This is a genomic window from Rhodococcus sp. SGAir0479 (assembly GCF_005484805.1).
Taxonomy (GTDB): Bacteria; Actinomycetota; Actinomycetes; order Mycobacteriales; family Mycobacteriaceae; genus Prescottella.
Genome location: NZ_CP039432.1, coordinates 228,148 through 285,231, shown reverse-complemented (window position 1 = coordinate 285,231; position 57,084 = coordinate 228,148). Strand labels below are relative to the sequence as shown.

At 68.5% G+C, this 57,084-nt stretch carries 54 protein-coding genes and 2 pseudogenes (2 of these 56 cut by a window edge); 18 read left to right on the top strand and 38 right to left on the bottom strand.

All coding sequences use genetic code 11. The annotated features are described in order from the left end of the window. The 4 genes from E7742_RS01350 to E7742_RS01335 all read right to left on the bottom strand — a co-directional run. Positions 1-556, bottom strand: the 5' portion of a protein-coding gene (locus E7742_RS01350; RefSeq protein WP_137797278.1) for a phage tail tube protein. Its footprint begins 107 nt before the window's first position; only the first 556 of its 663 coding nucleotides appear in the window; it begins with the start codon at positions 554-556; the stop codon falls past the left edge of the window. A 100-nt stretch (positions 557-656) separates the two neighbouring features. After that, on the bottom strand, positions 657-1,106 hold the full coding sequence (locus tag E7742_RS01345; RefSeq protein ID WP_137797277.1) for a phage tail termination protein: 450 nt from the start codon (positions 1,104-1,106) through the stop codon (positions 657-659). Beyond that, entirely contained in the window at positions 1,106-1,339 is a 234-nt protein-coding gene (locus tag E7742_RS01340; protein ID WP_137797276.1) for a hypothetical protein, read from the bottom strand. Before E7742_RS01340 ends, E7742_RS01345 begins: the two co-directional genes overlap by 1 nt. Before the next feature lie 239 nt (positions 1,340-1,578). After that, positions 1,579-2,244 (bottom strand): hypothetical protein, encoded by a 666-nt coding sequence (locus E7742_RS01335; protein WP_137797275.1) that lies wholly within the window; start codon positions 2,242-2,244, stop codon positions 1,579-1,581. A 1,115-nt stretch (positions 2,245-3,359) separates the two neighbouring features. On the opposite strand from E7742_RS01335, the pseudogene E7742_RS01330 reads away from it, so the two are divergent. Continuing rightward, positions 3,360-4,593, top strand: a pseudogene (locus tag E7742_RS01330) (transposase). Between the two features lie 250 nt (positions 4,594-4,843). Here the strand turns inward: E7742_RS01330 and E7742_RS01325 are convergent. Both E7742_RS01325 and E7742_RS01320 read right to left on the bottom strand, forming a co-directional pair. Continuing rightward, positions 4,844-5,347, bottom strand: coding sequence for a DUF6301 family protein (locus E7742_RS01325; protein WP_137797274.1), 504 nt, complete (start codon positions 5,345-5,347; stop codon positions 4,844-4,846). Between the two features lie 92 nt (positions 5,348-5,439). Continuing rightward, positions 5,440-7,890, bottom strand: a complete 2,451-nt coding sequence (locus tag E7742_RS01320) for a hypothetical protein (protein WP_137797273.1) — start codon at positions 7,888-7,890, stop codon at positions 5,440-5,442. A gap of 1,037 nt (positions 7,891-8,927) precedes the next feature. On the opposite strand from E7742_RS01320, the gene E7742_RS01315 reads away from it, so the two are divergent. Beyond that, positions 8,928-9,215, top strand: a complete 288-nt coding sequence (locus E7742_RS01315; RefSeq protein ID WP_137797272.1) for an integrase core domain-containing protein — start codon at positions 8,928-8,930, stop codon at positions 9,213-9,215. Positions 9,216-9,273: 58 nt separating this feature from the next. On the opposite strand, the gene E7742_RS01310 is transcribed toward E7742_RS01315, so the two are convergent. Next, entirely contained in the window at positions 9,274-10,053 is a 780-nt protein-coding gene (locus E7742_RS01310; RefSeq protein ID WP_137797271.1) for an N-acetylmuramoyl-L-alanine amidase, read from the bottom strand. Positions 10,054-10,901: 848 nt separating this feature from the next. On the opposite strand from E7742_RS01310, the gene E7742_RS01305 reads away from it, so the two are divergent. Next, positions 10,902-11,462: an ImmA/IrrE family metallo-endopeptidase gene (locus E7742_RS01305; RefSeq protein ID WP_137797270.1), complete on the top strand. Its 561-nt coding sequence runs from the start codon at positions 10,902-10,904 to the stop codon at positions 11,460-11,462. A 35-nt stretch (positions 11,463-11,497) separates the two neighbouring features. On the opposite strand, the gene E7742_RS01300 is transcribed toward E7742_RS01305, so the two are convergent. After that, positions 11,498-12,241, bottom strand: coding sequence for a hypothetical protein (locus E7742_RS01300; protein WP_137797269.1), 744 nt, complete (start codon positions 12,239-12,241; stop codon positions 11,498-11,500). Positions 12,242-12,809: 568 nt separating this feature from the next. Between E7742_RS01300 and E7742_RS23690 the strand changes: the two genes are divergently transcribed. Together E7742_RS23690 and E7742_RS01290 are read left to right on the top strand one after the other, a co-directional pair. Continuing rightward, positions 12,810-13,190, top strand: coding sequence for a helix-turn-helix domain-containing protein (locus E7742_RS23690; RefSeq protein ID WP_137797268.1), 381 nt, complete (start codon positions 12,810-12,812; stop codon positions 13,188-13,190). 64 nt (positions 13,191-13,254) lie between these two features. After that, the gene (locus E7742_RS01290) at positions 13,255-13,680 is read left to right on the top strand and encodes a hypothetical protein (RefSeq protein ID WP_137797267.1); all 426 of its coding nucleotides are present in this window, start codon (positions 13,255-13,257) and stop codon (positions 13,678-13,680) included. A gap of 1,136 nt (positions 13,681-14,816) precedes the next feature. Here the strand turns inward: E7742_RS01290 and E7742_RS01280 are convergent. The 17 genes from E7742_RS01280 to E7742_RS01200 all read right to left on the bottom strand — a co-directional run bounded on the left by E7742_RS01280 (position 14,817) and on the right by E7742_RS01200 (position 33,011). After that, positions 14,817-16,445, bottom strand: a complete 1,629-nt coding sequence (locus E7742_RS01280) for a substrate-binding domain-containing protein (protein WP_137797266.1) — start codon at positions 16,443-16,445, stop codon at positions 14,817-14,819. A 72-nt stretch (positions 16,446-16,517) separates the two neighbouring features. Further along, positions 16,518-16,949: a type II toxin-antitoxin system Rv0910 family toxin gene (locus E7742_RS01275; protein ID WP_137797265.1), complete on the bottom strand. Its 432-nt coding sequence runs from the start codon at positions 16,947-16,949 to the stop codon at positions 16,518-16,520. A 117-nt stretch (positions 16,950-17,066) separates the two neighbouring features. Then, positions 17,067-18,707: a solute symporter family protein gene (locus tag E7742_RS01270; RefSeq protein ID WP_441346872.1), complete on the bottom strand. Its 1,641-nt coding sequence runs from the start codon at positions 18,705-18,707 to the stop codon at positions 17,067-17,069. Next, complete coding sequence (locus tag E7742_RS01265; RefSeq protein ID WP_137797263.1) at positions 18,707-19,069, bottom strand: DUF485 domain-containing protein; 363 nt, start codon at positions 19,067-19,069, stop codon at positions 18,707-18,709. The genes E7742_RS01270 and E7742_RS01265 overlap by 1 nt, the downstream gene beginning before the upstream one ends. A 155-nt stretch (positions 19,070-19,224) precedes the next feature. After that, positions 19,225-19,587: a Rieske 2Fe-2S domain-containing protein gene (locus E7742_RS01260; protein ID WP_137797262.1), complete on the bottom strand. Its 363-nt coding sequence runs from the start codon at positions 19,585-19,587 to the stop codon at positions 19,225-19,227. Positions 19,588-19,697: 110 nt separating this feature from the next. Beyond that, positions 19,698-21,455, bottom strand: coding sequence for a sodium/solute symporter (locus tag E7742_RS01255; RefSeq protein WP_137797261.1), 1,758 nt, complete (start codon positions 21,453-21,455; stop codon positions 19,698-19,700). A 20-nt stretch (positions 21,456-21,475) separates the two neighbouring features. Then, entirely contained in the window at positions 21,476-21,850 is a 375-nt protein-coding gene (locus E7742_RS01250) for a hypothetical protein (protein WP_137797260.1), read from the bottom strand. Beyond that, the gene (locus E7742_RS01245) at positions 21,847-22,641 is read right to left on the bottom strand and encodes a LytR/AlgR family response regulator transcription factor (protein WP_137797259.1); all 795 of its coding nucleotides are present in this window, start codon (positions 22,639-22,641) and stop codon (positions 21,847-21,849) included. Before E7742_RS01245 ends, E7742_RS01250 begins: the two co-directional genes overlap by 4 nt. Before the next feature lie 66 nt (positions 22,642-22,707). Continuing rightward, positions 22,708-23,931, bottom strand: coding sequence for a sensor histidine kinase (locus E7742_RS01240; RefSeq protein WP_137797258.1), 1,224 nt, complete (start codon positions 23,929-23,931; stop codon positions 22,708-22,710). Then, the gene (locus tag E7742_RS01235) at positions 23,928-25,127 is read right to left on the bottom strand and encodes a lipase family protein (protein ID WP_137797257.1); all 1,200 of its coding nucleotides are present in this window, start codon (positions 25,125-25,127) and stop codon (positions 23,928-23,930) included. The genes E7742_RS01240 and E7742_RS01235 overlap by 4 nt, the downstream gene beginning before the upstream one ends. Before the next feature lie 16 nt (positions 25,128-25,143). After that, positions 25,144-26,784 carry a Na+/H+ antiporter gene (locus E7742_RS01230; RefSeq protein ID WP_137797256.1) on the bottom strand — a complete coding sequence of 547 codons (1,641 nt, stop codon included), beginning with the start codon at positions 26,782-26,784 and terminating at the stop codon, positions 25,144-25,146. Between the two features lie 96 nt (positions 26,785-26,880). Further along, the gene (locus E7742_RS01225; protein ID WP_137801002.1) at positions 26,881-27,072 is read right to left on the bottom strand and encodes an antitoxin; all 192 of its coding nucleotides are present in this window, start codon (positions 27,070-27,072) and stop codon (positions 26,881-26,883) included. Positions 27,073-27,122: 50 nt separating this feature from the next. Further along, positions 27,123-27,809 (bottom strand): PaaI family thioesterase, encoded by a 687-nt coding sequence (locus E7742_RS01220; RefSeq protein WP_137797255.1) that lies wholly within the window; start codon positions 27,807-27,809, stop codon positions 27,123-27,125. A 67-nt stretch (positions 27,810-27,876) separates the two neighbouring features. Continuing rightward, the gene (locus E7742_RS01215; protein ID WP_137797254.1) at positions 27,877-28,527 is read right to left on the bottom strand and encodes a ScbR family autoregulator-binding transcription factor; all 651 of its coding nucleotides are present in this window, start codon (positions 28,525-28,527) and stop codon (positions 27,877-27,879) included. Between the two features lie 109 nt (positions 28,528-28,636). Continuing rightward, complete coding sequence (locus tag E7742_RS01210) at positions 28,637-31,102, bottom strand: cation-translocating P-type ATPase (protein ID WP_137797253.1); 2,466 nt, start codon at positions 31,100-31,102, stop codon at positions 28,637-28,639. Positions 31,103-31,169: 67 nt separating this feature from the next. Further along, a complete protein-coding gene (locus E7742_RS01205) occupies positions 31,170-32,267 on the bottom strand; it encodes an MBL fold metallo-hydrolase (RefSeq protein WP_137797252.1) in 1,098 nt (365 codons plus the stop codon). A 12-nt stretch (positions 32,268-32,279) separates the two neighbouring features. Next, the gene (locus tag E7742_RS01200) at positions 32,280-33,011 is read right to left on the bottom strand and encodes an enoyl-CoA hydratase (protein ID WP_137797251.1); all 732 of its coding nucleotides are present in this window, start codon (positions 33,009-33,011) and stop codon (positions 32,280-32,282) included. A gap of 173 nt (positions 33,012-33,184) precedes the next feature. Here E7742_RS01200 and E7742_RS01195 point away from each other — a divergent pair, with 173 nt between their 5' ends. The 3 genes and pseudogenes from E7742_RS01195 (at position 33,185) to E7742_RS01185 (ending at position 36,225) form a co-directional block, all read left to right on the top strand. After that, entirely contained in the window at positions 33,185-34,255 is a 1,071-nt protein-coding gene (locus E7742_RS01195) for an NAD(P)-binding domain-containing protein (RefSeq protein ID WP_137801001.1), read from the top strand. 63 nt (positions 34,256-34,318) lie between these two features. Then, positions 34,319-34,798, top strand: coding sequence for a cupin domain-containing protein (locus E7742_RS01190; RefSeq protein WP_137797250.1), 480 nt, complete (start codon positions 34,319-34,321; stop codon positions 34,796-34,798). 85 nt (positions 34,799-34,883) lie between these two features. Continuing rightward, positions 34,884-36,225: pseudogene (locus E7742_RS01185) on the top strand (DUF222 domain-containing protein). A 138-nt stretch (positions 36,226-36,363) separates the two neighbouring features. Here E7742_RS01185 and E7742_RS01180 read toward each other — a convergent pair. Continuing rightward, entirely contained in the window at positions 36,364-36,834 is a 471-nt protein-coding gene (locus E7742_RS01180; RefSeq protein ID WP_137797249.1) for a MarR family winged helix-turn-helix transcriptional regulator, read from the bottom strand. Between the two features lie 76 nt (positions 36,835-36,910). Between E7742_RS01180 and E7742_RS01175 the strand changes: the two genes are divergently transcribed. Continuing rightward, positions 36,911-37,780 carry an alpha/beta fold hydrolase gene (locus E7742_RS01175; RefSeq protein WP_137797248.1) on the top strand — a complete coding sequence of 290 codons (870 nt, stop codon included), beginning with the start codon at positions 36,911-36,913 and terminating at the stop codon, positions 37,778-37,780. Here the strand turns inward: E7742_RS01175 and E7742_RS01170 are convergent. Next, positions 37,748-38,395, bottom strand: a complete 648-nt coding sequence (locus E7742_RS01170) for a TetR/AcrR family transcriptional regulator (protein ID WP_137797247.1) — start codon at positions 38,393-38,395, stop codon at positions 37,748-37,750. The genes E7742_RS01175 and E7742_RS01170 overlap by 33 nt on opposite strands. A gap of 42 nt (positions 38,396-38,437) precedes the next feature. On the opposite strand from E7742_RS01170, the gene zapE reads away from it, so the two are divergent. Then, complete coding sequence (gene zapE, locus E7742_RS01165) at positions 38,438-39,496, top strand: cell division protein ZapE (RefSeq protein ID WP_254699129.1); 1,059 nt, start codon at positions 38,438-38,440, stop codon at positions 39,494-39,496. Here zapE and E7742_RS01160 read toward each other — a convergent pair. Beyond that, a complete protein-coding gene (locus E7742_RS01160; RefSeq protein WP_137797245.1) occupies positions 39,469-40,071 on the bottom strand; it encodes a M15 family metallopeptidase in 603 nt (200 codons plus the stop codon). The genes zapE and E7742_RS01160 overlap by 28 nt on opposite strands. Positions 40,072-40,244: 173 nt before the next feature. Here E7742_RS01160 and E7742_RS01155 point away from each other — a divergent pair, with 173 nt between their 5' ends. Continuing rightward, a complete protein-coding gene (locus tag E7742_RS01155; RefSeq protein WP_137797244.1) occupies positions 40,245-40,922 on the top strand; it encodes a response regulator transcription factor in 678 nt (225 codons plus the stop codon). After that, complete coding sequence (locus tag E7742_RS01150; RefSeq protein WP_137797243.1) at positions 40,915-42,057, top strand: sensor histidine kinase; 1,143 nt, start codon at positions 40,915-40,917, stop codon at positions 42,055-42,057. Before E7742_RS01155 ends, E7742_RS01150 begins: the two co-directional genes overlap by 8 nt. Before the next feature lie 7 nt (positions 42,058-42,064). On the opposite strand, the gene E7742_RS01145 is transcribed toward E7742_RS01150, so the two are convergent. From E7742_RS01145 to E7742_RS01135, 3 genes are all read right to left on the bottom strand, one after another. Then, a complete protein-coding gene (locus E7742_RS01145; RefSeq protein ID WP_137797242.1) occupies positions 42,065-43,570 on the bottom strand; it encodes a DHA2 family efflux MFS transporter permease subunit in 1,506 nt (501 codons plus the stop codon). Continuing rightward, on the bottom strand, positions 43,567-44,187 hold the full coding sequence (locus E7742_RS01140) for a PadR family transcriptional regulator (RefSeq protein ID WP_254699128.1): 621 nt from the start codon (positions 44,185-44,187) through the stop codon (positions 43,567-43,569). Before E7742_RS01140 ends, E7742_RS01145 begins: the two co-directional genes overlap by 4 nt. A 108-nt stretch (positions 44,188-44,295) precedes the next feature. Continuing rightward, the gene (locus tag E7742_RS01135) at positions 44,296-45,132 is read right to left on the bottom strand and encodes an aldo/keto reductase (protein WP_137797241.1); all 837 of its coding nucleotides are present in this window, start codon (positions 45,130-45,132) and stop codon (positions 44,296-44,298) included. A gap of 134 nt (positions 45,133-45,266) precedes the next feature. On the opposite strand from E7742_RS01135, the gene E7742_RS23400 reads away from it, so the two are divergent. The 3 genes from E7742_RS23400 (at position 45,267) to E7742_RS01125 (ending at position 46,848) form a co-directional block, all read left to right on the top strand. After that, on the top strand, positions 45,267-45,548 hold the full coding sequence (locus tag E7742_RS23400; RefSeq protein ID WP_254699127.1) for a class I SAM-dependent methyltransferase: 282 nt from the start codon (positions 45,267-45,269) through the stop codon (positions 45,546-45,548). Next, a complete protein-coding gene (locus tag E7742_RS23395) occupies positions 45,529-45,867 on the top strand; it encodes a hypothetical protein (protein WP_254699126.1) in 339 nt (112 codons plus the stop codon). Before E7742_RS23400 ends, E7742_RS23395 begins: the two co-directional genes overlap by 20 nt. A gap of 183 nt (positions 45,868-46,050) precedes the next feature. After that, a complete protein-coding gene (locus E7742_RS01125) occupies positions 46,051-46,848 on the top strand; it encodes an SDR family NAD(P)-dependent oxidoreductase (RefSeq protein WP_137797240.1) in 798 nt (265 codons plus the stop codon). A 79-nt stretch (positions 46,849-46,927) separates the two neighbouring features. Here E7742_RS01125 and E7742_RS01120 read toward each other — a convergent pair whose 3' ends face one another. From E7742_RS01120 to E7742_RS01105, 4 genes are read right to left on the bottom strand one after another with little or no spacing between them, the layout of a single operon-like run. After that, the gene (locus tag E7742_RS01120) at positions 46,928-47,857 is read right to left on the bottom strand and encodes an SDR family NAD(P)-dependent oxidoreductase (RefSeq protein WP_254699125.1); all 930 of its coding nucleotides are present in this window, start codon (positions 47,855-47,857) and stop codon (positions 46,928-46,930) included. After that, on the bottom strand, positions 47,848-48,660 hold the full coding sequence (locus E7742_RS01115) for an enoyl-CoA hydratase/isomerase family protein (RefSeq protein ID WP_137797239.1): 813 nt from the start codon (positions 48,658-48,660) through the stop codon (positions 47,848-47,850). The genes E7742_RS01120 and E7742_RS01115 overlap by 10 nt, the downstream gene beginning before the upstream one ends. Further along, on the bottom strand, positions 48,657-49,673 hold the full coding sequence (locus E7742_RS01110) for a TIGR03617 family F420-dependent LLM class oxidoreductase (RefSeq protein ID WP_137797238.1): 1,017 nt from the start codon (positions 49,671-49,673) through the stop codon (positions 48,657-48,659). The genes E7742_RS01115 and E7742_RS01110 overlap by 4 nt, the downstream gene beginning before the upstream one ends. After that, complete coding sequence (locus E7742_RS01105; RefSeq protein WP_137797237.1) at positions 49,670-50,287, bottom strand: TetR/AcrR family transcriptional regulator; 618 nt, start codon at positions 50,285-50,287, stop codon at positions 49,670-49,672. Before E7742_RS01105 ends, E7742_RS01110 begins: the two co-directional genes overlap by 4 nt. 69 nt (positions 50,288-50,356) lie before the next feature. Between E7742_RS01105 and E7742_RS01100 the strand changes: the two genes are divergently transcribed. From E7742_RS01100 to E7742_RS01090, 3 genes are all read left to right on the top strand, one after another. Then, positions 50,357-51,163, top strand: coding sequence for an IclR family transcriptional regulator (locus E7742_RS01100; protein WP_254699124.1), 807 nt, complete (start codon positions 50,357-50,359; stop codon positions 51,161-51,163). A 174-nt stretch (positions 51,164-51,337) separates the two neighbouring features. Beyond that, positions 51,338-53,455, top strand: a complete 2,118-nt coding sequence (locus E7742_RS01095) for an acyl-CoA dehydrogenase (protein ID WP_137800997.1) — start codon at positions 51,338-51,340, stop codon at positions 53,453-53,455. A 42-nt stretch (positions 53,456-53,497) separates the two neighbouring features. Next, positions 53,498-55,132: an ABC-F family ATP-binding cassette domain-containing protein gene (locus tag E7742_RS01090; protein WP_137797236.1), complete on the top strand. Its 1,635-nt coding sequence runs from the start codon at positions 53,498-53,500 to the stop codon at positions 55,130-55,132. A gap of 66 nt (positions 55,133-55,198) precedes the next feature. Here the strand turns inward: E7742_RS01090 and E7742_RS01085 are convergent, their stop codons facing one another. The 3 genes from E7742_RS01085 to E7742_RS01075 form a co-directional block, all read right to left on the bottom strand. Beyond that, positions 55,199-56,389: a Dyp-type peroxidase gene (locus tag E7742_RS01085; protein ID WP_137797235.1), complete on the bottom strand. Its 1,191-nt coding sequence runs from the start codon at positions 56,387-56,389 to the stop codon at positions 55,199-55,201. Further along, positions 56,382-56,906, bottom strand: coding sequence for a copper chaperone PCu(A)C (locus E7742_RS01080; RefSeq protein WP_137797234.1), 525 nt, complete (start codon positions 56,904-56,906; stop codon positions 56,382-56,384). Before E7742_RS01080 ends, E7742_RS01085 begins: the two co-directional genes overlap by 8 nt. Before the next feature lie 121 nt (positions 56,907-57,027). Beyond that, on the bottom strand, positions 57,028-57,084 hold the end of the coding sequence (locus tag E7742_RS01075; RefSeq protein WP_137797233.1) for a hypothetical protein. The gene runs 486 nt beyond the window's last position; the window shows 57 of its 543 coding nt (coding positions 487-543); its start codon lies off the right edge, out of view; it ends in the stop codon at positions 57,028-57,030.

Genomic DNA, 57,084 nt, shown 5'->3' with positions numbered 1-57,084 from the left:
TGGTCAGCTTCTGGGCGAGAACCTCGGTGGGGTTCCACTGCTCGCCGCCGTACTTGCTGACCGCGACCTTCGGCAGCACCTTGTAGACGTAGATCGGGTTGGCGTCGTTGCCGTCCTTGCCGATGATGATCGCCGAGTAGTAGGTGATCTCTTCCGAGGCCGGCTGGGGGAAGAACACTTCACCGGAAGCTGCATTGGCCTTGATCGCCGACAGCGCGGTGCCAGTAGCCAGGTTCAGCGTCAGCGCGGTCGTCTGCTGCGGCTGGAACTCGATGGTGGTGATATCGCTGGTGACGTCGTTGCGCACCGGCTGCAGTTCACCGTAGGACTCGATCGGCGCGGCGGTGATGCCACGAGCGAAGGCGACGCCAGTCTTCTTGTCGATCAGGCCGACGGGCTGGTAGGCCGGCGGCAGCGTCTGCAGGGCGCCGGAGGCGTCGGTCAGCGCGGACGGCGCCGGGGTGTAGTGCGGCGCGATGAAAACGGCCGCGTCGAGCGGCTTGAGCAGCAGGGACCGCTGCGCATTCTTCAGCGCGGTGAGGTTGGTGGCAGGCATGTGTCTCCAATCGAGCGCCCGCGGATGCAGGCATGGTTAACGGAATCGGCACCGAGTGGCGCCGGTGAAAGCCCCGTCGAGGACGGGATTCACCCACCGCCTACTGGCGGCGAGCTTCGATCGAGAACGCGACCTCGACCATCTGGTTGAGCGGGTCGAGGTCCGGCACCTCGGTGAGACCGCGGCCACGACGCAGGATCGGCGGATGGAACTTCGGTTCCTCGGCCGCGATCTCCTCGGTGTAATCGACCAGCACACCGTTGACCCGGTTGGCCGGGGCATCGAGCATCGCTGTTCGGATCCGCACCGAAAGCTGCTGCGCCTGAGCGCGAGTGGTGCCGAAGGCCACCACACTGACTCTCGCCTTGTAGGTGATCGCGTTGATGTCGAGCGTTCCCCCGGTGGTCCGCACCCAGATCAAGGGCAGCGTGGACTGCAGGTCCGCCGAGGTGGCGGGCAAGGTGGTGACGGTGGTCGCGGTCGGGGTGAACAGGTCGACCATGAACTGCTCGAAGTCGGGGAACTCCCCCGGTGCGGGATAGGTCGGCATTACGCTGCTTCCGGTGCCAGGCCGACTATCACCTCGGCGCCGAGAGCGCCCTCAGGCGCACCCTCGGGGGTCTCCGGCGGCGGAATGGCCGCGGCCACTGTCATCGCGACGCCCTGGGCGAGGTCGGACAGCACATTGACATCAGCCTTCAACATCGCGAGTCGCGCGACCACGGCCTGCACTTCGGTCTGGATACGTTCAGCGAGTCCGCTAGGATCATCGGAACTGGGCACGAGATTCTCCAAGTGTTGGGTTCACGGGTAGTCCGTGGAAACGAATGGTTCGGATTCGGTCCGGAGGCATCGACTGCGCTACTGGACCCAGCGGGGTTCCACAAACCCCGTTCTGACACCTCGGGTTACAGACCGATCAGCGGCAGAAGCAGCGGAAGCAAGCTGACAGTGTCGAGGACATCGACGCCGGTACTGAGCATTTCTCATCACCCCCTTTCGCTCTTGCGAGCGGGAGTACTTCAGCGCACGTGGCTCAGATAGGTTGCGATCCGTTCGCGCAACGGGTCGTTGGTGAAAGCCGCGACGTCGGGGGCGGTCTTGATCACGTTGATGGTGGTACTCCGGTCTATCTCCGGGCTAATATGCCCTACGGGCGCACGAAATTGGGGCTGCACCAGCTTCGGGGCGTCCTGGCGGAGGTTCTGTGACGCGGAGGACAGGGTCTGCACCACGGTGCTGACCGTGCTGGTCAACGCGGTGGTCGCGCCCGCGGCGGCGGCTGCGGCCGGGCCTGTGACGGCACCGACCATAGCCGTGATGGCGGCTTCGCCACCTGCGGAGACGATTTCGTCCCGCGTGCCCTTGTAGATGTTGTACCAGTTGTGCCACTGCAGGAACGGAAAGAGCGAGCCGACCGGAGCCGTGGAGAGGAAGCCGCCGGCGTCGGTGGGACCATGCTCGTCCTCCACTTCGCCACCGGAAGCGTAGGCCTTCACGTTGACCATCGCCTTGGTCGGGCCCTTCAGCGGACTGCTGGCGACCGACGCCCACTGCAGGAAGGGAAGCAGGCGTCCCGACCGTGAGACCGACAGTGCACCATCATCATAGCCGGTGCGGCGGCCTTCCCATTCGCCGTCGGCGAAACGCACGAACTGTGCGTCATCTCGTACATCTTCGAAAGACATTGTCGACCATCCATTTGGTTCCAGGCGGTGACCGCGGGTCGGTGCGCATTGAGCAGCGCGGCGAGCCGGTCGCAGTAACCGTCAGTTCGGTATATGAGGCTGCGGGCGAGACGGATACGGTCGGCCGGTGAGCTTTCCACCCGCCCAGGACGGCGAAGCTGAAAGCCGACACGGTGTCGGCAAGCATGCGAAGCGACGAATCGGCAGGGCAGCAGGTGATTCCATCGGAATGGCGGGCTACTTGCATCCGAGGATCTCCGCACGGTTCGGGGGTAGCACGGATCTCCGCGACCAGCGCCCGAACGCCCATCGCGAGCGACTACCCCTCGGAGCAACCGGCAACGAGGTTCTGCGGGTTGGCGGGACCGACACTGGCCGGGACCGATCAGGTACTAGCTGCAGTCGAGCCGGCGCGTGGCGCACGAGAGCATATTCACCGGTGCACCTCGCACGCTCTCCGGTGCCGCGACACGTCAGAACAGTGATCACGTCGTCGACCTTTCTGTATTGCGGAACTCTCTGTGCGGAGATCCATTCGGCAAGTTGGAGAAGTCCCGCCCCCGGAGTCGAGGGGAATGCTCCGGGGGCGGGACTATGACGCCCCTGCGCTGCGACGACGTCTGCGACCGCGGATCACCCGCGGGAGACGGGCGCACAAGGGGCGGGCATGTGGGACGCTCTTAACCCGCTTTTCAACCAGATAGTTGTTCGGGGGCGAACCACATGGGCTGGGAGTGACGGACTATCAGCAATGTCGAGATTGTTGTATTCGAGAGGTGAGAAACGTTGGAAGGAATTCCGATTCGTTCCTGGCCTGTGGCTCAAGCCTACGACGGGGTGTGTGACAACTCACCGAAAAGCGACCAACAGTGCAGGTAAATAGTGGTTTTCAGACATCCTGCCGTTGCCGAGGCTTCATTCCGCGGATTGTCGCCGAGACCCGCCACGAACACGACTCGGATTGGGCGCCGATCGAGTCCGCTGCAGGCAAGCTAGCCTCGCGCTTCACGCTGACTGAGCGGAAGTCCGTGCCACAAACGAAGAATGGTGCCCTGAACACGGATAATTCGACTTGCGACAGTTGAATCAACACCAGTTCGAGGAGCACCATTCAGGTGAGCAAGCCTACCCGCGCCTACCCCCACAGGTCCGCAGACGCCACCGGACCCGGTGTCGTGTCGCACGCCGGCACAGCACAGTCCCTGCCGCTGCGCACCGCCGAGAAAACCTGCTTGACCACCGCTCTGTCGACCAGGTTGGCACCGTGGCGCAAGCCGCTGGCCAGCCACGATCCCGGCAAGATCGTGTTTGACCTCGCGGTGACCCTCGCACTCGGTGTCGACTGCCTCGCCGATATCACCCAACTGCGCAAACCACCCGGAGGTCTTCGGCCGGGTCGCCTCCGACCCGACCGTCTCACGCCTGGTCACCGCACTGGCCGCCGACGCCCCGAAAGCACTCGCAGTGATCAACAACCGCACGCCGCACCGCTCGGGCCCACGCCTGGGCGGCGGACGGCGAACACGCCCCCGACCGCCGCACCGGCTCCAACACCGCCGCCGACCCTCCCCCAAGCACTCCGTGCAGGGCGGTACCCCCATCGCTGTCGTCAAGGACGCGTTGGCGCAGCTGCCGTCCGATCCCGGTTACCGGGTCGGCCGCAAGGTCAAGATCCGCACCCACGTCCTGATCGAGTACCTGACCAAACGCGACCTGGGGTACTCGAACGGGTTCTCACTCACCGACACGATGGCCGCCAAGATCGCGATGATCCCGAAGGAGGTGTGGACCCCGGCCTACGACGCCGACGGGAAGGTCCGCGACGGCGCCTGGGTCGCCGAATTGACCGGCCTACTGGATCTTTCGGGCTGGCCGACCGGGATGTGGGTGATCGTCCGGAAGGAACCACCGCACCCCGGTGCGCAGTTGCGATTCACCGACACCGACGGGCTGAGACTCACCGGGTTCGTCACCAACACCACTCGCGGCCAGCTGCCGGATCTCGAACTACGGCGCCGGAGGCGAGCGCGCTACGAGGACTGCATCCGGACCACGAAAGACACCGGACTGCGGAGCCTTCCGCTGCACGGGTTTGACCAGAATCGGATCTGGCTGGCGGCCGTGCCGTTGGCGTGCGAGCTGACTGCGTGGACGCAGATGCTCGCCTTCAACACTGATCCGGCACGCCGCTGGGAACCCAAACGCCTGCGGTTGCGTCTGCTCTCGATCACCGGCCGTATCGCCCGGCATGCCCGCCGCAGTCACTCGAAACTGTCCGCGCATGCACCGCACGTGGACCTGCTGACCGCCGGACTCGGGCGCCTCGCTGCGCTACCGGTTCCGACCTGACCTGCGTCAACCTGCTCGACCGAGACGAAAGGCAAGCCACATTCGGGGCCGTGGACCCCGACGTCACCCGACCGCGTCGGGTACTCGCTCACGGACGAACACGTTTCCTCGATCTAGACACCCAGTACGAAGCCACTCAGGCCAGCACGCGGGACTCACGAAAGATCGAGGCTGGTGCGAGCTGCGCAAGCTATCGATTTTCAGGAATGACAGCGAGTCGGGCCGGCTGCAGCCTCAACCGACCTCACATCTACTCGTCTTCGGCGCTCTGCTCGATTTCGTCGCGCCATTGCTGGTACGCAGGACTGACCAGATACACCCAGACCGATGAGACGCCGATCTTGGCCCTCACCACCAGGCCCGGAAGGTCCCAGCGCAGGCCGCGGGTCGGTTCGATCCACCAATCCGTGGGCCGCTGCCCGAGCAGTTCGAACATCCGCTGCACGAGTGCATTGAAAACTTCATCCAGCTCCGGCTCCAAGTCGCTCCGACCGAGAACGACATCACTGGCACGGAAGGCGATCTGGTTGATCGCTCGCGACAAGTCGGTTGTCGATATGTCCGCGACGCCCACCATCACATCGGGGCGATTGACTTCGAGATTGGTCACGGCTGCTGGAAACTGCTCATCGAGGCCGCTGACCTGCCAGCCGACCTGACCGCAGAACGGCGGCAGGTCATGGACGGTCCACGTCCAGTCGAACTCAGCGGCCGCGCGCACCGCCTGGGCAGCGCGTTCGATATCTGCTCGCATCTTCTACAGCTCTCTCTCGTAGTCAGAGTTGGTGATTCGGTAGTGGCCGTCACGGCGGTCGTAGCCTCCCACATCACGACGGGGCCAAGTATTCACAGGTAAGTCATGCCGCGGAGTCGTTCGTCATCCGAGACGATCTGTCCGGGCGGCGGCGTGTGCTGCACGACGTTGACTGTCAATGATTCGTTTGCCGGTGTTCGAGGGGGCCGGAACCCGGGTAGCAGGGCAGGCACCGCAGGTACTGGAACAGCGAGTTGCCCGATCGCGGCGACATCGTGCAACCCTGCCTGGATCAGGCCACCGAGCCAGCCACCGGCCTGACCGAGCACACCGACCGGGAAGTTCCCCGCCCCCACGAAGGGGTTAGCCCGCGATAACGGCAGTGCGACCCCGCGCAGTCTAGGGCCAGGTCCATTACCGGTAGTTTGGCCGATAACCGTCTCGGCGGGGATACCTTCCGGTGTCGGGATCTGCTCGGAACCATAAACGATAATGTTCCCTTTGGTGTCGACCTTGATCAGCCGATAACCCACCCTGGAAGGGTCTTCGTTCTCAATGGCTGTCCACACCTCGTGATCGATAAGCCACTGCTTGAACTCGGGATCGTTTTCAGCGTCCTCCTTGAGTTTATGCCAGAGATACGGGTCGGTCATCTGCTGGGCACGGATGTCAGTGTCGATACCGGGTCCGGCGGAGACGGTCGCCTCGCCTGGCCGCGGGGGGCCTGGGTTACCGCCTTTTGCTTCGATCACCATGACTTCACCGTTCTTGACGGCGACGATGTCGTGCGTGCCCGAGCCTCTGGGTCGGGCGTTCACTGTCCACCCGTCGGTTTTGAGCATCGCGATCGCCCCGGCTTCGCCGAGCAGTTCCTTGGCGCCATCAACCACCGCCTTGGAAGCCCACCATTCGTTGATTGCGTTATCCAGCAAGAGCTTCGGAGCGCCGAGATCAGCCAGCCTTTCCAGCTCCTCCTCGCTCGTTTCCAAGCTGGGGCTGGTGAGTTTGGCAATGTCCGCGCCGAACGGGTTCCCGAGCTGCTCGATCACGCCGCGAAATGTCTGCTGGTAGAGCAGTGTGCCTTGGAGGACGGCAAGAGCTGCCATGATCGGTGGCCGGTGCTCTTCATCGACGTCATCAAGACCCGATTCCAAGAGTTTGTATAGAACAGCCTGAAGGTTGAGTTCGGTCTTTGTGGTCGGATTCTTCGCGAAGGTGCCGGGCTTCATACCTGCTGGGTTTCCCTTAGCCCACACCAGTGAATTGCCCCGCCAGTATGTTCCTTCTACCGGAACCCACTTCTGTCCGTCCACCGCGCTAGGGAAAAGGATCTGGGTAGAAACCGTGCCCGGGTCATCAGCCGGGCTCGATCGACTGGGTTCCGTGGGTTGCGTGACCAACGGAGAGCGGGGAGCGGTCGGCGAAATGTCGACAGGTGCCACCACGGTGGGTCGCGGTTCGAGCAAAGGGGGAGGTTGAACGCCCTCGTCGCCGTTGACCCTGGGCGGAATCCACGGCTGCGGCTGTCCAATCTCTGGAAGCGAGTTCGGGTCGACAGGCTTGACGCCATCGTCCTGGGGTTCGCCGTGCGGGCTGCCCGGGAACACCCCGGACTTCCACATGACATAAGTAAGTCCGACCCCGACGAATACACCGATGGCCGCGGTCACCGCCGCGCCAGGCCCCGTGGGGGCTCCCGCCGCAGCACCTGCCGCAGCCCCGGACGCCGCGCTTTCGGCGAGGGCTGCCCCCAGCGTCGTTCCGGTACCGACCGCCCCGCCTATGAGGCCGGCCAGACCCGCGGACGGGTCCACCGTCGACGCCGATCCACCCTCACCAATCGCGTTGCCAGAGCTGTCGATCGTGAACAGGTACTCGCCGGCAGAGTTCAGTAATGCCCATCGTGGGGCGCCGTTGTCATCAGCCAGACGTAGCCGGAGCGCGGGATCACCCTCGCCCTTCGCCAACAGCGGCGTGCCGTTGGAGCCATAGTTGATGTCGACCGACGAACCATCGGCAAGCGGAACCTGTTGAGTCCTGCCCCAATAGGTCGGCTCCTGTCCGGGAACCACCACATTCCAGTCGGTGGTGGGCACGCCATCCGGGCCGATCGTTGTCTCACCCTCGAATTTCGTTCCGGGAGGCGTCATTTCAAGTACCAGTTGACCCAATACGCCCACGCCCGGTGGGGGTGGATTCAGTCCTCCGCTGCCCGGTTTGTCGGCGTTCACGCTTGGAGGGAGCAACAACGACTCAAGGTCTTTGGGCACGGTGGTCTTTGGGAGGTCCTCGACGGAATAGGTCGATCTTCCTAGTACCAACGGTGCTGCTGCCGGATTGCTGGGATAAGTAGTGATGCCCAGTTCTCCGGTCGGGTCGTAAGGATTCACCGCCATTGGAGGCTGAGGCTCGGGAAGCGGCTCCCCGTCGGGCCCTACGCCAATCATGTCGAAGGGACTGACGTTCGTGGACTCGACAGGGCTGGCTGGATTTCCGGGAAAAGTGGTGATGCCCAGTTCCCCGGTCGGGTCGTAAGGATTCACCGCCATTGGAGGCTGAGGCTCGGGAAGCGGCTCCCCGTCGGGCCCTACGCCAATCATGTCGAAGGGACTGACGTTCGTGGACTCGCCGGTCTCGCCGGACTCGTGCGCCTTCGTGCGCTTAGTTGGTGGGGGACCTTTGTGGCCTTCGGTTGCCATGGGTGTACCTCGGTGTTTCGTGAAAGAGGCCGCACCCCAGGGTGGGGAGCGGCCGAAAAGGGGGCGGAAAGGAAAGCGCGGTACCCGATCGAAGGGGTATCTACCGGTGCGGAATCGATGGGACGTCGGTCATATGGGCCACGGTGCACTCAAGGGGTGAAAGGTTGGCAGCCAGGGCCACTTCGCCCAAATTCGCCAGGGTCCGCAACGAAGAGTGGACACGAAGGGGCCAAAGCAGCCTGCGCCGGAAACGCTGCCTGGGTGAGATAATTCATGGCCAGTCTCAGCGTTCTCGAACCTCGATCGGCCACCACGGACCACCTCACACCGAGGGCATCAGCCTATCGGGTGTTTTGCGACAGTCCGACGAATGTCGACCACCAGTGCAGGTAGAGAACGATTTTGGTGAAAGTGCTGCGGCAGGCAGCGTGGCCTGTCTGCGTGCAGCGGGCGCCCCGGGGTTGGTTGACTTCCGACTGGTGAGGATGTGTCGTAGCCCAGAAGGATCGCGAAAGACCCAACGCGGCAGTCGATATCCATGCCACGATCCGGCGTTCGGGTGCCGGTTCGTCGCGGACGAACTGCCCCATCACGACATCGCCGCCGGCGAAAACCGCGTCCATCGGCTGTGCTCCCTGTAGCGGAGTTAGTCCACGTTCGCCAAGAAACCCGGCCGAGACCGCAGGACGGAACCTCCGGTCTACGGCGACCCAATCACCCGCGACTTCGCTACGCCGTATCCGAATATGTTGTGGCTGAATAGCATTCAGCGCGAGTCGCACCGCTGAAGGCAAGCTCTGCCTGTACGCGATCAAGGATTGCTACTCCAGCAAGATCGTCGGCCACTCGGTGGCCGCACGCATGCCCTCTGACCTCGCCCAGTGCACGTCGGTCGCGTTCACCGGGCGGCACGTCGAGGCCGCATCGACACCTCGGTCGGGACCACCGGGCGCAGCTACAACAATGCACTCACGGGGACGATCAACGGCCTCTACAAGACCGAACTGTTCAAAGCCTGGGGCCTGTGGCGGACCGTTGCCCAGGTCGAAATCGCGACCTTCGAATGGGTCGACTGGTTCAACCACCGCAGGCTGTACGAGTACTGCGGCGACCTGCCGCCAGTTGAATTCGAGGCCCTCCACTACCGGTATCACCGAACTCCGAAGTGAGGGCGGTCATGCGGCGGAGCTTCCACTACGATCGAACCGGAGCGGGAGCGCGTAAGGGTTAGAGAGCGGGCGGGATGAAGCGGCTTTCGAACTTGTCCAACCGACCGATGACATCAGCGAGGGCGTCGACCAGGGTGTGGCCGCCGAGCTGCGGCCAGCCGGCGTACTGGCCCAGGTCACGTTGGTCCAGGCCGCACAGCTGTTCGCGGATGTCCTTGACATCGCTGCTGATCGGGCCGCAGAACTTGGTGATGAAGTCCTGGAGCTGGGTGACTTCTGAAGCGCTCATCGGCGCGTCCTTTCTCTCGAGGAAGGCCGCTACGTCGCGGCGGAATTCGTCCATGTCAATGCCGGCGGGGTCGATCTTTCCCTCTCGGCTGTACTCCCGGTGGGCTACGCAGTCATCAGCGGTGCGGCCGATGCGGCCCAGAATGGCGGCGCAGCCTCGTTTGTAAGCGTCGAGCTGCACTGTGGTCCAGTCGGTTCCGTCGCCGCGGGATACGGCTTCGATGCCGATCACGTGGTAGTTGGCGTTGTCGGTGGGCCAGCCAGGCCAGGAGCCGCGACCGGCGTGCCAGCAGACGCCCGCGGCGATGATGCGGAAGGTGCCGTCGCGTTCCAGCACCAGCTGGGCGAGCGGGCCGTCCAGGTCGGGGCGGCCGTACTGGACGATGCGCCAGTCCTGGGTGCCGCCGCCGGCGGTGTGGTGGCACAGCACGCCGCGCAGGTCGCGGAAGTCGCCGTGGCCCCGGTCGCGCCAACCTTCGTGCTCGATCACCCGCAGGCCGGCCGCGCGCAGCGCGTCGGCCAGCCAGATCGGGTCTCCGGTCCAAGACATCGGGTATTTCCTTCGCTGTATGCATTCGTTGGTTGGGACATTCGGTGCTCCGCAAGCACTGAAGGTGCGGAAGAGGGCGTGACTCGGCGGGCCAGCGAGGAAAGTGGCACCGACCCGGTGGAGGGGCCAAGGAAGCGAATGATGTTGGCAGAGAGGGCCCAAACATCCGATGACTGCAATGACATCGAAATACGTCGCTATGCAGCAGATCTGCATCTACACCATCCGACGACCCGAGCCTATCAGCGGGTCCGTGACGGATCCGGGGAAACTGTCCAACACCCCAGGTAAATAGCCATCACCGGCTCCAGTCATGGGTGTGTTTTTCCTTCAGTGAGGGTGGGCCATCACGCAGTGGTCAACGAGTTACCTACCAAAGTGACTCATTTCGAGGATCTACGCTCTCCCGAGATGAAATCCGCACTCACCGGGGCCATTCATTTTCAGAGTGCGGGAACCGCCGTCACACCCGTCCCGATCGCAGGGGCGGCCGTACCCGTCAAAATCTGCGGCCCGACTGCTGGGCAACTCAGCCCGTGCTCGCGCCGCAGGAATGAGCGGTAAACTCGCAACAATGACATACGAGTTGGACCCGCAGACACCCGACGAGTTCGATGGTGACATCACCTCGACCTCGGATTCGGGCCCGTCAGACACAGCCGACTACCACGGGCGATCAAACGGAACACTCCCAAGGGTCGGCGATTTGTCCGATTTGGACGAGGAGGACAAGCGCCTGTACGACGAGTTTCTGGCCGCTCTGAGGTAACTGCGACAACGTACGCACGAAACCAGCAACCCATGAGGTCTTCTCCGTAGTTCCAGTTTCGAACGAGGTGTCAGCAACAATGGCCAGGCGCAGCGGCAACAAACGGTACGACGCGCGGGTCCAGGCGGCGACACTTGGCGTCACAATCGGCCATGTCGGCTTCGCAGCACCGATTGTCATTTGGCAACCGAAATTCAGGGCGATACTAGTCACCGCGGACCTGACCACAGTGGATCGTCGAGAAGCACTCGCCCACGCGCTCGCGCACGCGCAACTGGAGCACTCGGAGACAGTCCGAAAAGCACGTGCCGGCCGCGAATCTCGTCAGAGGGTGGAACTCCGCGTTTACGAGCTGGCGTGTCGCAACCTGATTCCTATCGCGCATCTCAGAGATGCGCTCGCGCGTTATACCAGCGTCGAGGACGTTGCCGGCTGGCTCCAGGTGAATCCCGATACGGTGCGCTATCGACTCCAGTACCTGTCGCACACGGAACGGCGAGTGTTGACCCCGGACATCGTGAATCGTCTCGACTGGTATGCAGACGCGAAGTACCCGCTGCCGGTCACCTGCATCTGGACCAACTCCGCGCCGCTACCGGCATACCGGAAGCTGCCCGAGGTCCTCAGAAGATTTCGGTAGTCCCAAATGCAGAAGTCCCTGAAATCTGTCACGATTCACGCTGATCGGCGATAGCTCCCCTGTGGCAGCGCACAAAGTTCAATCACATCGCCCAGGCGGTACACAGTGTCGTTTCCTACTACATGGCCAGTCAGCTTGCCTCGACGGGCCCACTGCCTGATCCGATCGGCGGAGATACGGTCACCGGCGCCGTCGGACAGCAGCCGCGCGAGTTGAGCCGCGGTACCCATGACTTCGTAGGCCTGGTCCAACATTTCGCGGCGGCGACGCCGCACGGCGACGACAGTCCCGCAGTCCTCGCATCGGACGAGGTCGGCATCGGGCCGGGCCGAGAGTCCCCGGCCGCACTCACAGTTGCCAACACCGACACGAGATTCCGGGCGGTCGATCGTGCGGTACCCCAACCGAGTAACCCTCGACAATGAGGCATCCAATCCGACGAACACATCCGAGTCATCGAAAATCGAGGGCAGGTGACGGATGAGAAACCGGCACTGCTCAATGGTGGTGACGGGAGCGCGCTGCGCGATGGCAGCCGAGACCTTCGCGGCATAAGTGGTCAGTACCCCCGCGATGTCTCGGCGCGCTTTCGCGGCACCGCTGTTGAACGGCAGGACCTGCTCAGCTCTCGGCGTGCGCACATACCCGAGCGAACCCGCAGAGGTAATGACGTCTGTGCGACTCAGAGTGATATCGAGCTCCACCAACAGCGTTGGGATGGATTCGAGGGCCGCCATGACAGCGGCGCGACGCTCGGAGGCAAGATGTTCGGTGGACATATGACCTTCCTGACTAGGCGGACAGATCCAGCCCCGCCGCGGGTTCCTGCGGGTTGTATCGGACATACACGACTCCTGCGCGCACCTCTGACTCGAAGCCCGGACCGAACGCGGCCGCCATTCCTGTGCGGAGACGATGTTTGGTGGAGTGCGGGTATCGCGTCGGCCACGGATACAAAGCCCACCGTCCAGGACGACTGCGCAACTCGTCGGCAAACTGCCGATTCTCGCGTTCACGGGCACGGGTCTGCGGAGGAGGCAGCTGGACAGGGTCGGTGGACATGAGATTCCTTCCGGATACACAGCGCAAGTTGAGGATCACCGATGCAACCGGACGAGCACTAACCCCCACGACAGCGCCGTCGCACAGTGCGACGCAGCAACCAGGTTACATCCCTGCATGCAACAAATCAATACAAACAACTGTGCCACTCCGACGAAGCAGCCTGTCACATGTCTTGACGCCGGGCCTACCAGGCGTTTACCCCGCCCGAAGGTTATCCGAGAATGCACCAGCGAGGATGTATCAGATGTGTGTAATTGTTGGTAATGGTATAGGATCAAATACATGAGCAATCGTCAAAGCGCCCCAGTGCCCAGGGAGGTCAGCGAGGCGATCCGTCACGCGAGGCAGGCCAAGGGCCTATCCCGTGATGCTGCGGCACGAGCGGCCGGGGTCAGCGTCAGCCTCTGGGCGCAGGTCGAGTTAGGCACCCAGTACAAAGGCGAAAACAAAGTCGACGCCCGGACCACAGCGCGCACACTCCAGGCCATGGCCGAGGCCGTTGGGGTAGACCCTGGTCCATTGCTACGCAAGACGGGACTGAATCAGCCCCCGAACGGCACCCGATCGACTTCGCGCCCGCAGCCCCTCCTCGACTTGACGGGATTGTCGGACGAGGACCTGGGCAGGGTCGCCGCGTTCGTCGCCGGCCTCAGAGCGCGCTGAATTTTCCACACTGACTACATCACTCGTTGCATACAACATGCAACGAGTGATGTACTCTAGCGCTGTGAACGATCAACCACCTTGCCTTGGACGCCCTGGATTCCTGCGCCCCAAGGACGCAAGCGGATGGCAGGTGTTGCCGGCCACCATCGCTGCGAAGGCGCTGTGTCAGGACAGATGTCCGCGCGACATCTTCCTGGCTTGCGCGCGTTCAGCTTTGACCGCCGGGACCTGCTTTGAGGAAGAGGAGACCCGCGTCGCCGACGGCGTGGTGATGGCAGGAATCGTCTGTCGCGGCGATGCCCTGACCGAGAGAGCGCTCCGCCGTGTAATCAAGCAACTCGCGCAGGCGCCGACGACGCGCCCTAACCAATGCCGCAACTGCCACAAGCCTATGACCACGCGCCGTCGGAAGCTGGTCGGCCACGTCGTCCATGAAGGGGGCGGAATGTGCACAGGGTGCCGCCGTGCACAGCAACGATCGGCGTGATTCGACGCGCAGTGGAGCACTTGCGACTACATGTCCACCAACCGTTTTCGTCGATTCACCAACGACTCGTAACCCAGGCCCGTAACTGCGCCTGATCCGGCCCAAAACGTAATCAGTGTAGGTTAGAGACCATTTTATTGTGGACCGTTCTATGTCGGTTCCATGCTTGGTTGTAATGAATGCGCGGGCGCTGGCTCTGCGCAGTTTGCCGAAGTAGGTTTGAGGCAGGGTTTCGCGGGCAAGAACGGTCACTGCCTGGAGAAGGATTCCCGCGGCGTTGAAGACCGCTGTGCTGATTGCGTCCGTCGCAGTTCAGAGTGATGGCCCCGTCCTTGTGGTAGCGGATTCGGCGAGCACGGCGAATCCCTTGCCCGGGGGGGGCTGCCGAGGCGGCAGTTACCACGATGGCGGTGTCGGTGCAGGCGCCGGCGCCCCCTTCGATACCGGTCGGATACAGGTTGTGCCCAGTGATGATGATGTCCGTGCGGCGGCCGCAAATCACGGTTGCAACCTGCTCGGTAGAGTCTTCGATGTCAACTGTGCGATTCGAGCCATCGGCATGGGTGGCGACACTTCCTCGGGCGGTGAGTTATCCGCTGGTGGTGCTCTCGCTACAGTTCGAACTCCCCTCCGTGCCGGGTCGCAAGCGGTACGCGTGTCCGGGTCGACGACGCGCAACGCCATTCGGACAGCGGCCTTTCCGAGTTTGGGGTAGGCCCGGCCATCGGCCGTAGATGCGGCGATGCCTTTGACTTTAAGCACCTGCCGATCGACACATGGTCCGCCAGCAGACCGAGCTCCCGGCCCGGGGTAGAGATTGCGGCCACTGCTTCGGCCAAGCCGTAACAGTTGGACAGTATTGCTGGCAGACAACATAATTACGATTCTTGCGGCGGGATCAATCGGCAGCGGCGATGCTAGCCAGTTCTACACCGGCCGCGGACGGATCGCTGGCGCTCGCATCGCCGCCGAAGGAAGTGCGGCGTTCGGCGTAGCTACGTCCGGGAGGAGGCGATCACGGCCGATGCTTCGCGAATGCGCTCCGGGAGTGACCGAGGACGCGGTCCGCGCGGCCACCGAGGCCGTCCTCCTCTGGCGACGCGTGGGAGAGTCGCGTATGGACAGCCCACCGGGTGTCAGCCGGCGGCGCGGCTGCGCATCGCGTCCACGAAGACACCGGGGATCTCGGCCGGGGTCCGCGCGACGTGGCTGGTGCCTCCGGTTGCCGCCGAGATCTTCTGCAGGACAGCAGCGTCGGCGTCGGCGGTGATCCCGATCGTGACGATGATGACGGGCCTGGCGGGGTCCTGCTCCTGCTTCAACGTATCGAGCAACTGGTCGAGCGTAATGCTCGACGGGTCCTCGTTGGCACCGTCGGTGAGCAGGATGACGCTGTTGATCGCCGCCGGATCGTAATCCTCCTTCACCTTGCGGAAGGCCGCGAGCGTCGTGTCGTACAGTCCCGTACCGCCCTTGACGAGGCTGGGCAGGGTCCGCACCGCATCGGTCAGCCGTTGGCGGTGGACGACGCCGTCGATCGACTCGTCCAGTCGCCGGATGGGTGCGAGTTCCCGGTAGTCCTTGCCATTGCCGCCGAGCCCGATCGAGAACGCCCACAGACCCAGCTGCGCGTTGTTCGGAAACAGCCGCGCGCCCGTCTCGCTGGCCTGGACGGTGAGCGCGATCCGGGTCTCGGAACCGGCCTGCTCGGCCATCGATCCCGACACGTCCTCGACGACGAGCGCCCGCGACGGCAGCGCCAGCACCGCGAAACGCTTCAGGACCTGGGCGGTCTCGGCGGGATCGGCCACGGCCAGCGTCGCAGCCTCCCCGATGCCGCGCTCGGCGTCGAGCGGGGCACGATCCGGCCCGCGGAAACCGCTCTGGGCCAGCGCGTCCCGACCGGCATCGGAGTTCAGGATCCCGGCGAGCGCCACTCCGGCGTCCTTCGCCGCCGCATGGTCGGCGCCCGTCGCCGTAGCGACCACGGGGTAGTCGAGGAACACCGCGCCCGAGTTGGGTGCGGTGACCGCGAGTCGCACGGGCTGGTCGCCGCGCAGTGCCGCCACCTGCTGCTCCGTCGCGATCGCGACCCCGCCGTCGGAAGCGACGGCCGCGAGACGCTGCGCGGCATCGGCCTCGTGCATGTCGGCCGCCTGCGCCTGGGCGAGAGGAACCAACGCACCCTGGACGGCATCGGCCGCGACGGTGCCGGCGTCCGCCTCGGCGAGGGCGCCGGCGATGGGTGCCGCCGAGACACTGCTGGTGAGCGGATCACCGATACGCATCCCCTGCAGTTGCAGCGCATTGAGCCACGTCGCGAAGAACGGCAGCTCACCGTCGCGCGCGGCGAGCACGACCGGGGTGGCGGCGACGGACGGGACCGCGACGTCGAACAGCGTGCCCGTCGCCGCACCGGCCTTGGCGACCCACTGGGCCGAGTCCGGGATCCACAGGTCCGGGCGGGCATCCTGGCCGGGCGCACCCAGCGCGTCCAGGCCGGAGGCGGCCTCGATCGCGAAACTGCGACAGCCGAGGTCCTCGGCGGCCGCATTCCTGGTGACCGCCGTCAGCACCGGTGCCAGCGACGGGTCGGCCGCGACGGTGTACTCGGTCACCGCGTCGCACCCACCGCCGACCAGACGGTCGACCACGACGTACGCGCCTACACCCACCACCACGGCCGCCGCCAGACCGAGAGCACCGTACTTGACGAGCGGCGAGACCGATTTCGCGCGCGGCGGCGCGCTGTGACGACCGGCCATGGGCTTCGAGACCTCCAGGGGAAGCGCAGGGAGCGCAGGTGGGCGCGGACGATCGGACGGATTCCGACCGGATCAGGCGTAGAGAGCGACGAACTTCTGCAGCGAGCTTTCGATGTCGCCGCGCAGGGCGCGGGCGACACCCGAGCCGATGGGGCCGAACAGCGGAGCGCCCCCGAGATCGATGTCCAGTGCCACCGCCGCGCCGGCGTCGGCGGGCACGACGCTGAGTACGAGACCCAGCTTGACCCCGCCCTTGCCGTCGCCCTTCAGCACCAGCCGGCGGGGCGGCTCGTACTGCTGCAGCGTCCACGTGATCCGGTTGCGTAGACCCTTCACGGTGACGATCGAACTGACGGTGGTGCCCGCAGCGAGCTCGTCGGGCAGCTCACTGCGCCACGCCTCGTGAATGCTGAGCCACTGCTCGAACCCAGCGAGGTCCGACGCCCGGCTCCACGCATCCTCCGGGCTCATGGGCATGTCGAGGGACACCTTCAGCTTGGCCATTGACGGATCGTAACCAATGGAAAAGGTGACGTACACGACAGTACGCGCCGTGCCGGGGATACGGCACGACGCGTACTGGGACCGGTGAGACCTGTGAGGTTGCTGAGCTTCGAGGGGCTAGTGGGACACGGCCTTCTCGACGCCGACGCCGGTGAGCGAGCGCACCTCCATCTCGGCCTGCTTGAACGGATCCTCGAGCCGGCGCCGACCGACGTAGGTGCCGACGATGCCGAGCACGAACGCGAGCGGGATGGAGACGATGCCGGGATTGGCGAGCGGGAACCAGGAGAAGTCCGCGTCGGGCAGCATCGAGGTCTTGGTCCCCGAGACGGCGGGCGAGAAGACGATCAGCACCAGGCAGCTGATCAGGCCGCCGTAGATGCTGAACAGTGCGCCGGTGGTGTTGAACTTCTTCCAGAACAGCGAGTACAGCAGCGTCGGGAGGTTCGCCGAGGCGGCGACCGCGAACGCGAGCGCCACGAGGAAGGCGATGTTCTGCCCCATCGCCATGATGCCGAGGACGATCGCGACCACACCGATGACGACGACGGTGATCCGCGAGACCCGGACCTGCTCCTCCTCGGACGCCTTTCCACGCTTGATGACGCTCGCGTAGATGTCGTGCGCGAACGACGCCGACGCGGTGATCGCCAGGCCGGCGACGACCGCCAGGATCGTGGCGAACGCGACCGCCGAGATGATGCCGAGGAAGATGGTGCCGCCGAGTTCGAACGCCAGCATCGGAGCCGCGGCGTTCTCCTTGCCCGGTGCGGCCAGGATCTTGTCGGGGCCGACCATGCGCGCCGCGCCGTAGCCGAGGACGAGCGTGAACAGGTAGAAGGCACCGATCAGCCCGATCGCCCACGTCACCGAACGGCGGGCCTCCTTCGCGGTGGGAACCGTGTAGAAGCGCATCAGCACGTGCGGCAGGCCCGCGGTGCCGAGGACCAGCGCGATACCCAGCGAGACGAAGTCGAGGCGCGACATGTCACTGATGCCGTACTTCGCGCCCGGGGCGAGCACGTCCCGGCCGGCGACGGCCTCGTTGGCCGAGCCGTTGACCATGTCCTGCGCGTCCGCCAGCAGCTGCGAGAAGTTGCCCTTCACCGCGACCAGCACGAGGACGAACATGACGGCGGCACCGGCGACCAGCAGGACGGCCTTGACCATCTGCACGTACGTCGTGCCCTTCATGCCGCCGACCAGCACGTACACGATCATCAGCACACCGACGACCGCGACGACGATCGCCTGCCCGGCAAAGTCCTTGATGTTGAGCAGCAGCGCGACCAGGCCGCCCGCACCGGCCATCTGCGCGAGCAGGTAGAACAGCGACACCACCAGTGTCGACAGCGCCGCCGCCATCCGGACCGGCCGTTGCTTCAGGCGGAAACTGAGGACGTCCGCCATCGTGAAACGTCCGGTGTTGCGCAACAGTTCGGCGACGAGCAGCAACGCGACCAGCCAGGCGACGAGGAAGCCGATCGAGTACAGGAAGCCGTCGTAGCCGTACACGGCGATCGCGCCGGCAATGCCGAGGAACGACGCCGCGGACAGGTAGTCCCCGGCGATGGCGAATCCGTTCTGCGGGCCGGAGAACTGACCGCCGCCGGTGTAGAAGTCCGAGGCCTTCTTCGTCGAGCGGCTCGCCCGGATCACCAGCGTCATCGTGCCGATGACGAAGGCCGCGAAGATCGCGATGTTGAACAGCGGATTGCCGAGGTCCGTGGCGGGCGCCGACTGCGCGAGTGTGGTCATCACCGGGCCCGCCCTTCCAGTTCCTCACGGATCGCCGTCGAACGGGGGTCGAGCTCCCGGTTCGCGAACTTCACGTAGAGCGCCGTGATCGCGAACGTCGTCACGAACTGCCCCAGCCCCAACAGAATTCCGAGGTTGACGTGACCGAAGACCTCGGTGGCCATGAAGTCCGACGCGTACGTGGCGAGCAGGACGTAGACCGCGTACCACGTCAGGAAGAACGCGGTCATCGGAAACACGAAGCGGCGCAGTCGATGCCGCAGCTCCTGGAACTGCGGGCTGGCCTGCATGTCGACGAAGGCCTGCGCGTCGGGTACGGACCGCTGCAGCGGCTCTCCCGATCCGAGGTCGGTGGTGGTCATGATCGCTCCTGGGACATCGGCGACCTCGCGGGTCGCTGCTGCGGGTATGCGAAGCGACGCTAGTGAGATCCAGGTCACAGGAGAAGCGTGTGGTGGCAGTCACACGCCGAGTCGACATTGCGTGCGCCGAACGGTCGTGCGGTGACGACGAGTGGTCACCACCAGGCGTTCGCGGCCCGCACCGGTCGACCGGTCGGCGGTGCATCGGACGCCTGCAGGTACAGCAACCCGGCGCGCTCCTCGGTGGTCCAGGACCGAATCGGCAGGAGCTTGGGCGAGCCGCCGACGCACCGGCCCTGGCCGTTCCAGCGCCAGCGGTGCGCAGGACAGTCGATGGTGTCCCCGACGACCCGGCCCCGGCTGAGGTCGGCGCCCATGTGCGGGCAACGCGCATCGAGCACGTGGATGACCCCGGCGCGATCCGAGAACGCGACGAGGTCGGTGTCGAATGCACGGACCGAGTGGGGTTTGCCGTCGCGGTAGTCGTCGGCGGTTCCGAGGCAGTGCCAGTCGGACACGGCGTCTCCTTCTTCCGGGCGTGTACACCGGAAGCACACGCAGACCCGGTCACGGTGACCGAAACCGGCGAATCCCGTCAATCGCCGGACCCGGCCACCGGAACCTCGGCTCACGTCGAACGCAGATCGCCCTCGCGGTCGCGTCCCATCCCGAGCCGCTCGGGAGCGTGCATGCGGGTGAAGGTGCGGGCCACGTCGCGCGGCACCCGCCGGCGGGTGGCGAGACTGACACCGACCATCGTCGCGAACGACAGCGGCACGCTCACCGCGGCCGGGTACCCGATGAGCGCCGCCGGCCATCCGTGCCACATCTCGGACACCACCTCGGTCACCGCGACCAGCGCCGCTCCCCCTCCGACCACCAGCCCCACCGTCAGGCCCGCGCCGGCGCCGGCCGCTGTCAGGCCGCGCCACCAGATACCCAGCACCAGCAGCGGACACAGCGTCGACGCCGCCACCGCGAACACCAGCCCCACCGAGCGGGACAGGTCGAACGACGTCGCGCCCAACGCCAGAACCAGCGGCACCGCTCCCGACAGCAGCGCCGCCACCCGGAAATCGCGCACGCGCCCGCGCAGGACGTCGGTGCCGAGCACGCCCGCGACACTGACCAGCAGCCCCGACGACGTCGACAGGAACGCCGCGATCGCCCCGGCGGCGACGAGCGCGGCCAGCAGCTGCCCGCCCCACCCGGACAGCACCGACCCCGGCAGCAGCAGCACCGCCGCGTCCGAGGTGCCGGTGATGAGCAGCTGCGGCACGTACAGCCGTGCGAAGACCCCGAGCAGCACGGGGAAGACGTAGAAGGCGCCCACCAACGCGATCACCACGAGCGACGTCAGGCGCGCCGCTCGGCCGTCCGGGTTGGTGTAGAAGCGCACCAGCACGTGGGGCAGTCCCATGGCGCCCAGGAAGGTCGCCAGGATCAGCGAATACACCTGGTACAGCGGGTGGGGATCGCCGAAGCCGCCGCCGGGCACGAGCCAGTCGGCGCCGTCGGCCGGCGCCCCCGCGACCACCGGGACGGGCGAGCCGGCCGGCAACTCCAGCGTCGTGCCGCGGCCCAGCTCGTGCCGGCCCGCACCCAGCTGCACGGCGCCCGACACGTCCCGGCCGTCGAGCCGGCCGTCGACGGTCACGTCCACGGGTGTCGCGACCTGGACGACGACATCGGTCGTCACGTCCACCGAGGTCGTTACCGCGACCGTCGGCGGCGCGGGCTGTCCCACGGGTCGCTCGTCGGCGAAGAAGTGGACGGTGAGCACCAGCGCCGGTACCGCGACCGCGGTGAGCTTGAGCCAGTACTGGAACGCCTGCACGAAGGTGATCGACCGCATGCCGCCGCCGGCCACGTTGCCGACGACGATCGCGCCCACCACGACGACTCCCACCCAACCGGGCACGCCCAGAAGGATGTTCAGCGTCAGTCCCGCACCCTGGAACTGCGGCACCATGTACAGCACGCACACGAGCGCGACGACCGCCATCGCCAGTCGACGTACCCGCACCGAGCCGAGCCGGAACTCCGCGAAGTCCGGCACGGTGTAGGCGCCGGACCGGCGCAGCGGGGCCGCGACGAACAACAGCAGGCCCAGATAGCCGGCGGTGAACCCGATCGGATACCACAACGCATCGGCACCGTATTTGGCGATCAGTCCGGCGACACCCAGAAACGAAGCCGCCGAGAGGTATTCGCCGGAGATCGCAGCCGCGTTCCAGCCCGGACCGACGCTGCGCGAGGCGACGAGGAAGTCGGAGGTGGTGCGCGCGAGGCGGACGCCGTAGATCCCGATGCCCACGGTCGCCACCGCCGCGGCCACCAGGGCCAGTACGGTCATCAGCGGAATCGGCTGTCCGATCGTCGACATCGTCTCGGCGCCCCGCGGACTCAGTCGTCGACCAGGTCGGTGAAGTCCTGCTCGTTGCGTTCGGCCGCCCGGATGTAGAACCAACCCGCCGCCACCAGGACCGGGACGGCCAGCCCCCCGGCGAGCAGCCACGGCATCCGCACGCCCAGCACGGCGACGTCGGCGACGGACGGGAACGCGATCAGCAGCAGCGGGATCGCCCCGAACAGCAGCGCGACCACCGCGGCGACACGGACCGCGAGGCTGAGCTGCGCGCGCACGAGCCCACGGATCATCGCGTCGCCGACTTCGGTCTGTTCCTGCACCTCGACCCGGGTGCGCACCATGCGGGCGCCGCGGCGCTGCGCGAGCACCACCCGTTCCCGCGCCGGCGGCCCCGCCCCCGGCGAGGTCATCGCGACGTCCAGCTCTGACGCGGCCCGCGGATCAGCCGGTCCTTGAGTTCCCGCGTGTGCCGCCGGCTGACCGGCAGTTCCACCGCGGGTGCACTCCCCTGCGGGCGCAGGCACACGACCAGTCCCGAACCGACGCTACGGATTCCGGTGACCTCGCCGAGGGACACCAGGTACGACCGGTGGACCCGTAGGAAACCCGCGTCGGACCAGCGGCTCTCGAGCGACGAGATCGGTATGCGCACCAGATGCGATCCGCCGGCCGTGTGCAGCCGCGCGTAGTCGCCGTCGGCCTCCACCCATTTGACGGACGATCGCGGCACGAGCGTCGTGACCCCACCGAGCTCCACCGGGATGACTTCGTCCGCCGACTGGCCGTCGCTCTCGTCGCGGGCGCGTCGACGACGCTCCACGATGCGGCGCACCGATTCGGCAAGGCGCTCCTCGCGCAGCGGCTTGAGCAGGTAGTCGACCGCGCCGAGGTCGAACGCGGCGACCGCCCGGTCCTCGTGCGCGGTCACGAACACCACCGACGGCGGACTCGCGAACTGCGTCAGGATGCCGGCGAGCTCGAGCCCGTCGAGACCGGGCATGTTGATGTCGAGGAACACCGCATCGATCCCGCCCTCGCGCAGGATGCGCAGGGCAGTGGTCGCGTCACCGGCAGTGCGGGTCTCGCCGATCTCCTCGCGCGCCCGCAGCAGATAGGCGAGCTCGTCGAGGGCAGGACGCTCGTCGTCGACTGCCAGCACCGTCAAGGGGCCGTCCGGGGGCCCGTCCGAAGTCTCTTTCACAACGGATCCATCGTGCCACGTCGTGGGCCCCGGACCGACCAGGCAGGCCCGATGCCGGTTCCGCGATCAGGCCCGGATGCCCGGGCGGAACTTGGGTACCCGCATGCTCACCTTGGTGCCCGCACCGGGCGCGGTCTCGACGACCAATCCGTAGTCGTTGCCGAACGCGGCGCGCAGGCGGTCGTCGACGTTCGCGAGCCCCACGTGCGCGGCCTCGGACGTGCTGGGCCGGCGCCCGTCCCGCGGCTGTCGGGCGCCCGAGACGACGGCATCCAGTTCGCCCGAGCGCAGCAGTTCCGGGTCCATGCCGACGCCGTCGTCCTCGACGCTGATGATGCAGTCCGGCCCGGCGTCCGCGGCGACGATCGTGACGGTGCCGCCGTCCGGTTTCCCCGACAGCCCGTGCCGGACGGCGTTCTCGACGAGCGGTTGCAGCGCCAGGAACGGCAGCACCACGCTCAGCACCTCGGGCGCCACCTGCAGCCGGACCTCGAGGTTGTCGCCGAACCGGGCCCGCTCGAGGGTGAGGTAGCGGTCGACGTTGCGCAGTTCGTCCGCCAGGACCGTGTACTCGGCGGCCGACCGGAACGAATATCGGGTGAAGTCCGCGAACTCGAGCACGAGCTCGCGCGCCCGGTCGGGGTCGGTTCGCACGAACGACGCGATCGTGCCGAGCGCGTTGTAGATGAAGTGTGGACTGATCTGGGCGCGCAACGCCCGTAGCTCGGCGCGGTCGAGCCGGGCCCGCGACGCGTCCAACTCCGCCAGCTCGATCTGACTGCACGCGTACCGGGCGACCTCGGTGAGCGCGCCCAGCATCGCCGGGCCCGGGTCGCGGGTGGCCACGACACCGAGCACGCCCACGACGCCTGTGTCCTCGAGCAGCAGCGGCTGCGCGACCAGGGCGCGCACCTCCTGATTCCCCGGGGCGCGGGCGAGGTCGCCGTGCGCCACCAGCACCCTGCGGCCGCCGTCGATCGCGCGGACGGCTGCCGCGACCACCTGGTCCGCGAACGTCTCGTGCGGACCGTTCCACGCGAGCAGTCCGCCGTCCGGGCCGACGATCGCGAGCGAATCCGCACCCGTGAGCAGCCGCAGGTGGGGCGCAGCCTCTCGCGCCGAGGTCTCGTCCAGACCGCGGCGCAGCGGACGCGCCGCGAGCGACGCCGTGTGCAGTGTGTCGTGAACGGCGCGTTCGGCCGGCGTGGTCAGCACCCGCCGGGTGCGCATCGCGACCACGGCGGCGACGGCCACGGTCACCACCAGCACCGCCCACAGCACGCCGGTCACGGTGCGCCCTGGCCGGCGCACGTGTTCACGAGCGGCGCACCGGTGAACCGGCCGGCCACCCAGTCGACGGCGCCGGGCAGCGCCCGGGAGTCGGCATGGACGTCGTCGGCCCGGTACCGCATCTCGATCACGTCGCCCAGCCCGCACGCCCGTCCCACGGCCGCGATCGTCCAGTCCGGGCGGATGAGATTGTCCTTGCCGGGAATCACCACGAGCATGGGCGCGCCGGCGCGGCGCTGCGGCAGCGCGTCCGCGGTCAGCCACTCCCGCATCCGGGCCACGTCGTCGTTGCTGCGCGGGATGGTGTCCGCCGGAGTCAGGTTGAGGGCGACGGACAGCTTCCGCGACGCGAGCGGGCCCGTGCACGAACGGATCACGTCCCGGTTCTCGGTGAGCGGTCCACGGATGTAGGCGCTCGCGTCGAGGTCGGGATGCGAGACGGTCAGGCCGTCGATCAACATCGGCAGAAACATCTGTTGCGGGACATCGAGATTCGGAGGCCCGTCGGACACGATCGGACTGAGATCAGCGGGCGGCGACAGGCTGGCCGCCCCGACGAACTCGAGCCCGTCCCCGTAGTCGGTGGCCTGCTCGGCGGCCGCCCACGACGCCTGCCCGCCCTGCGACACCCCGATCGCCGCCCATCGGGTCGAGGCGTCGGGCACGAGGAACCGGGCGGCGCGGACCGCGTCGATCAGATTGTGGCCGGCGGTGTCCGGCTCGAGGTACGGGTGCGGGCCGTCGGTGCCGAGCCCCTCGTAGTCCGTGACCGCGACGACGAACCCGCGGCCGACGAGGTCCCGGACCAGACCCGCCGCCCCCAACAGGTCCGGGGCACGCGAGGGCGCGCACTCGTCGAGCAGTCCGGTCGTGGGATGCCCCACCGTCACCACCGGCCAGCCGCCGGCGGGCGCCTGCCCCGGCGGCACGAACACTGTGCCCGACACCTCGGTGCCGCGCCCGTCGATCCCCGACGTCGACCGATAGAGGATGCGCTGTCCGGACAGTCCGGAGCCGGTGAACGGCTCGGCGGACGTCACCAGTCCGCGCTCGGCGGGGGCGGGGGCCGCGACCGTGGAGGTCGGCGAGCTCACCGCGGTCGACGTGCGTGTGTCCGGGGTGCCCGACGTGGTCGCACACCCCACCGCGGTCGCCGCACACATCGCCACCGCGAGGGCCATCCGGGTTCGGGTCACGGCTCGATTGTGCCCGTCATCCGCGGCGCCGGCGCAGGACTCGCTGCTCGGCCGCCGCCTCCTCGATGTCGCGCGCCTCCAGTTCGGCGCGCAAAACCTCGTCCTCGAGGTCGCCCTCGTCGCGGGCGGCGATCAGCGCGCGACGCTGGGCCTGCAGCACGCGGCGCCGCACCGTGTCGAACAGCGCGCCGGTCCGGTGCAGTGCGGTGCTGTTGCCGTCGTCGTCGCCCTCGGCCTCCTCCACCTGTGCCCGCGCCCGGACCGAGAGCCGCACGCGGGCGACGGCCCGGGCGAACTCCTCGGGGTTCGCGCCGGCCGGCGGGTGGGCCGACAGTTCGGCGAGCGTGCGGTCGGCGGCCGCCGCCGAGATGCGCCGTGCCAGCAGGGTCTGTTCGCGGTCGCGTTCGGCCTCGGCGGGGTCGGCGACGTCGAGCCGTTCGATCAGGAACGGGATGGTCGCGCCCTGGATCACCAGCGTGCCGACCGCGACGACGAACGCGATCGCCTGGATGACGCCGCGGCCGGGGAAGGGGTCACCCGCCGCCGTGAGGACCGGGACACCGCCGGCCGCTGCCAGGGTGACGACGCCCCGCATCCCGGCCCAGGAGACGACGAGCTTCTGCCGCCAGTTCAGGCCGCGGTGCGCCGTCGTCTCCGTGCGCGGATCCAGACGCATCCGCAGCCCGCTCCAGTTCACGAACACCCACAGCGGCCGCACCGCGATGACGACCACCAGGACGGCGATCGCGTACGCGAAGATGTGGTGCACCGGCAGACCCTCGTCGGCGACGTCGTCGATGACGAACTTGAGCTGCAGCCCCATGTACGCGAACACGAACGTCTCCAGCAGCAGGTCCAACGTCGCCCACAGCGAACGCTCCTGGATACGCGTCGGAACCGAGGCGTTGGTGGCGTGATGACCCATGACGAAACCCGCGACGACGACTGCGAGCACGCCGGACGCGTGAATCTCCTCGGCCGCGAGGTACGCCGCGAACGGCAACACCAGCCCCAGGACGGTCTCGAGCGGCGAGTCGGACATCCGGGCCCGCACGAGCCGGACCACCGTGGCCAGCACGAAGCCGATCACGACGCCCCCGGCCACCTCGTAGAGGAAGAACAGCACCGGTTGCTCCACCACCACACGGGTTCCGGCGACCGCCGCTACACCGACAGTGAACAGGGTCAGCGCAGTCGCGTCGTTGAGAAGTCCCTCCCCGGTGAGGATTGCCAGAACTCGCTTCGGCAGTCCGAGTTGGCGTCCGACGCTGACGGCGCTCACCGCGTCGGTCGGCGACACGACGGCGCCCAGCACCATCGCGGCGCCCAGCGTCAGTTCGGGCACCAGCCAGTTCGCGAAGAAGCCCACGACGAACGCCGTCACCAGCACCAGCCCCACCCCCAACCGGAGGATGGGGCCGATGTTGCGCCGCAGACTCGCGAGCGAGAAGTCCAGGGCTGCCGAGTACAGCAGCGGCGGCAGCACGACCCCGAGGATGATGTCGGGCTCGAGTTCCAGCCGCGGCATGCCGGGAATGAACGAGGCCACCGAACCGAAGGTGACCAGGACGAGTGGAACCTGCAGGTCCTGCCGCTTCGCCAACCCCGTCACCGCGGTGGCCGCGATCACGACGAGTAGCACGAGGGTCAGGTTCACGCGTCGATTGTGCCGCGCTCAGGGCCGTCGCGGGCGCCGGCGCGGTGGAGCGCCGGCACCCGCGATCGCGCGCGGGCGATCACTGCCCCGCGTCCGTCACTCCTTCGGCGGTACGACCTTCTTGGCGGCCTCGGCAGCCTTGTCGATCTTCTCGCTGTACTTGCCGCCGGTCTTGTCGTCGGCGATGCCCGCCGCCTTGTCGATCACGTTCTGCACCTTGTCGGAGTGCTCCGAGGCGAGCTCCTGGCCCTTGTTGACGAGGCCCTTGACCGAATCCATGAATCCCATGGTCACCATTCTTGCGGAACTCCTGCGGATCCGCCCGCGGCGGCGACAGCTCAGGCCTGGCCGGGCACCGGCAGTGGGCTGGTCCCGTCGGCCGCCCGCGCCCACCGCGGGAGGATGAAGATGCCCTCCGCCTCGACGCAGACACCGTCCGGGCCGGCGATGTGGCCGGTGACGAACGTCTTGACGCCCTCGATCCGGTCCACCCGAGCCTCCGCGCGGAGCTTGCCCAACGGGGTGGGCCGCCGGTACCGCAGCGTCAGTGTCCCGGTCATGCCCGGGGCGCCTCCGTGCTCGGCGGCCTCGCCCAGGACCTGGTCGAGCAGGAGCGCCGAGATACCGCCGTGGGTCAGCCCCGCGGGCCCCTCGTACGCCATCCCGAGCTCGACCTCCGCCCAGACGAGACCGCCCTCCTCGCGCCGGATGTGCAGCGGCGGTGCGATCGCGTTCCGCAGCCCCACCACGGCATTGCCCCACGCGCGCCGGTTTCCGGACGCGTTCCACCGCACCCCGTACGGGTGCGGACGGGTCTTCTTCTCCAGCAGCCGCTTCGCGGCCTCGATGTGTTCACGGGCCCGGCGGATGTCGTCCTCGTCGGATTCGGTCGCGAGCGCGAGCTCGACCAGGTCCCGTACACCGCCGGTGAGGTCGCCGTAGAGGTCGGCTTCCCGGGCGATCTCCTCGTCCGTCAGCTCCTCGAACACGTAGAGCCCCTGCTGCCCGTCGATCGATTCCGTCACCGAAGCCTCACTCCCGCATGCACTGATGTGCAGCCTGCACGTCACGAGGACGATACCGAGGCCGGACTCACACCCCGGAGGCACACCACCGTGCCGTGCTGACCGACCGGATCCGATCGTGACGGCCGGCCGGGACGATCCCCGGCAGCAATACCTGCCAAATCTCGTCCACCCGGTGCTCGAGATCGGCGAACAGGGTGCCCACCCGCGACGCCAGTTGGGCCCCCGTGACCGCGCCGATCAGGTGCCGGGCGAGAACGTGCGGTGAGACGTAGTCGGCGATGTCGCCCTGCTCGATCGCCCGCCGGACCAACCGGGTGCAGCCGTCCGTCCACGCCCGGTACGGGTCGGGTCCGGTACCGCCGGCGGCGGACGTGCCCCGCTCGAGCGTCAGTCTGATGCCGGCGCGGACGACCGGGTCGGCGACGGTCTGCCGCGCGATCTCGTGGCACAGCATCACCACCTGTTCGAGGGCCGGCGCGTCGGTGGCGGCGATCGCGTCGGTCGTGGTGACCGCAATGCGGTGCTGTTCGTCGCTGATCCACTGCGCGAGGCCCTCCTTGGAGCCGAAGTGGAAGTACAGCGCGCCCTTCGTGATCCGCGCGCTCTCGACGATCTCCTCGACCCGCGCGCCGTAGTAACCGAACCGATCGAAGGCCGACGCGGCGCACGAGACGATCTGCTGCCTGGTCGCCACCGCACGCGCCTGCTGGGCCACGCCCGACCTCCACCCCGTCCCCCGATGACCGAACGGTTGAACGGCCGTCCGGACGGTATCACTCGACACGTGTCCACGCACCTGTCGATCTCGGGGCCCGGCGCCGTGGTCAGTGCACGCCGGGCAGGTCCTCGCTCGAGGCGAACAGGCGGCGGTGTTCGCCGTGGATCCGGCCCGTCACCCACCACGCGATCTCGACCAGCACCACACCGACCAGGCCGATGACGAGCGCCCCGGTGGTCGCGCCGACGTTCGACGGATCGAGCTTGAAGAACTCGCGGGTGAAGGAGAACCCGAACAGGATCACGTACCCGAGGACCGAGCACACCAGCAGCACGATCTTCCACCACGTGTACGGACGCGCGACCACCGCCAGCACCCACAACGCGATCATGATCAGCGTGATGAGCGCGGTCGTGCCGGCCTGCTCCACCTGCGCCTCGGTCGCCTCCGGACCGGCGTACGCCAGCAGGTACGACACGTACGTCGCGACACCGATGATGACGCCGGACGGGATCGCCAGCCGCATCACCCGCGCGACGAACCCGGAGCGGGCCCGCTCGTTGTTCGGCGCCAGCGACAGGATGAACGCCGGGATACCGATCGTGAACCAGGCCGCGATCGTCACGTGCCGCGGCAGGAACGGATACGGCAACGGGTCGAAGCCGAAGATCTGCGCCGCCAGGCCCGAAACGCCGATCAGGAACGCGAGCAGCACCGAGTAGACGGTCTTGGTCAGGAACAGGTTGGAGACCCGCTCGATGTTGCCGATCACCCGTCGGCCCTCGCCCACGACGTACGGCAGCGTCGCGAACTTGTTGTCCAGCAGCACGATCTGCGCCACCGCGCGGGTGGCCGGGCTCCCGGAACCCATCGCGACTCCGATGTCGGCGTCCTTGAGCGCGAGCACGTCGTTGACGCCGTCGCCGGTCATGGCGACGGTGTGCCCGCGCGACTGCAGCGCGCCGACCATCGCCCGCTTCTGGTCCGGGCGGACACGGCCGAACGTGGTGGCCTCGTCCAGCGTCGCGGCGAGCTTCTCGGGGTCCTCGGGCAGCTTGCGCGCGTCGATCGCGTCGTCGCCGCCGGTCAGCCCGAGCGAGGTCGCGACCGCGCCGACCGACACGGCGTTGTCGCCGGAGATGACCTTGACGTCGACCTTCTGGCTCGCGAAGTACTCGAGGGTCTCGCGGGCGTCGGGCCGGACCTTCTGGTCGAGGATGACCAGGGCCCGCGGGGTCACCGCACCGGGAGCGTCCGGGGCGTCGACGGGGCGGTCGCTGCTGCCGAGCAGCAGCACGCGCAGCCCCTGGGCGCCCACCTCCTCCGCCTGCCGGGCCATGTCGCTGTCCGGGTCGAGCAGGACGTCGGGCGCGCCGAGCAGCCAGTTGCCGTTGTTGCCGTACGACTGCCCGCTCCACTTCTTGGCGGACGAGAACGGTGCCACCGCGGTGGGCTCCCAGCCCGGATCGTCGGTGAGCGCCTCGCGGATCGCGAGCATGCTGGCGTTGGGGCGCGGATCGTCCGCGGCCATCGCGGCCAGTGCGCGGGCGACCTGTTCGTCGTCCGGCTTGGCGGTGCGCAACTCGGCGAGCTTCATGCCGTTCTCGGTGAGGGTGCCGGTCTTGTCGGCGCACACCACGTCGACGCGGGCCAGGCCCTCGATCGCGGGCAGTTCCTGGACGAGGCACTTGCGCTGGCCGAGCCGCACCACCCCGACGGCGAACGCGATCGACGTCATCAGCACCAGGCCCTCGGGCACCATCGGCACCAACGCGGCCACCATGCCGTTGAGGGCGGGCCCGAGTGCCTGGCCGCTCGAGAACAGCTGGTTGTAGATGATCAGCAGACCCGCCGGGATCATCAGGTAGGTGATGAACTTGAGGATCTTGTCGATGCCGGAGCGCAGCTCCGAGTGCACCAGCGTGAACTTGCTGGCCTCCTCGGCGAGCTTCGCCGCGTACGCCTCGCGGCCCACCTTGGTGGCCCGGTAGGCGCCGCTCCCGGCGACGACGTAACTACCCGAGAGCACCTGGGCACCGCCGGGCTTGTGCACGGGGTCGGCCTCGCCGGTGAGCAGCGACTCGTCGACCTCGAGCGCCGACGCCTCCACCACGACGCCGTCGACGACGATCTGGTCGCCGGGACCGAGCTCGATGATGTCGTCGAGCACCACGTCCTTGGGCGGGACGGGTGCAGCGGTCCCGTCGCGGCGGACCATGGGCTTGGCCTGGCTGACGATCGCGAGCTGATCGAGTGTCCGCTTGGCGCGGATCTCCTGGATGATGCCGATCGCGCTGTTCGCGACGATGAGCAGACCGAACATCCCGTCGACGATCGAGCCCGTCGACAGCACGATGATCAGCAGCACCCCGAGGATCGCGTTGATCCGAGTGAACACGTTCGCCCGGACGATGTCCTTGACCGAGCGGCTCGCCCGGTCCGGTACGTCGTTGGTCTGCCCGCTCGCGACCCGTTGCGCCACCTGGTCGGCGGTGAGGCCGTTCTCGATGTGTCGGGGATCGGTGTCGAGGGTGCCGACTACGCCGCCTTCGGTCGGCTCGTCCGTTGCCATGACACGAAGGCTATTCCACCTCCGTGACGGCACGTCGGAAGGTCCGCGATGTGGCCGGCGTCGACGCTCAGGCCAGGCCCTGCCACCACGGCTTCTGCTCGGGTGGGCGCACACCGTCGATGCGCTGACCCACCATCGGAACGCTCATGGTCACGCCGGCGTCGGCAGCCGCGTCGAGCAGCCGGGTGATCGGTTCGTCCCACGGATGGAAGGCCAGGTTGAACGTGGCCCAGTGAATGGGGATCAGCAGTCCGCCGTCGACGTCGAGGTGGACACGCACGGCCTCCTCGGGGTTCATGTGGATGTCCGGCCAGCGCTCGTCGTACGCCCCGACCGGCAGCAGCGTGACGTCGAACGGGCCGTACCGGCGACCGATGTCGGCGAAACGCGTCGTGTAGCCGGAGTCGCCGCCGAAGAACACCGTGCGGCGCGGTCCCGCGATCACCCACGACGCCCACAACGTGGTGTCGCGGGCGAGCCCGCGCCCGGAGAAGTGACGGGCCTCCGTGCAGGTCAGCGTCAGCCCGGCGACCTCGGTGCTCTCGTCCCAGTCCAGCTCCACGACCCGGTCGGCCGGAACGCCCCACCGACGGAGATGCGCGCCCACCCCGACGGGCACGACGAAGATCGTGGACTGCGTCCGGGCCAGCCGCACGACGGTGGACTGGTCGAGGTGGTCGTAGTGGTCGTGCGAGACGACGACGGCATCGATCGTCGGCAGATCCTCGAGCGCCATCGGCATCGGATGCATCCGGGCCGGGCCCAGGACCGCCGACGGCGAGACGCGATCGCTCCACACCGGATCCGTGAGCACTCGGCGCCCGTCGATCTCGATCAGCGCGGTCGCGTGCCCGAGCCACGTGACGGCCAGTTCGCCCGCGGCGGTCGGGGCCAGTGGCGCCGCCAGCGGGATCGCGCGACGGGGCCGGCCGGTGGCCCCGCGGGTGAGGAACGCCTTCGCCAGACCCGACTGTGATCCGGACGGAAGCGAAGAACTGGGCTCGGAATTGTGGAATCGGTTGTCGCGGTAGCGCGGTGAGCCCGCCGCGTACGGCCGGATTGCCGAGCGGGACGCACCGAGCGCCGGCACCGTTCCCCACGCGGCTCGAGCCACCCAGCCGGCGCCCGCGGCCGCCGCCGCGACGAGCAGTCGTCTACCGATCATCGTTCGATCCCCCTACCGACCCCGGAACTGCGGCGCCCGCTTCTCGAGCCGTGCCATGCGTGCTTCCTGCGCGTCCTCGCTGCCCCACGCCGCGTACAGCGCCGCCAGCTGCGCCTCGGTCTGCGGTTCGCCGGTGCCGTCGTCGTTGAGGACCAGCTTGAGGTGTCGCACCGACAGGGGGGCGAGCTCGGCGATGGTCCGGGCCCACTCCTGCGCCGTCACCAGGTCACCGATCTTGTTCGCGAGCCCTCGCGCGAAAGCCTCGTCGGCCGTGATCGTCTCGGCGCCCAGCAGTATCGTCCGGGCCGGACCGCCGCCGACGAGCGACACCAGACGCCGCACCGTCCACTTGTCGACCGTGATGCCGAGCTTCGCGGCGGGAACCCCGAACCGCGCCTCGGGCGCGACGACTCGCAGGTCGGACGCCAGCGCGAGCTGGGTACCGGCACCGACAGCAGGACCGTTCACCGCGGCGATCACCGGGACCGGGATCGAATCGATGGTGTGCAGCATCCCGAGCAGATGGTCCGTGAAGCCCTCGGCGTAGACGTCCCCGGACAGGTCGGCGCCCGCACAGAAGGCCGAACCCTGCCCGGTGAGCACGATCGCCCGAGCCTCGTCCGCGACGGCCTTCTCGAGCGCCTCGCGGAGCGCGATGCACAATTCGGTGTTGAGCGCGTTCCGCCGTTCCGGGCGCTGCAACTCGAGCGTGATCACGTGGCCGTCGCGGCTGGTCCCGATCATGTGGCTCCACTCGCTTTCTCGGGTGCGAGGCGCCGCCCCCGGTGGACGGTGCCCGGCGGGCGCTGTCCGAACAGAACCTGTTACACAGCGTTCACAGACACGCCGGTTGCCGCGGAACAACGGCGCCGTCGTGAGCGTTGCGGCTGACTCAGGCTATGACAGAACGGAGCGGGATGGACACCGAGCTCGAGGTGGTGGTGATCGGGGCCGGCCAGGCCGGCCTGTCCACCGCGTACCACCTGCGCCGCGCCGGCCTCGAGCCGGAAGGCGATTTCGTAGTTCTCGACCATGCGCCCCGCCCGGGCGGCGCGTGGCAGTTCCGGTGGCCGTCGCTCACGCTCCGGACCGTCAACGGCGTGCACGACCTGCCGGGGATGCCCTTCGCCGAGACGCTCGGACCCGACACCGAGACGGTGCAGGCCGCCGAGGCCGTCCCCCACTACTACGGGCTCTACGAGAAGCGGTTCGAACTCCCCGTGCACCGGCCGGTGCACGCGACGGTCGTGTGCGATCGCGGGGAGCGGCTTGCCGTGGAGACCGCCGAGGGCACGTATCGGACCCGCGGGCTCGTCAACGCCACGGGCACGTGGGAAAGGCCGTTCGTGCCGTCCGTGCCCGGTGCCGAGCGATTCGCCGGCCGGCAGCTCCACACCCGCGACTACCGCTCCGCGCGCGAGTTCGAGGGTGAACACGTGCTCGTGGTGGGCGGCGGCATCTCCGCCGTCCAGTTGCTCGACGAGATCTCGTGCGTCACCTCCACCACGTGGGTCACTCGCCGCGAACCGCAGTTCCGGGAGGAGCCGTTCACGCCCGAGATCGGACGGGCGGCAGTGGCGCTCGTCGAGGACCGAGTGCGCCGCGGGCTGCCGCCGGGCTCCGTGGTGTCCGTGACCGGGCTGCCCGTCACCCCGGCGATCCGAGCAGCGAAGGAACGGGGTGTGCTGCGGCGACTTCCGATGTTCTCCGAGATCACCGAGACGGGCGTGCGGTGGCCCGACGGAACAGAGCAACGCGCCGACGTCATCCTGTGGTGCACCGGGTTCCGCTCGTCCCTCGACCATCTGGCGCCGCTGCGACTGCGTGGCCCGGGCGGCGGCATCACCATGACGGGCCGACTCGCGACACAGGTGGCGGCCGATCCCCGCGTCCACCTCGTCGGCTACGGGCCGTCGGCGTCGACGATCGGCGCCAACCGGGCGGGCCGGGCCGCCGCGCGGGAGCTGACACAGTTCCTGGAGCGGTGAGGTCGGCATCCGCCACCGGACGCGGCTGTAGCAATGCGAGACCGATCGGTACATCATGGTCTCGTGACCGATCTTCCCGACTGGGCCGCAGGCCTCGACCTCGCCCCGCACCCCGAGGGGGGCTGGTACGTCGAGACCTGGCGTAGCGACATCGAACTGCCCGGCGTCGCGTTGCCGAACATGTTCGGCGGGGCGCGGTCCGCCGGAACGGCCATCCTGTTTCTACTCGAACCCGGCCGACAGTCTGCGTGGCACACGGTGCGCGGCACGGAGATCTGGCTGTACCACCGAGGAAGTCCGCTCCTGCTCGAACTCGGCGAGGACGGCGACGCGCCCGGCCCCGTCACGAGCCATGTTCTCGGACCGGACATCTCGTCCGGTGAGAGCCCACAAGTCGCGATCCCGCCGCGCACGTGGCAGCGAGCCCGGCCCGTCGGCGACGAGCCGGGCCTCGTCAGCTGCATCGTCGTGCCCGGGTTCGATTTCGCGGACTTCCGCGTCGAGGGCCAGCAGCAGCCGATGCCCTCGCCGGCGCAGTACTGACCTCGCGAACGCGACGTCGACGGCGTAGGACCGAAGAACTTGACCACGCATTGACTCGAACACCAGTTCGAACTAGACTCGTGTCATGAATCCGGGGGGACTCAATACCGCAGCTGCTGCGCTCATCGAGCTGAGTCACGATGACGTGCGGGGGCTGGCCGAGTTGGACCTGGTGCGCACGACGGTTGATCTCTCGCGTCTGATCGAGCAGCTCGAAGCCCTGCGCGTGACGGCTGTGGTCGAAATCGACGAGCGTGCAGTCTCGTTCGACACGCTGGGGTTTCGTAGCGTGAAGCAGTGGCTTGCCGCCAATACGTTGCTGGAAGTGCCTGCCGCGGCCCGGATTCTGGCGTTGGGGAAGGCGTTGCGGCGTGAACCGGATGTCGCTGATGCTTTTCAACGCAGGGGCCATCTCCGGCGAGCATGCCGCTCTGATCACCAAGTTCTGCGGACAACCGCCGCGTGGCATGCCGAACGAGGCCCTTCCGTCGTGTCGGCAGGTACTACTCGACTGCGCCGCCAACCCGGCGGCGACCACGGTGAGTGTGCGCACCTGCATCTCGCGGCTCGAGCGGATCTTCGAATCCGACGAACTCCCGCCCAGTGAGGACGCCGACCGCAACGAGTTCCACGCCTCGAAGACGTTGAACGGGCGCGTGGCGGTGAAGGGTGACTTGGATGCCGTCACCGGCGAGATGTTGCTGACGGCGCTGTCCGCGCTGACGAAACCGCGGAACCCGAACGACGACCCCGCCGCGACGCGGACCGCGGGACAGCGCCGCGCGGACGCGTTCGCCGAAATCCTGCGCCGCTACCTCGACTCGGGTGAGGCACCCATCGAGGGCGGCGAGAAGCCGCACCTGTCGTTGCACGTGAACGCCCGCGACCTCGCCCGCACCGACCACGACCACGACCACGACCACGATGCGTGGTTAAGCCGAGACAGGGACGCCGACACACAGAACCTGTTCGGCAGCAGCGAATTTCACGGTAAGGATGTTTCCCGCCTACCGCACCTCGGACCGCTGACCATCGCCACCGCCCGCCGCCTCGCCTGCGACTGCCACCTCACCCCGGTCGTGATGGACGACGGTGTACCGCTGAACCTGGGCCGCACCACCAGAACCGTGTCCAAGAAGCAGCGCCGGGCGCTGATCGCCCGCGACCACGGCTGCGCCTTCCCCGGCTGCGGCGCCCCGCCCGCCCACTGCGAAGGTCACCACATCCATCACTGGGCCGACGGCGGACCCACCGACCTCGACAACCTCGTCCTACTCTGCCGGTACCACCACCGGCTCCTCCACCACTCCCACTGGGAAGTGCAGATCGGCCCCGACCACCACCCCTGGTTCACCCCACCATCACTGGTGGACCCAGACAAGAAACCCATGCCCGCGCACAACCGCGCCGGACCCCATGCGGCGTAATCGAGGGAGAGCGACGACGCCACAACGGCCCTGAAACCGTTGCAGCCGACATCCGAAGGGTATGGGTGTCGGCTACAACGGCGTGACCAGACGTACCCGAGGGCGCTGCGGCCCAAGAAGTGCCGCCGCGAGCGAAGATCAGGACCGGTGCAAGTCGCGAGCGTCGGACGCTGCATCCTGCATACGAGCGAGGAACGTGGAGATCGTCTGCTGCTCCCCCGGCGAGAAGGTATCGATCACGTCCACCACTCGCCCGATCAGCGGACCGAAGAACGACCACCCGAGTTCCTCGGCCCGCGGGGTGACCGTCACCAGCACGCGACGACGATCCTCGGTGTCCCGTGTCCGTGCGAGCAGCCCGGTGGCCTCGAGGCGATCGACCAAGGCGGTCGTGGACGCCGAACTGATACCGAGCTGGCTGCCGAGCCACCCGGGCGTGGGCGGGGTACCCGACCGCACGGCGTCCAACAGGCAGATCAACGCCTGAAGATCGGTGGAATGCAGGCCGTTCCGCGTCGCGAACTCCGAACCCAGGAGATTCAGTTCGACGGTCAGCGCCCGGAGGCGGTGCACGTACGCCATGGCCTCGCGGTCGCGGGAGTGGGTCACTTCGGCTCCGATCCTCGACGGTTTTATCTCGATAGTCTAACCTCTCGATCATCGAGAGAATTCGGAGGGGTGCACGATGGAAATGACGACGAACGGCTTCGCCGCGACGCCGGCCGGACAGGAGTACTTCGACCGATACGACCGGGTGCTCGACAAGTGGGCCGCCCCCGTTGTCGGACGTTCGGTGACGACTCGGCACGGAGTCACGCACGTCAACGTGTGCGGTCCGGACGACGGGACGCCGGTGGTGCTCTTACCGGGTGCTGGAGCGTCGTCCACGTCGTGGTTCGCCGTCGCGGGCGAGCTCGCCGCGACGCATCGCGTATACGCCGTGGATCTACTCGGCGACCCCGGCCGCAGCGTCGCGGGTTCCCGCCTGCGGACGGTGGACGATCTACTCGGCTGGTTGTCCGCCGTACTCGACGCGCTCGGGCTCGAATCCGTCGCGCTCGTCGGTCACTCGTACGGCGCGATGGTGGCCCTGGCCTACGCGTTGCGGAACCCGGACAAGGTCCGTCGCTTGGTCCTCGTCGATCCCAACGCATGCTTTGCCGGCATGCGGCCGGGTTACCTCCTTCGCGCTCTCCCGCTCTTGCTGCGTCCCACCGCGAAGCGGCAGCGCGCGCTCATCGGTTGGGAGACAGCAGGTTCCGATCTGGACCGGGACTGGCTCGATCTCGTCGGGTTCGGAGCCGAGCACTTTCCCGCGACCAGGCCCGTCGTGCCGCGCCGCCCCAGCCGCCGCGCTCTCGCCGACCTGCAGTGCCCGACAACCGTGGTGCTTGCCGAACGCAGTCGGATCCACAATGTGGACCGGGTCCGGTCCCGGGTGACCAATGCGATACCTACGGCCCGAACGAGGATGCTGGACAGCGCAACTCACTACACCCTGCCGATGGCGCCCGCGCCGGCGCTACTCGCCGTGCTGGACGAGGCGCTCCGATAGTCCGTGTCCACGCCGATCGACGGCCCGAACGGGAACGAGGCAGACCAACCACGTGTGCACTGTCGAGCGCAACCGAATCCCTCGCGCTCGCGCGCTCTCCCCGAGCACCGATCGCGCCCCGTAGACGGCATCGAACAGCAACCCCTCCAACAGGCTGATCAAGTCGTACGCCGTCACCTCCGCGTCGGCGGCACCGAGCGCGTCCATCAGTGTCGTCGCCTTCTCGACGGAGAACAGGCACGACGCGATCGCCACGCGAAGCTCGGCGTCCGCCGCGGCGTCGACCGCGAGCGCGTACCGGGCGAGGACGTCCCGGCGGCGCACCGTCGTCAAGTGCTCGAGCTGACCGCCGATCAACTCGGCAGCACTGTCGAGCGTCGGCGGTACCGCGTCGGTGTACACCGCGAGGAAGGCGGACCGCGAACGGTCGGTCAGCCGCCGCACCGCCGCAGTCACGAGCGCCTCGCGGGTACGGAAGTAGTACGACGTCGAGCCCTTCGCGAGCCCCAGACGCTTGTCGATCGCCTGATGCGTGACGGCGTGGTTTCCCCCCTCGGCCGCGAGGTCGAGGGCAGCCTCACAGATCGCGTCGCGACGGGACGGGCGGTGACTCATGTCTCCATCCTGACAGACTCTACGATGATAGAGTCCCGCAGCGTGAAGCGTCCACGACAGTCGCGCGGCCCCTTCCAGGTGCCGGTGCAGGTGTTCGAGACCCGTTCGGGCGCCGAGGGGTTCGCACTCGACGCGGTCCAGCGGCGCGCCGCCGGAGCCCTGACGGACGTCACGGGACTCGGTGTCTACCTGTGGGGTCCGCCCGGTCGGGGCAAGACGTGGCTGATGGACGCCTACTTCGCCGCCGTCCCGACGAACGACAAGGTGCGGCTGCACTTCCACGAGTTCTTTCGCGCGCTGCACACCAACCTCGTCCGATCCCGATATGACTTCCCGGCCGCCGTCGACGCACTGCTCCGCCGCGCGCGCGTGGTCTGCTTCGACGAGTTCCACGTTCAGGACATCGGCGACGCCCGGCTGCTCGAACGCCTTCTCCCACGGCTGCTCGACCTCGGCATTACGGTGGTGGCCACGTCCAACCATCCGCCGGACGCGCTGCTTCCCGATCCCCTGTTCCACGACGCCTTCGTACCGACGATCGCGCTCATCGAGCGCACGATGACGGTCGTGTCCATGGACGGGGACACCGACTACCGGACGACGACGACGCGGCACGACTCCGGGTTCGCGTCGGGTTCCTGGGTCGTCGCCGGCTCCCCGCAGCAACTCCGCGCGATCGGACTCACTCGACCGGGGGCGCACGAGCGGAGAAGTCTCACACCCGCAGGGCACCCGGTGAATGCGCTGCGCGCCGACTCCGACTGCCTGTGGTTCACGTTCGACGACCTGTGCGGCGCCGCCACCGCGCCCGCCGACTATCTCAGCCTCGCTCGCCTCCACCGGTCGTGGGTCGTCAGCGACGTCCCCGGACCGGACGCCGTCGGGCGCGAGGCCGCGCAACGGTTCGTCAACCTGGTCGACGTTCTGTACGACCAGGACGTCACAGTCACCTTCCTCGCCCACGGCGACCGGGATTTCCTCCTCGGAAAAGACTGTCCCCCGGCAGATCTGGCCCGCCTCGGCAGCCGGCTGCGACGACTGCGCACAGAGGCCGAGGCCGCAGCCGGAGACCGTCACCCCGCGGACGCGTCGGCCCTCTGAGCCGGACAGGTTCCGCCGGGTGCCGTGGCCAGTTCGAAGTGCCACATCTCGTTCGCGTAGGTCTGGCACAGTCCGTACCGCCCACCGTGTTGTGCGAGCCAGCTGTCGGCGTCGGTGGGCCCGATGTCGACGGCGTGCCCGGACACGTGAGTGGATCGGTCAGGAGTGTTCACCCATCGGCGTGCCTCGGCTTCGTCGGCGTAGGTCCAGACGGCGTCGTCGAGCAGCGACTGCTGGTAGCGGGCGCTGCGCCAGCCACTGGTCACCACCATTCGGATGCCGTCGGCCTGCGCGTCCGCCGCCGCGGATCGCATTGCGGCGCGTAGGGCCGGCTCGAGATTCGCGAGCGCCGAATGGGTGTCGTCCGCCGGGGAGAGCGAGCTTCCGGACGGGATGTACCCGTCCGAGGCATCGATCCCGCGCGACACCGCCACGGACCCACGTCGGTCGTCGAACTCCCGGACGGCCTTGGCTCCGCCCTCCACGAAGGCGCACGCGGATGGCGCCAGCAGGGACCCGCTCACGGCCGCGGCCGCGAGGATACGAACGAGGGGCGTCCGTTGCGGAATGCGCATGGAGTGCTCTTTCGGTTGCCGGCCCGGCTCTCGGGCCTGTCGCCGGACACTCCACCGCGCGCGGGGTTGCGTGAGCGTAGGGCGGCTTCCACACATTTGCGCAACATGGCGTCTCTCTACACTGGCGGGGCACCGGCGAGACCCGCCGGCGCGAGTCGGCACTGGAGATGTGAATGCGGGTCTTGATCGTCGAGGACGAGCCGTTTCTGGCCGAGGCGCTGCGGGACGGGTTGCGGCTCGAGGCGATCGCGGCGGACGTTGCCCTCGACGGTGCGGAGGCGCTCGCACGGATCGGCGTCAACGACTACGACATCGTCGTCCTCGACCGCGATCTCCCTCGCGTGCACGGCGACGACGTATGCGCCGCGATCACGCGGAACCATCCTGCGACGCGGGTCCTGATGCTCACCGCCGCAGCGCGACTCACCGACAAGCTCGACGGATTCCGGTTGGGCGCCGACGACTATCTGACCAAGCCGTTCGACCTCGAGGAGTTGATCGTCCGCCTGCACGCGCTGGCCCGGCGTCCTGCCGCCACGTCGACGCCGGTGCTGGAGTTCGCGGATCTGCGGCTCGATCCGTTCCGCCGCGAGGCGTATCGCGACGGTCGGTTCGTCAAGCTCACCCGCAAACAGTTCGCGGTGCTCGAGTTGCTCCTGCGTGCGGACGGCGGTGTCGTCAGCGCCGAGACGATGCTGGAGAAGGCCTGGGACGAGCACGCGGACCCCTTCACGACGGCGCCACGGGTGACGATCTCGACGCTCCGCAAGGCCCTCGGCGAACCGGATCTCGTCCGTACCGTCCCGGGATCCGGCTATCGGCTCGTCGACCCGGAGCACGACCGTGCGTGAGGACCGTCCGCCCGCACGCCGGAGTGCGCAGCTGCGACTGGCCGTGAGCTATGCCGCCTTCCTCGTCGCCGCCGGGGCGGTGGTGCTCGCGGGCGCGTACGTCGTGCTGCGGTACGTGCCGAACTATCCACTGACTGCGGCCAATCCGAGCGAGAGCGAGAGCGGGACGGGTGTCGCGTCCCGCCAGGAGATTCTCGATGCCCTGCTGCGACTGTCCGGGGTACTGCTCGCGGGTCTGGCGCTCGTCGGGATCATCGGCGGCTGGCTGCTCGCCGGGTGGGTGCTGCGGCCGCTGCGGCGGATCGACGAGGCGGCGCGGATCGCCGCCACCGGGCGCCTCGACCACCGCATCGATCTCACCGGACGGAACGACGAGTTCCGGCAACTGGCCGATACTTTCGACCACATGCTGGACCGACTCGGCGCGGAGTTCGCGGCACGACAACGGTTCGCGGCCAACGCGTCGCACGAACTGCGGACGCCGTTGGCGGTCACCGCCACCATGCTCGACGTCGCCCGCCGGCACCCGGATGCGCAGGACTATCCCACCCTGCTGGAGCGGCTCGCGCTCACCAATGCCCGCGCCGTGGGTCTCACGGAGGCGCTGCTCGATCTCGCGGACGTCGGGACCACGGCGACGGACACGGACGTCGTCGATCTGGCCGCCGTCGTCGCCGAGGCGCTGGCGGAGACGGCGGAGGAGGCCGATGCTCTCGGCCTACGCATCCGGAGCGGTCTCGAGCCGGCCCGCGCCGTCGGCAGCCGGGCGCTGCTCACCCAGCTCGTCGTCAATCTCGTCCAGAACGCCGTCCGGCACAACGTTCGCGGCGGCGAGCTGATCGTGCGGACCGGCGGCGCCGTCGGGAATGCCACAGGGGCGACTCTCGCGATCGAGAACGACGGTGACATCTTCACGGCCGAGGAGACGTCCCGCCTCCACGAGCCGTTCCTGCGTGGCCGCGGCCGTGTCCACGAGTCCGTCCGCGACGAGTTCGGCCGGCCGCACCGCCGCGGGTACGGACTGGGGCTGGCTCTCGTTGCCCGCATCGCTGAGGTCCACGAGGGCGACCTGCGGATACGACCGCGGCCGGGAGGCGGACTGCTCGTCACAGTCCACCTCCCGGCCGCGGGATGACCTACGGTCAGCGCCGGGTCGGCACCGATTCGGCGTCGCCGCCGGAAGCGACCGGAACCTCCTGCGAACGACCGGCCTCCTTGCGCGGGTTGGCGAAGAACATCACGGCCACGAAGCCGACCAGGAGGGCGACGGCGGGGAGCATCGCAGACTGCGACATCGCGGTCGAGAACGGCTCGCGCACCATCTCCGGCAGCTGACCGCGGAACTCCTGGCTGATGTTGCCACCACCTGCGACACCGAGCGTGGACAGCTCGGCGGTGATCCGCGACGTCATGAGCGCACCCATCGCGGCGCTGCCGAGAACGGCACCCACCTGGCGGGTGGTGTTGTAGACGCCCGAACCGGCTCCCACGTGGGCCGGCGGCAGGTTGCGGGTCGCGGTCGCGGCCAGCGGCGCCCAGATGAACGCGTTGGAGCCACCGATGACGGCCATCGGCAGCAGAATCTGCCAGACCGGCGTGGTCGGCGTGAGGCTGGTGGCCAACCACGCGGTGGCCAGCGCGAACACCAGGAAGCCGGGACCGGCGATGAGCCGCGGGTGCGCCTTGTCCACGAGCCGTCCGACGAAGGGCGCCAGGATGCCCGTGACGATCGCCATCGGCGCCATCAGCAGAGCCGAACGTGTCGGCGACAGCCCGGTCACGCTCTGCGCGTAGAACATGAACGGCAGCATGACGCCGGTGATGGAGAAACCCATCGCGGCGATGCCGACGTTGGCCACCGAGAAGTTGCGGTCCTTGAACAGTCCGAGCGGCACCAGCGGCTCGTTGCGGTTGGCCTTCTGCCACCACACGAACACGCCCATCACGACGAGGCCACCCGCGATCAAGCCCCAGGTGCGCGCGTCCCAGTCGTACGAATTGCCTTCCTGCAGACCGAACACGATGCAGAACAGACCGATCGCGCTGAGCGCGACACCGATCATGTCGAACTTGTGGTTGTTGGTCGGCAGCGACGGAACCAGACGCCACGCCAGCAGGAATCCGACCACACCGACGGGCACGTTGACGAAGAAGATCCACTGCCAGCCGAGGTTGTCGACGAGGACACCGCCGAGGATCGGACCGACCAGCGTCGCGACGCCCGCTACCGAACCCCACAGTCCCATCGCGGTGCCACGCTTGTCGGGCGGGAAGATGCGCGTGATCACGGCCATCGTCTGCGGCGTCATCAGTGCGGCACCCAGACCCTGGAACACGCGGGCCACGATGAGCATCTCCACGCCGCCGGACAGACCGCACCACAGCGACGCGAGGGTGAACACGACCAGGCCGATCAGGTACATGTTCTTGGGGCCGAACCGGTCACCGAGGCGCCCGGTGACCAGCAGCGGCACCGCGTAGGCGAGCAGGTACGCACTCGTCACCCAGATGACGGCGTTGACATCGGTGTTCAGTTCGGCGGTGATGACCGGGTTGGCGACGGCGACGATCGTGCTGTCGACGAGGATCATGAAGAAGCCCAGACAGAGGGCCCACAGGGCCGGCCACGGCCGGATTTCGGTGTTCATCGGTTGCCCTTCTGATCAGCAAGCTTCAGTGATGCGAGGTGTTCTTCCGTCACCCACGGGACGTCGCCGCCGCGGACCCGGTCGACGAACGTGCGCAACCAGGCCAGCTCGGCCTCGACCATGGCCCGGGTGTACGAGAACGGGATGGTGAACAGTTCCGGCACCGCACGCTCCTGCGCGAGCCGCTCCAGTGCGTCGAGCTCGGCGAGTTCGACGCCGAGTGCCTCCATGCGCCGGTCGAGCAGGGCCAGCGCCTCGGCGGAGCCGAGGTTGTGCAGTTCGGCGAGCCCGAGTGTGAATCGCGGATACTCGGGCGTCGGCGCGGGAACGGTGTCGGTCACCCATTCCCGCACCGCGGCCCGTCCGGTGTCGGTGATCTCGTAGGTCGTGCGCTCGGGGCGGTTACCCTGCCGGTCGGTGCCGGAGACCACCACGAGTCCGTCTCGTTCGAGCCGCTCGACGGCGTGATATAGCGAGCCCGGCCGCACCTTGACGACGCGGTCCCGGCGGCGCGCACCGAGGAGCTGGAACATTTCGTACGGATGCATGGGCCGCTCGAACAGAAGCGCCAGCACCGCGACACCGAGAGCTGTGACCGAGCGCGGCAGCACCGTCACCACCCCACTCCCATATCGAATATTCCAGGTGGAATATACGGTCGCCCGGGGCCGGTGGGCAACGCTCGTCGTCGCGTGTGACGACGAACACCGTCGGTTTCGGACAAATCACCCGAAGGTTGCGGGATCGGGCCCCAGACGGCCGTCCGGGCGATCGAGCGAGCCGATCGCGAACATGTCGTCGGCGCCGAGTTCGAAGTCGAAGACGTCGAAGTTGCTCGCGATCCGTTCGGGTGTGACCGACTTGGGGATGACGATGTTTCCCAGCTGGACGTGCCAGCGGAGAATCACCTGGGCCGGAGTGCGGCCGTGCGCCTCGGCGATGCGCTCGACGGTCGGATTCGACAGCGTGTTCCCCTGCCCCAACGGGCTCCATGCCTCGGTGGCGATGCCCATCTCCTCGTGCAGAGCCCGCAGGCGCGGCTGCGCGAAGTCCGGGTGCAGCTCGATCTGGTTCACCGCCGGCGTCTCGCCGACGGCCTCGACCAACCGGCCGAGATCGTCGGCGGTGAAGTTGGAGACACCGATCGACCGGACGCGGCCGTCGGCCTTCAACTGCTGGAAGGCCTTGAAAGTCTCGATGAAGCGGTCCTGCGCCGGGGCCGGCCAATGGATCAGGTAGAGGTCGAGGTAGTCGAGGCCGAGCTTGGCCATGCTGGCGTCGAAGGCGCGCATCGTCGAGTCGTACCCCTGGTCGTCGTTCCACAGCTTGGTGGTGACGAACAGGTCCTCGCGAGCAATCCCGGAGTCGGCGATCGCGCGCCCGGTGCCGGACTCGTTGTCGTAGATCCGTGCCGTGTCGATACTGCGGTAACCCACGCGCAACGCCTCCGCGACGGCGGCGTAGACCTGCTCGTCGGGCACCTGGAACACCCCGAAGCCCAGCTGAGGCATGGCGTTGCCGTCGTTCAGCGCAATGTTCGGTACAGAACTGATCGAAGTCATACCGGGGGCAACCAACCCGGCGCACCGAACTGTTCCCCGGATCTCAGCAAGTGGACACTTCGCCGGCATTGCACCGCGGCAGCGGGAGGGCATACGTTCGATCCAGGGTGATCCGGTCCAGGAAGAGGCTGACGATGAGCCTGTCGTACCGGCTGGCGTACCGATGGGGATGGACGCCGTGGGAAGGCGCCGGTCGCACCGTCTTCGGAACCCAGTTGGCGGCACTGTTCGACAGCGTGCCGGTCCCGGCCGCCGGTGGTCGGGCGTTGGACCTGGGCTGCGGGACGGGCGAGCATTCGATCGAGTTGGCGGCCCGCGGGTGGGCGGTGACCGCCGTCGACTCCGTCCCTGCCGCGATCGAGCGGGCGCGCCAAACTTCCCGTCCCCGGGGCCGACGTGCACTTCGTGCTCGGTGACGTCACCCGCCTGCCCGCGTACGTCGACTCCGGTTACGTCCTCGCGATCGACATCGGCTGCTTCCACGGGCTCGGCGACGACCAGCGCATCGCGTACGGCGACGGGCTCGGCGCCGTCACGCAACCGGGCGCGCAACTGCTGATGTTCTCGTTCACGCCCGGCCGGCGCCGCCCCCTGCCGCGGGGCGCGTCGATGACGGACGTGACACGTGCGCTACGTGGGTGGACCGCCGTGGGCGACGACGCGATGGACACCGACGGGGCGCCGGGCCTCCTCGCGCGGGCCCACCCGCACTTCCTCCGGCTCGTCCGGGAGTGACGTCTCCGGACAGTCGTTCCCAGCGCAGACGTCCGCCGAATCGACCCGGAAAGCAGTCCCGTCCAGTGGAATCGGGGCAGTACTGCGATCCACGTCACACCATACTCGGGGTACCGGGCCCGGTCGGACCACCGATCGGGCCGCTCACTCCCGGAGTCCGGGATCGACACGAAGGATCGATACATGATCGACGCTGCCAAGTACGGGCCGTGGGCCGTCATCGCGGGTGGCTCCGAGGGCGTCGGCGAGGAGTTCGCCGTCCAGCTCGCCGAAGCCGGCCTGAACCTGGTCCTGCTGGCCCGCAAGCCGGAGCCCCTCGAGGTCACTGCCGAGAAGGCGCGCGCGAAGGGCGTCGAGGTGCGCACGCTGTCGGTGGACCTCACCGCGGCCGACATGCTCGACAAGATCCGCAGCGTCACCGACGGTCTCGAGGTGGGCCTGCTGGTCTACAACGCCGGCGCGAACACGTACGGCCACGAGTTCGTCACCGGCGACCTGGATCGTTTCCAGCAGGTGATCGACCTCAACATCACCGGTCAGCTCAAGTTGATCCAGCACTTCGGCGCCCCCATGAAGGATCGTCGCCGCGGCGGACTGCTCCTGGTCGGTTCGATGGCGGGCTTCCTCGGCTCCGCCCAGATCAGCATCTACGCGGGCGTGAAGTCGTTCTGCCGCACCTTCGCCGAGGGCCTGTGGCTCGAGATGCGCGAGTACGACGTCGACGTTCTGGAGATGGTCCTGGGTGTCACGCGTACGCCCGCCATGGCCCGCGCCGGTCTGAACATGGACATCCCGGGCCTGCACGTCTCCGAGCCCGCCGACGTGGCCGCGCAGGCGCTCGCCAACCTGGGGAACGGCCCGGTGGTGGTCGCCAAGGGCAACGAGGCCGCCGTCGAGAAGCGCAGCGGCGGCGACCGCGCCAAGATGCTGCTGGCCGCGCACGCCGCGTCGAAGGCGATGCTGCCGCCGGAATCGAAGTAGACCGGCACGCGCGCCGGGGCCGATCGCACGCCGCGATCGGCCCCGATTGCGTTGCGGCGGAGCGGTTGGGCGGAGTAGTTCACAGCGCCACGAGTTGCTCCGAGAGTGTCCACAACGACGTCGCGGTCGCCGGGTCGGTCGCGTGTTCGGCGGCCCGGTCGATTCCGCAGTCGGCGAGGTAGGCCCCGCCGGCCGACCCGAGCGCGGGGGCCGTGGCCGCCCACACCGAGGTGGCGGCCGCCTCCGGAATCGACTCGAGGTTGCTCAGCAATCCCGGCTTGCCCGCACTCATCCGTTTCATCTCCGCGAAGTCGTCGCGGGACATGTGCCGCGACAGTCCGGTGGCACACACGCCGGGATGCACCGCGAAGGCGCGGATCCCGTCGCCGCCCGAGCGGTTCTGCAGTTCGACGGTCATCAGTACGTTGGCGGCCTTGGACTGTGCGTACGCGACGAACTTGTCGTAGGGCCGGTGCGCGAAGGCGGGGTCGGCCAGATCGACGGCGTGCGCGCGGTGCGCGTCCGACGACACGGTCACCACCCGGGCCGGGTCCCCGGAGCGGTGCGCCGCGGATCGGAGGTTGGCCGCCAACGCCGTGGTCAGCAGGAAATGACCCAGGTGGTTGGTGCCGAACTGCAGCTCGAACCCGTCGGCGGTGCGGGCGAACGGGGTGTACATCACCCCGGCGTTGTTGATCAGCAGGTCGATGGGCCGCGAACCGATGCGTTCGACCGCCCCGCGGACAGCGGACAGGTCGGCCAGATCCAGTGCCACGAATGAAAGATCGGCCCGCGGTACCTGGGCGCGGATGCGCGCGGCGACCCCGGCGGCGGCGTCGCCGTCCCGGGCTGCCAGGATCACCGCTGCCCCGCACGCCGCCAGTGCGCGCGCCGTCTCCCCGCCGAGCCCGCCGGTCACGCCGGTCACCAACGCGGTCCGTCCGGTCAGATCGACGCCGTCGAGTACCTCTTCCGTCGTGGTGCCGGGACCGAACCCGTTCATTCCCATGGCAGTTCCTTCCAGTCACGTCCGACGTGGGCCGTCCATCGCGGCTCTCTGCGCTCGACGAAGGCCCGCACTCCCTCGGCCGAGTCCGCCGTCCCCATCACGCGGTGATGCAGTACGGTCTCGTACTCCGCGACCTGGCCGGGGGTGAACCCGTGCCGGAGTGTGTCCCACAGCAGGCGCTTGCTCAGGGCCACCGACATCGGCGAGGTGTGCACCGCGATGTCGCGGGCCGTCGTCACTGCGGCCGGCAGCACCTCGTCGGCCGGCAGGCTGCGACTCGCGATGCCGAGACGTACCGCCTCGGCGCCGTCGAACGTGCGCCCGGTGAGGAGAATGTCCGCGGCCGCCGCGCTACCCGCTGCGCGAGGAACGGTCCAGTGCGACATCGCATCCGGGACCACGCCCCGCCGCACCTGCGGAATCGCGTACTTGGCGTCCGCCGCCACGATGCGGATGTCGGCCTGCATCGCCAACGTCAGCCCGATGCCGATCGCGTGGCCGTTCACCGCCGCGATCACCGGCTTGCGCAGGTCGAATGCCGGCGGGTGCACCGGAGAGGCTGTGAAGTCGGCGTCGGTGGGCGACGCGAAGGTGTCGGGTCCGGGGGTCAGGTCCGCACCGGCGCAGAAGGCCGGCGGTGTCCCGGTCAGGACGAGCACCCGGACGTCGTCGTCCTCGTCGAATCGCCGATAGAGCTCGCCCAGTCGTCGGCCCATCTCGCCGTTGAACGCGTTGCGGTGTCGGGGGCGATCGAGCGTGAGGATCGCGACGCCGTCGGAGACCGCCACGCGGATCGGGCTCACGAGGCCGGTGCCTTCACCGCGGCCACCAGATCTGCGATGTGCTGTTCCCGCACCGGGTACCCGGGAAAGTAGCAGCACACGCGGTCGGCGTGGTCGCCGAACCGCGCGACGATCTCGGCCGCGCACTCCTCGGGGGTACCGTGCACCGCCAGCGTCGCCAGCATCGTGTCGTCGACGAGATCGGTCATCGCCGCGTACTCGCCGTTCTTGGAGAGGGCATTGAGCTCGGGCTGCAGCCCTTCCCAGCCCTCGACCTCCAGAACGGGGCGATAGGCGGGGGTCGATCCGTAGAACGCGAGCAGCTCGCGCACCCCACGCGATGCCGCGCTCAGTTCCTCCGGCGTGCGCCCCACCCCGACGATCACCTGCGGGTAGATCGCGAGGTCCGCCGCGGTGCGCCCGCCCCGCTCGAGACCCGCCGCGACGGCCGGCATCGTCCGCTCCCGAAAATGCCGGGCGCTGTTGAAGGGCATCACGAGCAGCCCGTCGGCCACCTCGGCGGCCGTGCGCGTCATGACCGGCCCGAGGGCACCGAGGCAGATCGGCGGCGGACCGTACGGGTTGGGGCCGGGATCGAACGTCGGCGGCATCAACGTGTGCGTGGTGAATTCGCCCTCGAAGCGCAGACGCGAATTGCCCTCCCAGGCATCGAAGATCGCCTTGATCGCCAGGACGGTCTCGCGCATCCGCGCGGCCGGGCGCGACCACTGCGCGCCGTACCGCTTCTCGATGTGCGGGCGGATCTGCGAGCCGAGACCCAGCCGGAACCGCCCTCGGCTCAGCGTCTGCAGGTCGTACGCGGTGTGGGCCAGGTGCATCGGACTGCGCGGCAACGCAATCGCCACGTTTGTCATCAGATCGACGTCGGTCGCAGCGGCCGCGGCGACGAGGGGCAGGAACACGTCGTGCGGCCCCTCGAACGTGAACAGCCCGTCGACGCCGAGCGCGGCCAGCTCGCGGGCCCGCTGCGCCGCGTTCTCCGGCCGTCCGTCCAGTTGGACGTCCACCTTCACGATCGGTCCCCTTTCGTTGTAGCCGCCGTGTCGGCGCCGTGACACGCCAGCGTGTACAGCGCTCCCCCCAGCGCCGCCACGAACTCCTCGGCGTCGAGGTTGCCCTGCGTCAGGCCGCGGATGGACGTGGCGCCCGTCAAGATCTCGAACAGCGTCGCGGCATCCGCCGGACCGGGTATCTCGCCACCGCGCACGGCGATCTCCAACCGCTCGGCGAACGCGGACCGGACCGGGTCCTGCAGGGCCAGCAGCCGTTGCCGATCCTCCTCGGTGGTGGCGTCGGCCAGCAGTCCCGGGATCCCGGCCCGGGCCGCCGGACTCGCCGCACGCGCCAGGAAGATCCGCGTCCACGTGAGCAGATCCGCGCGGAGGTCGTCGGTAGGTTCCGGGAAGTCGCGTCCCCCCGAGCCGTGCACCGCCTCCTCGAGCAGCGCCTCCCGCGACGGCCACCGTCGATAGATGGCGGGTGCGCTGACCGCGGCGCGCCGCGCGATGGCACTGATGGTCGTCTGCTGGTAGCCCACCTCGCCGAGCAGTTTCCGCGCGGCGACGAGGACGGCGTGATCCTTGGCCGGGTCACGCGGGCGGCCGACTCGCGGTAGATTCGCGTTCATTACGTTACAGGCTAACACGTTATATTTTTCGGCGATGGTGAATTGCCTGCGCACCAAGGAGGTTCGAGCGTGACGCTGCTGGACGGCTCCTTCGACGGTCGCGACGTCCACGTGCGCGCCAGGCGTCCCTCGGTGATCGAACGGGCGACACGGGTGGTCGACGCCTTCCTGTCCGGTCCCGCGCGACTCACGCTCGAGGACGTCACGACCGTGACCGGGTTGCCGCGGTCGACCGCGTTCCGCATCGTCAACCAGCTCGTCGAACTGCAGTGGCTCGCACACGACGCGCCCGGCTACCGGCTGGGCGAACGCGCCCTGTGGATGGGCACGCGGCACGGCGACCACACCCAGGTTCGGGCCGCCGCGGCGGCGCACCTCAACCACCTGCACCTGACCACCGGCACCGTCGTGCACCTGGCGGTGCTCGAGGGCGCCCGGGTGCTGTACCTCGACAAGGTCGGCGGGTCGGCGGCGGACTCGGTGCCGTCGCACGTGGGCGCGCGGGTCGCGGCCGAGCGCACCGTGGCCGGCCGCGCGCTCCTGGCGGCACTTCCACCCGAACGCGTCGACAATCTTCTCGCTCTGGAGGGCGCGGGCCCGAGCACCGCACCGGCTCTCTCCCGTCTGCACGCCGACCTCGGCCACGTCCGTGGACGGGGCGGCCTCGCGTTCTCCGCGGCGTCGGAGAGCGCGTTGGGCATCGCGCGGGTCGCGGCCGTGGTGACCGGCCCCGATGGTCCCGCCGCGGCGATCTCCGCGGCCGGGCGGGGCCGGGTGTCGCTGGAGGCGATCGCACCGTTGGTCGCGCTCGCCGCGCGCCGCACGTCCCGCGACCTTCTCCCCACTCGGACCCGTGCGGCCGGTCGGGCACGGTGAACTGCAGGAGCGTGCCCGTGTCTGCGGCCGTCACGCGGACCTCGTCGCCGGTCGGTCCCGAAGGACACGACACAGATGCCACCCAATGGAATTGCGCCCACGCCGGTTCGCGCGAACTGCGAACGTGAGGATCATCCGCTCACCGACGAGCACCCGAACCACGACGAGGACACCATGAGCATCGCCAGGACACCGGAACAGATCGCCGCCCAGGACGCGGTGCGGGCACTCGGCCGTACGGGAAAACCGGTTGCCGTCATACGGGACACGGCGACCGATGCGTGGCTGGACCTGTGGCCCGCCGTGGCCGATCTGGGCCTGTTCGCGGTGACCGTTCCCGAGGAGCGCGGAGGCGCGGGCGGCACCCTGGTCGATCTGTGCGTGATGCTCGAGCAGGCCGGCGCGGACCTGCTTCCGGGGCCGGTGGCAGCGACCGCGGCCGTCGCCCACCTGTTGGGGACGCACGCCGGGTCCCAGGAGCTGTTGGACGAGATCATGTCCGGCGCGCTGCCGGTCGCGATCGCCTCGCCCGCAGCGCCGCGGCTCACGGTGAGCGACGAGGGTGTCTCCGGCGAGGTCGGGCTGGTGGCCGGGGCCTGTGCTCGCAGCGCCGTCGTCGTCGCCGCGTCCGAGTCGGACGGCGCCCGCTCGTGGTGGCTGATCCGCCCGGACGCCGCGGGGTTCGAGGTCGAAGCCGCGGACACCGCCGACCTCACCACGCCGGCGGGCCGGGTGCGGTGCACGGCGACCCCGGCCGTGCGGCTCGAGATCCCCTTCGAGTCGGTCGAAGACCTGCACATCACCGCGGTGGCATCGCTGGCCGCCGGCATTGCGGGACGCGCCACGGAGATCGCCGCGGAGTACGCGAAGATCCGGGAGCAGTTCGGGCGCCCGATCGGACGCTTCCAGGCGATCAAGCACATGTGCTCGGAGATGCTGTGCCGCGCCGAGCAGGCCCGGATCGTGGCGTGGGACGCGGCAGTGGCCGACGCGCACGAACTGCCCATCGCCGCAGCCGTCGCGGGTGCCGTCGCACTCGACGCCGCGGTGGACAATGCCAAGGACTGCATCCAGGTGCTCGGGGGCATCGGTTTCACGTGGGAGCACGACGCGCACATCTACCTGCGTCGCGCGTTGTCGTTGCGGCAGTTCCTGGGCGGCAGCGCGGCCTGGCGGCGGCGCACCACCGAACTGGTCCGCGCCGGCGAGCGTCGTCATCTCGGTGTCGACCTCGGTGACGTCGAGAACGAGCGCGGCGCCGTCCGCGGTGACGTCGAGCGGATCGCCGCGCTCCCGGAGCAGGATCGCCGGGCGGCCCTCGCCGACTCGGGCTACCTCGCGCCGCACTGGCCGGCGCCGTACGGCCAGGACGCGTCCGCTGCCCGGCAGGTGCTGATCGACCAGGAGTTGCAGCACGCGGGCGTCGAGCGTCCGGACCTCGTCATCGGCTGGTGGGCGATGCCGACGATCCTGCAGGGCGGCGATCCGGCGCAGATCGAACGGTTCGCGCTGCCGACACTGCGCGGCGAGATCCTCTGGTGCCAGCTGTTCAGCGAACCGGGCGCCGGCTCCGACCTGGCGTCGCTGACCACAGCCGCGGTCCGCGTCGACGGCGGATGGAAGATCAGCGGCCAGAAGGTGTGGAATTCCATGGCGGTGCAGGCGGATTGGGCCATCTGCCTGGCCCGGACCGACAAGGAGGCTCCGAAGCACCGGGGCATCACCTACTTCCTGGTCGACATGCGAACTCCGGGCATCGACGTGCGTCCACTGCGTGAGATCACCGGCGAGACGCTGTTCAACGAGGTGTTCCTCGACGACGTCTTCGTGCCGGACGACTGCGTCGTGGGCGCGGTGAACGACGGCTGGCGGCTGGCCCGCACTACACTCGCGAACGAGCGGGTCCAGATGGGCGGCGGCTCCACGCTCGGTCCGCGCATGGAGGAGATGATCGCGCTCGCCGAGGGCAATGACGATCCGCTGGTGGTCGACCGCCTCGGCTACCTGATCGCGCAGGCGATGTCGAACGCCCTGCTGGCGCACCGCGCGCTGCTCGACAGCCTGGCCGGCGGACAGCCGGGAGCCGAGTCCGCGATCCAGAAGATCGTCGGCGTGCGCGAGCGGCAGGCCGCCGCCGAGTTCCAACTGCAACTCGCGGGCGACGCCGGCCTCCTCGAGGGCCCGGTCATGCGCGAATTCCTCACCACCCGGGCGAATTCGATCGCGGGCGGCAGTACCCAGATCCTGCTGTCGCTGGTCGCCGAGCGACTGCTCGGGCTTCCTCGGGACTGACCACCGCGGCAGCGGGGCCGGCGGGCCGGGGACAATCTGCGTGTGACTGCAACCCTGCGCATCTCCGGCCTCTCCGCGTCCCGGGGCGAGCGCACGCTCTTCTCGGACCTCGACCTCACGGTCGCACCCGGCGACGTGATCGGACTGGTCGGCGCGAACGGTGCCGGGAAGTCGACGCTGCTCACCACGCTGGCCGGCGTGGGCAGCGCCGACGTCACCGGCACGATCACGCTCAGTCCCCCCGACGCGACCGTCGGTTACCTGGCGCAGGAGCCCGACCGGATGCCCGGCGAGACGATTCTCGCGTTCCTCGGCCGCCGCACCGGCGTCACCGCGGCCGAAGAGGCGATGAACGCGGCCGCCGAATCGCTCGCGGACGGCGGTGAGGACCTCTACTCCCCCGCCCTGGACCGGTGGCTCGCCCTCGGCGGCGCCGACCTGGCCGAGCGCGCCGAACAGGTATTGGCCGATCTCGGCCTGGATGTCGCCGGGGACGCGCTGATGACGGATCTGTCGGGCGGCCAGGCCGCCCGCGCCGGACTCGCGTCGCTGCTGCTGTCGCGCTACGACGTGCTGCTGCTCGACGAGCCGACCAACGACCTCGATCTGCCCGGGCTCGAGCAGCTCGAGCGGTTCGTCGCCGACACCCGTACCGCGCTGGTGGTGGTGAGCCATGACCGAGAGTTTCTGGCGCGCACCGTGACCGGCATCGTGGAGCTGGATCTGGCGCAACAGCAGATCGCCGTGTACGACGGCGGGTACGAGGCATATCTGATGGAGCGGGAGGTGGCGCGGCGGCACGCCCGCGAGGCGTACGACGAGTTCGCCGGGAACCTGTCGGCGTTGCAGGACCGTGCGCAGATGCAGCGCAACTGGCTCGAGCACGGCGTCCGCAACGCTCGCCGCAAGGCGAAGAACGGCGACTCCGACAAGATGGGCCGCAAGGCGCGCGCCGAGTCCACCGAGAAGCAGGCCGCCAAGGCGCGCCAGACGCAGCGCCGCATCGAACGACTCGAGGTGGTCGAGGAACCCCGCAAGGAATGGGAGCTGCGGATGGAGATCGCCGCGGCGCCCCGCAGCGGCGCGGTGGTCGCGACCATGAGTGGCGCCACCGTGCGCCGCGACGGGTTCACGTTCGGTCCGGTCACCGCGCAGGTGGACTGGGGCGACCGGATCCTCGTCACCGGCCCCAACGGGTCCGGCAAGTCGACACTGCTGAACGTCCTGCTCGGCAAGCTGCCGCCCGACGAGGGGACGGCGACGTTGGGATCCGGGGTCGCGGTCGGCGAGATCGACCAGGCCCGAGGACTGTTCGAGGGCGACGAGATGTTGGCCGACGCCTTCGGCGCGCAGATCCCGGAGTGGCCCGAGGCGGACGTGCGCACCCTGCTGGCCAAGTTCGGTCTCAAGGGCCACCACGTGCTCCGACCCGCATCGTCGCTGTCGCCGGGCGAGCGCACGCGGGCGGCACTGGCGTTGCTGCAGGCCCGCGGCGTCAACCTGTTGGTGCTCGACGAGCCCACCAACCACCTCGACCTGCCCGCCATCGAGCAGCTCGAGCAGGCGATGGAGTCGTTCACGGGCACCCTGCTGCTCGTCACCCACGACCGCCGGATGTTGGACACCATGCGCCACACCCGGCGCTGGCGGATGGACGCCGGCCGCCTCGCCGAATAGGCACTTCGTGCCCGTGCGCCTTTTCGGTAGCCGACGCCACCGGAGAGGCGCACGGGCGCGCAGCGCTTACGCCAGCAGGCCCTGCCCGAGGTATTCCCCGGCACGGCAGCCCGGCGGGATCGCGAACACCGCGGACCCGATGGGCGTGGACCACTCGTTGAACATGTCCGCCTCCGCGAGCCGCTGCTGCACCGGCACGTACTGGGCGTCGACGTCCGCCTGGTAGGCGACGAAGATCAGCCCGGAGTCGGACACCCCGGCGCCGCCCGGGGCCTCGTCGTAGTTGTACGCGCGGCGCAGGAACCGCTCCCGCGGAGCCATCGGGCGGGCCCGCGCGACGTGCGAGAACTCGGGGATGATCCGCAACCCGCCCGGACCGACCGCCTCGAAATCGGGTGTGTCGTGCTCGGATTCGCCGGTGAGCGGGGCGCCGTCGGACATCCGCCGCCCCATCACCTCGTCCCGCCCGTGCCGATCCAATTCGTCCCAGCCGTCGAGGTCGAGGTGGATGCGCCGGATCACGACCGAGGTGCCCCCGGCCATCCACGGCTGCTCCCGGCCGTCGTTCCACACCACCTGGCCGAAGTCGGCGGTGCCCGCGTGCGGATTGACGGTCCCGTCCACCTGACCCATGAGGTTGCGCATCGTGGTGCCCTCGGGTTCGCTGCCCCGAGCCCGGCGGAAGCCGCGCTGCACCCACCGGACGGTGGCGGTGTTGCGCGCGGCCTTGAGCAGGACCCGCAGCGTGTGAGCCACCGTCACGGGGTCGTCGGACCCCACTTGGACGAGGACGTCGCCGTCGCTCCAGCGCGGCTCGAGTCGGTCGATCTCGAAGGCCGGCAGCGGGCGGCACCACGGCGGACGGCGGTCGTCGAGTCCCGCGGCGCGGAACACCCCGGGTCCGAAGCCGACCGTGACGGTGAGACGGGCGGGGGCGGTGGCGAGGTCCGGTTCGGTGTCCGCGAGCGCGCCCGTGCCCACCGTGAGCCGGGCGGCGTCGTCGGTCCACACCCGCATCAGCCGAACCAGCGCCGCCCGGTCCGTCCCCGGTCTCAGGTCGAGGCCGACGAACGTGGTGTGGGCGGGCGGCGGCGTCTCGACACCCGCCTGGTGTTCCCCGTGGAACGGGACCGTCGGCACGGCCACCTCGGCCTGTGCCGGGCGCGCCGTAGCCGTGCCGGCGCCGAAGCCGAGGCCGACGCCGCCGATCGCGGCGGCGCCGACTCCGAACAGCCGCCGACGGCTGAGGTCAGCCATCGTGCGCCTCACCGGTGCCGTAGTCCTCGCGGGCTCCCGTGAAGTCGCGGACCTGCGACGTGAACCGGGCCGTCGCGCCGTCGGCGAACTCGAACGTGAACGCGACGTCGGTACCCGCCTGCACTGGTGCCGGCAGGTCGAACAGCATGATGTGGTCGCCGCCCGGAGCGAGTTCGTACGAATCGTGGGCCGCGACCACGACGCCGCCGTCCTTCTCACGCATCTTCATCGCGCCGCTGCCGTCCGGCGCCATCTCGTGGAGTTCGACGCGCGGAGAGACCGTCGTCGTCACGGCCGTCAACGTGACGTCGGTGTCCGAGCCGTTGACGATCGTGCCGAACATCGCTGTCATGCCGCTGTCGGCGGCCTTGACCCACGAGTCCTGCAACGAGATCGATTCCACGTCGGTGCCGGACTTCGCGTCGCCGGCCGAGTCGTCGCTGCAACCGACGAGGGTGATGCCCGCCGCGACGGTGACACCGATCGCGAGAACGCGGGTACGAATGAATGCCTTCATGTGTGTGTGCCTTTCGGGTGCGGGCGCGCGGCGACCGCCGGGCGGTCCGGGCGACCCGCAGGGTGTGGGAGGACGCGCGTCCACGCCGGAAGGCGGCGTGACGCGGTGACGTGGGGCGGTCTCAGCCGAAGGCGGGCGGTCCGCGCCGGGCGATCGACCCCACGCACACGGCGAGCGC

What these genes read in the sequence shown, in the direction of transcription:
- E7742_RS01345 (WP_137797277.1), bottom strand. Translation starts at nt 1,106, where the DNA reads ATGCCGACCTATCCCGCACCGGGGGAGTTCCCCGACTTCGAGCAGTTC.
- E7742_RS01335 (WP_137797275.1), bottom strand. Translation starts at nt 2,244, where the DNA reads ATGTCTTTCGAAGATGTACGAGATGACGCACAGTTCGTGCGTTTCGCC.
- E7742_RS01325 (WP_137797274.1), bottom strand. Translation starts at nt 5,347, where the DNA reads ATGCGAGCAGATATCGAACGCGCTGCCCAGGCGGTGCGCGCGGCCGCT.
- E7742_RS01310 (WP_137797271.1), bottom strand. Translation starts at nt 10,053, where the DNA reads ATGTCTTGGACCGGAGACCCGATCTGGCTGGCCGACGCGCTGCGCGCG.
- E7742_RS01305 (WP_137797270.1), top strand. Translation starts at nt 10,902, where the DNA reads ATGGCCAGGCGCAGCGGCAACAAACGGTACGACGCGCGGGTCCAGGCG.
- E7742_RS01300 (WP_137797269.1), bottom strand. Translation starts at nt 12,241, where the DNA reads ATGTCCACCGAACATCTTGCCTCCGAGCGTCGCGCCGCTGTCATGGCG.
- E7742_RS23690 (WP_137797268.1), top strand. Translation starts at nt 12,810, where the DNA reads ATGAGCAATCGTCAAAGCGCCCCAGTGCCCAGGGAGGTCAGCGAGGCG.
- E7742_RS01280 (WP_137797266.1), bottom strand. Translation starts at nt 16,445, where the DNA reads ATGGCCGGTCGTCACAGCGCGCCGCCGCGCGCGAAATCGGTCTCGCCG.
- E7742_RS01275 (WP_137797265.1), bottom strand. Translation starts at nt 16,949, where the DNA reads ATGGCCAAGCTGAAGGTGTCCCTCGACATGCCCATGAGCCCGGAGGAT.
- E7742_RS01270 (WP_441346872.1), bottom strand. Translation starts at nt 18,707, where the DNA reads ATGACCACACTCGCGCAGTCGGCGCCCGCCACGGACCTCGGCAATCCG.
- E7742_RS01265 (WP_137797263.1), bottom strand. Translation starts at nt 19,069, where the DNA reads ATGACCACCACCGACCTCGGATCGGGAGAGCCGCTGCAGCGGTCCGTA.
- E7742_RS01255 (WP_137797261.1), bottom strand. Translation starts at nt 21,455, where the DNA reads ATGTCGACGATCGGACAGCCGATTCCGCTGATGACCGTACTGGCCCTG.
- E7742_RS01250 (WP_137797260.1), bottom strand. Translation starts at nt 21,850, where the DNA reads ATGACCTCGCCGGGGGCGGGGCCGCCGGCGCGGGAACGGGTGGTGCTC.
- E7742_RS01225 (WP_137801002.1), bottom strand. Translation starts at nt 27,072, where the DNA reads ATGGGATTCATGGATTCGGTCAAGGGCCTCGTCAACAAGGGCCAGGAG.
- E7742_RS01210 (WP_137797253.1), bottom strand. Translation starts at nt 31,102, where the DNA reads ATGGCAACGGACGAGCCGACCGAAGGCGGCGTAGTCGGCACCCTCGAC.
- E7742_RS01205 (WP_137797252.1), bottom strand. Translation starts at nt 32,267, where the DNA reads ATGATCGGTAGACGACTGCTCGTCGCGGCGGCGGCCGCGGGCGCCGGC.
- E7742_RS01200 (WP_137797251.1), bottom strand. Translation starts at nt 33,011, where the DNA reads ATGATCGGGACCAGCCGCGACGGCCACGTGATCACGCTCGAGTTGCAG.
- E7742_RS01195 (WP_137801001.1), top strand. Translation starts at nt 33,185, where the DNA reads ATGGACACCGAGCTCGAGGTGGTGGTGATCGGGGCCGGCCAGGCCGGC.
- E7742_RS01175 (WP_137797248.1), top strand. Translation starts at nt 36,911, where the DNA reads ATGGAAATGACGACGAACGGCTTCGCCGCGACGCCGGCCGGACAGGAG.
- E7742_RS01170 (WP_137797247.1), bottom strand. Translation starts at nt 38,395, where the DNA reads ATGAGTCACCGCCCGTCCCGTCGCGACGCGATCTGTGAGGCTGCCCTC.
- E7742_RS01160 (WP_137797245.1), bottom strand. Translation starts at nt 40,071, where the DNA reads ATGCGCATTCCGCAACGGACGCCCCTCGTTCGTATCCTCGCGGCCGCG.
- E7742_RS01155 (WP_137797244.1), top strand. Translation starts at nt 40,245, where the DNA reads ATGCGGGTCTTGATCGTCGAGGACGAGCCGTTTCTGGCCGAGGCGCTG.
- E7742_RS01145 (WP_137797242.1), bottom strand. Translation starts at nt 43,570, where the DNA reads ATGAACACCGAAATCCGGCCGTGGCCGGCCCTGTGGGCCCTCTGTCTG.
- E7742_RS01135 (WP_137797241.1), bottom strand. Translation starts at nt 45,132, where the DNA reads ATGACTTCGATCAGTTCTGTACCGAACATTGCGCTGAACGACGGCAAC.
- E7742_RS23400 (WP_254699127.1), top strand. Translation starts at nt 45,267, where the DNA reads ATGAGCCTGTCGTACCGGCTGGCGTACCGATGGGGATGGACGCCGTGG.
- E7742_RS01125 (WP_137797240.1), top strand. Translation starts at nt 46,051, where the DNA reads ATGATCGACGCTGCCAAGTACGGGCCGTGGGCCGTCATCGCGGGTGGC.
- E7742_RS01120 (WP_254699125.1), bottom strand. Translation starts at nt 47,857, where the DNA reads ATGGGAATGAACGGGTTCGGTCCCGGCACCACGACGGAAGAGGTACTC.
- E7742_RS01105 (WP_137797237.1), bottom strand. Translation starts at nt 50,287, where the DNA reads ATGAACGCGAATCTACCGCGAGTCGGCCGCCCGCGTGACCCGGCCAAG.
- E7742_RS01095 (WP_137800997.1), top strand. Translation starts at nt 51,338, where the DNA reads ATGAGCATCGCCAGGACACCGGAACAGATCGCCGCCCAGGACGCGGTG.
- E7742_RS01085 (WP_137797235.1), bottom strand. Translation starts at nt 56,389, where the DNA reads ATGGCTGACCTCAGCCGTCGGCGGCTGTTCGGAGTCGGCGCCGCCGCG.
- E7742_RS01080 (WP_137797234.1), bottom strand. Translation starts at nt 56,906, where the DNA reads ATGAAGGCATTCATTCGTACCCGCGTTCTCGCGATCGGTGTCACCGTC.